This is a genomic window from Candidatus Krumholzibacteriota bacterium, from assembly GCA_016932415.1.
GTDB lineage: Bacteria > Krumholzibacteriota > Krumholzibacteriia > Krumholzibacteriales > Krumholzibacteriaceae > Krumholzibacterium.
This window is the reverse complement of record JAFGCX010000010.1, coordinates 230,687-288,357: the sequence shown is the minus strand read 5'-3', so window position 1 is coordinate 288,357 and position 57,671 is coordinate 230,687. Positions and strand designations below refer to the sequence as shown.

Below are 57,671 nucleotides of genomic sequence, written 5' to 3'. Positions count from 1 at the left end.
GGGCAGGGTATTTGATGATTTCTCGAATATCGCGGGCAGACTCGGCGCTGAACTGTCGGGAATGCTTATCGCGGAACTGCTCGATATAGATGAATCGATCCCCTGGCAGCTTCTGCTTTCGCTCAGGCAGGACAGATCTTTCGGCCCCGTGATCGTAATGGGCCTGGGTGGCACAGGCACGGAAGTCTATCAGGACGGATTGAAAAATGAAAAAGGACTCTTCATCAGATCGGCGTCACGCGTTCTCGAATCTGCCGATAACGGGAAGTATCTTGAGAAGACCCTTTTCTACCCGATCATCTCGGGCTCGACAAGAATCTCTCCAAGAGCGATCATCGACACCGGAAAGATAGAAGAAGCCCTCACAGTCATGGCCTCACTCGCCGAATCGTTCTCTCCCCCCTCTGAGCTCTTCTACGGTACGATCGAGGAACTTGAGATCAATCCACTTCAGATAACCGTCGATGGCAAGCTCGTACCCCTTGACGCCCTGGCAAAGATATCGAGACGCCGGTCAGATGATCTGTTCCCGCCCCAGAAGAAGATCGACCGGCTTTTAAGGCCTGAAAAAATCCTTATAATAGGGGCTTCGGCGACCAGGATGAATATGGGGAGAACGATACTCGCAAATCTTCGGTCTGATGGAAGCTCCATAGGAAAAGATGATATCGTACTCCTCCATCCTGAGGAATCGATGATAGACGGGTGCAGAGCGTTCAGAAGTCTCGGCGAGCTTCCGGAAAAAATCGACATGACGATATTTACGATCCCGGCGGGCGATGCGGCCGCGGCTCTCCTCGAAGAGCTGATCAGTTCGGGCATAACCGAATCGATCATACTTATATCGGGGGGATTCGGCGAACTCGAAGAAGGAAAAGAGCTGGACAGAAAGATCAGGAAAGCGATATCTGACAGCCGGAGAGGCAAAGGGGGCGGCACCGTCGTCAACGGCCCCAACTGCATGGGCATAATATCGAGACCGGGAGGATACAACACCTTCTTTCTTCCCGGGTACAAGATATCTTTCGATGGAAGATTCGGACGCTCCACCGCTGTACTGAGCCAGAGCGGCGCCTGGCTTGTCACTCTTATCAGCACTCTGTCGGCGGTCTTTTCGCCACGCTACATGGTGTCGGTCGGAAACCAGATCGACCTGACGATCACCGATTACATGATAAACCTCAAGGACGATCCCGGAACCGATCTTTTCTGCCTCTACCTCGAGGGGTTCAAGCCGGGCGGGGGAAAAAGATTTCTTGATGTCTCAAGAGAGATCATCCGTTCAGGAAAAAAGATCATAGTCTACAAGACGGGACGTACGGCGGAAGGGGCCGCCGCTGCCGCGTCCCATACGGCGGCAATGGCGACGGACCACGAAATCTTCGACAGGCTCCTCGCCGAAGAAGGTGTCTATCAGGCCGATACTCTCGAAGATATTGAAGATGCGGTAAAGGTCCTCACTCTGCTTGGGACAAGGAATCCGGGCGGCAACAGGGTAGGGATATGCAGCGACGCAGGTTATGAATGCTCAGTCGCCGCCGACAGGCTCGGATCGATGGTACTCGCTCAGTTCACTCCCTCGACCAGGACGAACCTGGGGAAGCATCTCCCTGCCGGCATAATCGATATCCATAATCCGACCGACACTACTCCCGCTGTGACGACAGCGGAGTTCGGAAAATGCGTCCGGGCTATAATAGACGACGCGAACACCGACTGTATAATCATATCGAACGTCGCCGCGACAGCTACCCAGGAGAACCTCGAAGCGGGGCCCGGTCACGATGAGGATATCACCAGGGAAAGCTCGCATCCCAATACCCTGATCAGACTATTCAATTCAACGGCGAAACCGGTGATCGTATGCATGAATGAGGGTAGGATATATGATGCCGCGGTAGCGATGATGGAAGATGCGGGTATCCCTGTTTTCAGAAAGATCGACCGCGCGATGAAGGCGATGGATATCTTTCTTCGCTTTTCAGGAAATAATGACGAAACCGCGTCAGGGTAAAGAGCGACTGAAACTATAAACACCGACTCGACGTATGCTAGTTGTTCGATCCCTGATCGTCACCGCCACGCAGAAAGAAAGGACAGGATGAATATCTCCATAAACGGACTGAACATGGTCTACAAGGGAGGGAAACGGGCGCTGGACGACGTGAATCTGGAGATAGGGAGTGGAATGTTCGGCCTGCTCGGACCTAATGGCGCTGGAAAGACCACTCTGATCCGGATTCTCGTGACACTGATGAAAGCCTCATCGGGAAATATCAGTTTCGGCAGTCTCGACATCCTCAGAAACAGGCGGGAGATCAGAAGCATGCTCGGTTATCTTCCGCAGGATTTCAGATTCTTTTCAAAACTCAAGACATGGGAATTCCTCGATTACGTGGCGAGCCTGGCCGGACTGAAGAATAAGGCCACAAGGACCCGGGCGGTAGATGAGATGCTCGAACAGGTAGGACTCTTCGATGTCAGGGACCGGCAGGCAAACAAACTCTCGGGTGGAATGAAGCGCAGGCTCGGTATAGCGCAGGCCCTGATAGGAGATCCAAAGATCATAGTAGTCGACGAACCGACGACGGGTCTCGATCCGGAAGAGAGAATAAGGTTCAGGAACCTGATAGCCGATATGGGCCACCGGAACGTGACTATCATCCTGTCGACCCATATTGTCGGAGATATCTCAAGCACATGCCATAACATGGCCCTTCTCGACGGAGGCAGGGTCGTTTTTCGCGGAGCTCCCACTGAACTGATAACGATGACCAGGGGGCACGTATGGCGGATCGAAGCTGTAGAAAGCGAACTCGAGGATATTAAAAGCAGATATTCGGTGATCTCGACCTTTCCTTCCACCAACGGATGGGAAGTCGACGTGGTGGGAAAAGAGCTCGACGGTTATCCCGGAACGGAGATCGATCCGAATCTCGAACACGCGTATGTTTATTTCATGGAGCATAACACTACGAAGAATAACTGACGATCCGTGACATTCGCGCGCCCCGCGACGACGCGCCGCGCGCTTCCCGCGTAAAAGAAAGGCTGAAGCGATGATCTCTCTTTACAATATCTGGGCTGTCGCCAGGATCGAGGTCAAGACACTGTTCCGAAGCTGGTTTTTCAGGATCTTTTCGATGATCGCGATAGGGTTTCTCGGTTTCTGGACTTTCGCGGTCCTCTCTCCCGTCACGTCGCTACCTTGGGGCATGAGAGCGATCCCCTCGACTGTCCCATATGTAGTCATCCTCCTTCTCAACACGGTCCAGGCCGTCATAGCGGTTTTTCTCGCATCCGACTTTCTCAAAAGAGACAAGAAGCTTGATACCACCGAAGTCGTCTATATGAGATCGATGACAAACGGCGATTACGTCATAGGGAAGACCACGGGGATACTGATGATCTTCCTCTGCCTGAATTTCGTCGTCCTTCTCGTTACACTGGCGATGCATCTGATCCTGGGCGATACAGGCATAATGTGGGGATCATACCTTATCTATCCGCTGATCATCAGCCTGCCGACCCTGGTCTTCATCCTGGGACTCTCCTTTCTTATGATGGTGCTTATCAGAAACCAGGCGATCACATTCATACTGGTACTGGGGTATATCGCCCTGACTCTTTTCTATCTCTCTCAAAAATTTCACCATCTCTTCGATTACATGGCGTACAACATGCCTCTTCTATACTCGGACTTCACCGGATTCAGCGACACCTGCCGCCTGATAATGCACCGCTCGATCTACTTCTTTCTCGGCCTTTCATTCATAAGCGTGACGATCCTGATGATAAAGCGTCTTCCCCAATCTAGGATGATGACGGCAGTCTCAAGGATAAGCGCGGTCGCTTTTCTCGCAGTCGCTCTTGTTCTCGCTTTCCTGTATATAAATGATATCAGCGCCGGTGTCTCGATGCGGGAACGGATCGCCGCTATCGGAGACGAGATGGTAGACAGACCGGTCGTCACTCCCAGGATCTGCAGGATAGATATGGAACATCTTGGAGGAAAGATCTCGGCCACGGCGTCGCTGAAGATCGAGAACCAGACCGAATCAGTGATAGACGAATATATCTTCAGGCTCAATCCCGGGCTTAAAGTCGAATCGGTCCGGGGGTTGAGCGGAGAAATCGAATTCTCCAGGAATATCCAACTGCTTGTCATCTCACCCGCCGCCCCCCTTGTTCCGGGAGCTACTGACACCTTCACAGTCGAATACCGGGGGACGATCGATGAAGATGCCTGCTATGCAGATATCCTCGAAAAAGACAGGGAAAAGATAGCCCGGATAGACAACGCCGGCCCGGTGAGCCCGGGCAAGAGATATTCATACATGACCGATGATTTCCTTCTGCTGACACCCGAATCGCTCTGGTATCCTACTCCGGGAGCGGGGTACAGCCCTTCGCATCCCGAGATATCACGGAAGGATTTCATATATTTCAAGCTCGACGTAAAGACGCGGGAGGACCTGATCGCGGTCTCCCAGGGATTCTGCAAGGATCGTTCATCCGGCAAATGGTCATTCCGAACCTTGTCCCCGATCCCGGCGATGACGCTGGTGATCGGAGATTATTCCCCCATATCGGTAAACGTCGACTCGATAAAGTATTCGATCTACATAAAGAAGGGGCACGATTTCTTCTCGGAATATTTCAACGAGATCGGAGATACGCTGGGAGTGATGATACGCGATTTTCGACAGGAGACCGAAAACGAACTCGGGCTGGATTACCCCTTCGAGCAGTTCTCCATGATAGAAGTACCGGCCCATTTTTTCAGCTACCGGCACCTGTGGTCTGTCGCTCAGGAGATCGTGCAGCCGGAACTGGTCCTTCTTCCCGAGAAAGGCCTCTCTTTCAGGGCTATTGATTTCAGAAGGATCCAGCGAAGGATGGAAAGACGCAGGGAAAGAAGCAACGAGACGACATCTCCCGCGGAAAAGCAGGCGGACAACCTGACCCGTTTCGTCAATTCCACCCTGACCGGCAGTTCCGGATTCTTTTCTTTCGGGGACAATGAAAATCCATTCGCGTTCGCTCCCAGCTACAACGTCTTTCCCAACTTCCTTACCTTCACGACCAATATCAGATCTGAAAGATGGCCTGTCCTCAATATGGCGCTCGAAGCATATTACGCCGGCAAGATGGAAGGGACTCCCTCTTCATTTGTACGATTCATAACGGGACTCTCCCCCGACGAAAGGATAAATCTCGCTCTGGGAGAAAAGACTCTGCAACAGATCATGTCTGACAGGGATAAACGCGACCTGGCGCATTTCGCGATCAAGGCAAAAGGGGATTATCTCTTTCTCCTCCTGGAAAGTATCCTGGGAAAGGAGGAGTTCAACGATTTTCTTTCGGGTCTGATAACAGAGAACCGTTTCGGATCGATGACCGATGATCAGATTATCGACAGGATCAGGGAGCGATTCGGTTTCGATTTCGCGCCGCAGATCGATGACTGGTACGAAAGCCGGCAACTCCCCGGTTTCCTGATCGGCAACATCGATTCATACAAGGTGCTTGACGGCGACAGGGAAAGATACCAGGTCAAGGCCCGGATAAGTAATCCGGAGCCGGTCAGGGGACTGCTCAGGATAACCTTGAAAAGAAGGATGGGACAGGGACGGGGCGGTTTCTTCGGTCCCAGGATACCGAGGAGCGAACGCGATGATGAACTGGAAGAGTTCATCGGGCTCGAAGCCGGGGAGACAAGGGAACTTGGATTCGTCCTCGACTACCAACCCGGCAATATCGAGATCAACACTCTTATTTCCAAAAACATACCATCAGTCATAACTGTCGGACTTGAAGATTTTGAGCTTAAAAAGAAAGTCCTTCCTTTCAGTGGCGAGAAAAAAGGCGTCGAGACAGTCTCCCTCGGAGAACCGGGAGAGATAATCATCGACAACGAGGACCCTGGGTTCAAATTCGACAAGACCTCGAAAAAAAGTCTTCTTAGAAGACTGCTTCCCGATATCGGTCCCTCCGATGAGGAAAAATATGTGGGCATGATCTCATGGCGCTCGTCGGGAAGATGGCTGATCTCTACCGATTCGAAATTCTACGGGAAATATATCCGATCCGCTCACTTTACCAATGTGGGAAAAGGAACGAAGAAAGTCTCCTGGAACGCCGAGCTCGGAGAGAGCGGGTACTACGATATTTATGTTTACATTTCCAGGATCAGGCCTCCGTGGGGGCGGCATAACGATACGGTCGAATACGGAAGTAACAATTTTATGATCCATCATGACGATGGAGTCGATGAGACCCAGTTGGAACTTGACGGATCGGAAGACGGATGGAATTTCCTCGGATCCTATTACATTTCTCAGGGGGCCGCGACAGTCGAACTGACCGATAAATCTGACAATGGACGGTTTATAATCGCCGACGCTGTAAAATGGGTAAAACGCTAGAAAGGTGATCATGTTTAAAAGAAACCCGGCGATCGCCGGGACATTTTTTCTCGCCATAATGTTTCTGATGACCGATCCAGGGGCTGGTCTGATGGCTCAACAGGTACTGACGCTAACTGATGCTCTGGAAATCGCCATGAAACAGAGTCCGAGGATCAGGCATTCAAGGATAAGCCTTGAAAGAAGCGAAGCGAATCTCAGGGCGGCGAACGCGAGGCTGAAGTCAAGATTCAGCCTGTCGATAGCTCCGATCAACTACTCCAACTCGAACCAGTTCAACGACATCTTCTCGACATGGTACAGGCAGGAGACAATGGAGTCTTACGGAACGTTCAGGATCGACCAGCCGGTCAAGTGGACGGACGGCACCCTGTCGCTTATTAACCGCTTTTCATGGAAAGATTCCTACAGCGAATACACCGATGAGTCGAGTGAAACATATTCGAACAACCTCTATATCCAGTTTCAGCAGCCGATCTTTACGTATAACCGGACAAAAATGGACCTCAGGACCCTTGAACTCGAACTGGAGAATTCACAGCTCGCTTACGCCCTTGAAAAACTGGCGATAGAAAAATCGGTAATGGAGCGTTTCTACGCGGTGTACGAGACCAAGATGCGCCTTGAGATCGCGGTCGAGGAGTACAAGAACAACGAAGTCAGTTATGAGATAAGCAAAAACAAGGTCGACGCCGGGATCGCGAGTCTCGAGGAACTTTACCAGGCCGAGCTTAATATGGCTAACGCAAGATCCTCCCTGCAGAACCAGAAAGTCAGTCTTGAAGACGCCCATGACCTGTTCAAACAGCTCCTCGGGATCCCTCTCGACGACGATATCGAAATATCCGCCGACATCACGTACAAAAATATAGCTGTCGATCTTCAGACCGCTATAGCAAACGGACTCCGCCACAGGGCGGAACTGAGGCAGAGACAGATCGCGATTGAGAACGCTGAAAACGCCCTGGTGCGGGCAGGGACGAAAAACGAGTTTTTGGGAAACATCTCCCTGTCGTACGGATCGATAGGGACAAATGAAGTGTTCAGGGAGCTGTATGACGCTCCGGACAAGAACCAGCAGGTCTCCGTGATGTTCGAGATGCCGATCTGGGACTGGGGCGAAAAGAAGGCGGAGATGAGAGCTTCGCAGGCCTCCCTGGAATCGAACAGACTTTCGCTCGAACAGGAAAAGGATAATATCCTGATCTCGATCCGCCAGGCTTACAGGAACCTCGAGAATCAGATGATACAGATAGATATCGCAAGGCAGAACGTGCGGCGTTCGCAGCTGACCTACGAGATCAACCTTGAAAAATACCGGAACGGAGACCTTTCCAGTTATCAGTTGAACCAGTTTCAGACCCAGTTGTCCGAAACGAGGCTTAACGAAGTCTCCGCCCTGATCAAATACAAACAGTACATTCTGGACATGAAGATCCAGTCCCTGTGGGATTTCGAACTGAACAAATCGCTGGTCACAGACTGAAAACGGTTTCAAGCAAGGAGCCCGAAGTGAAGAAGACAATCCTGATACTTATACCTTTCCTGCTCTTTTCATCATGCGGAAAAGACGACGATAGCGTCGAGACTGAGATATCGACTCCCGTCTCAGTCGAAGAGATCAGACTCAAATCTATCGAACAGTTCAGTATAGCGACGGGGACGGTGAACTCCTCGAGAGAAGCTACCCTTAAATCGGAAAAAAGAGGCGACTACCATCTGCTCACCAACCCGGTCACCGGTCGCCAGCTGTCCCTGGGAGATCCGGTAAGGAAGGGCCAGGTAATAATCCATCTGGAAAACATCGAGGAACAGAACTCTATACGGATCGATTCCAGAAAACTGAACCTTGAGACATCCCGTCTTGATTTCGAAAAACAGAAATCGCTTTACGAGAAAGGCGGAGTGACCCTGACTGAGCTCAAAAATTCGGAGCGGACTTATATGGACGCGCGATACGATTACGATAACGCGCTCATCCAGCAATCGAAACTTGACATAACCGCTCCATTCGACGGGATCATCACCACTCTTCCATATTATACCTCCGGCACGATGATCGAGGCCGGAAATATCATGGTTCAGATAATGGATTATTCGGACCTCTACCTCGAGGTCTCCCTCCCCGGAAAGGACCTCGGAAAGATAGAGGCAGGGTATAGCGTACGGATAATGAACTACGCGATCCCCGACGATACTCTGAGCGGAAAGGTGACGCAGGTCTCCCCCACCCTCGACCCCGAAACGAGGTCTTTCAGAGCGTCGATCGATGTGAGAAATGATGACCTCCTTCTGCGGCCGGGGATGTTCGTCAAGGCGGAGATCATAGTCGCGATGCACGACTCGACTATAGTCATCCCGAAAGAGATAATCCTGGTAAAACAGAGAGGCAAGACAGTCTTCATAGTCGAAAAAGGGGCCGCGCAGGAAAGGATGATAATAACCGGCCTTGAAAATCCCGACGAGATCGAGGTGCTCGAAGGCCTTAAAAAGGACGACCGCCTTGTAATAAAAGGTTTCGAGACCCTTCGCAACCGGTCGAAGGTCAAAGTAATACGATAATATTCACTCAGAAAGACCTGAAATGAGAAAAATATCCGATTTTTCAGTCAATCATCCTGTCACAGTCATGATGTTCGTTCTCGGAATCCTCCTGCTCGGAATCATCTCGTTCGACAGGCTCGGAGTAGACCTTTTCCCCGACCTGAACAATCCACGCATATACATAGAGCTGAAGGCGCAGGAAGCCCCTCCCGAGGAGATCGAAAAGGATTACGTCGAACAGATAGAATCACTGGCGAGCCGAAGCAGGGGAGTCGTCGGCGTCTCGTCGGCGATCAGGGTAGGATCGGCAAGGATAACGGTCGAGTATTCCTGGGACACCGATATGGATGAAGCTTTTCTGGACCTGCAGAAAAGCGTTTCCGATTTCAGCCAGAACAACGACGTCGAAGAGATCACCATAACCCAGCACGACCCGAATTCCGAACCTGTAATGACGATCGGATTGATGCATCCCGAAATCGACGATATGGATGAGCTCAGAAAAGTAGCTGAAAACTACATACGCAACGAACTTACCAGGCTGGAAGGCGTCGCCGGCGTGGAGATATCGGGAGAAGAAGAAAAAGAAGTAGTGATCATGACTGACAGCTATCTTCTCGAAGCGTACGGGCTTACTCCCGACATTCTTTCCAGCAGGATCATGAGCTATAACCAGACTGCGTCGGGAGGTTCGATCACGGAGATGGGACTGAGATACCTTATCAAGGGTGTCAGCGTCTTCGAGAGTATAGAGGATATAGAAAATATTATTCTGACCTGGAAGACCGCCGGGGCCGGGGAAGGTGCCGCAGCGGGTGAAATGACCCCATCAAGCGAAAAGACGCCTGTCTACCTCAAAGACGTGGCAACGATCGACTTCACTAACAAGGACCCGAGATCTGTCGTCCTTTATAACGGGAAAAGATGCCTGGGGCTTTCAATCTACAAGGAGATGAAATTCAATACTGTCGAGGCTTCAAAGACTCTCCACGAAATGGTCGAAAAACTTGGCAACGCCCTCCCGGGTTATGAGATCGTCGTTATTCAGGATCAGGGATCATATATAACGGGCGCGATCGATGAGGTCAAACAGACCGCGATGATAGGAATATTCCTCGCCATACTGATACTATATATCTTCCTGAGGCGGCTTGGGACTACCCTTATCGTGAGCATGGCGATCCCGATATCCGTCGTCGCGACATTCAACCTGATGTACTTCAACGGGCTCACTCTCAATATCATGACTCTCGGAGGGCTGGCCCTCGGAGCCGGGATGCTTGTCGACAACGCGATAGTGGTCCTGGAAAACATAGTCCGGAACATGGAATCGGGAATGAGTGTCCGGGAAGCCTCGATAACCGGCGCTTCACAGGTCGGAGGAGCGATCACAGCTTCGACGATAACTACGATCGTCGTTTTCCTGCCGATAGTATACCTGCATGGCGCCTCTGGGGAACTTTTCAAGGACCAGGCATGGACCGTGGCTTTTTCCCTGATATCTTCCCTTGTCGTGGCGATCTTTGTGATCCCGATGCTGTGCAGCAGATTCATAAGGCCCCGCGCCGGCAAAGAAAATGAAAAATCGGTCAGGTTCCAATGGTATGGCGACCTTCTCGATTCAGCACTCAGGCACAGGTGGATCGTGATCGGCGCAGCGGCGCTGCTCGTAGCGACCGCCTGGCTGCTGCTCCCCTCTGTCGGCAGCGAATTCATTCCGAGAAGCGGGATGAATGAGTTCTCGATTAAGTTGAACCTTCCCGAAGGGACCGAGCTCGAGAGGACGGTCGGAACAGTAAGGGGCGTCGAAAACATGATCCGTCAGTTCCTCGGTGAGAACGTCAAGACTCTTTTCAGTACGATAGGTCCGGTCGCCGGCATAAGTGGCAGTGAAGAATCTGTGTTTCAGGATGAGAACACAGCCTCGATCAAGATCATTCTTGCCGAAGAAAGCGGCATGGAATATGAGAAGGTGATTGCCGGTCTCGGCAGGGAGATCGCCGCGTTGCCCGACATAGAATCGGAGATCCTGATGGATCAGACCGCCCTGCTCGCCACTCTCGGAGCCGAATCAGCCCCGGTAGTAATAGAGATAGAGGGAGACGACATAGCGATCCTCGAGGAGTTGACCGAAACCGTAAAAATGAGACTTGGCGATATCGCTGACCTGTACAATATCGAGACGAGCCTCGAGAAAGGGAGACCGGAAGTCGAAGTAGTCGTCGACAGGTTGAGAGCGGGAATGAGTGACATCGGAGTAAGTTCGGTCAGTTCCCAGCTCGAGGGCCTCCTTTCCGGAAAAGAAGCCGGCTACTGGGACCATGGAGGGGAAAAGAAAGATATCACTATCCGCACTCCGGATATAGGGCTTGGTGAACTTTCGTCTGTCTCTCTCGACGGCGGTGACGGAAAGATCCGGCTGAGCGAGATAGCTGATATCAGATACAGCTATGCTCCCAAAGAGATAAACAGGCGGAACCAGGCCCGTACGGCGTTCGTCACGGCCCACCAGCGAAAGGGCCGGCCGTTCGACCACCTGATCGCCGATATCAGGAATAACATCGGGGGAATCGAACTCCCTGCGGAGTACAAGATAGAGATAACCGGAGAAGAGGAAAAAAGGCAATCGGAATTCAACGATCTCAAATTCGCTCTGATCCTTTCAATAGTACTCGTTTACATGGTCATGGCAGCTCAGTTCGAATCGCTCATCCATCCATTCTCGATCCTGCTGACCATACCCCTGGCGGGAGTCGGGGCGGTACTTATCTTCTTCATTCTCGGCAAGAGTCTCAACATCATGGCATATATCGGGATGATCATGCTCGTGGGAATCGCTGTGAACGACTCCATAATACTGGTCGACGCGATAACCCGGCTTCGCAAGGAAGGTGTAGGAGGAAAAGAAGCAATAATCGAGGCGGGGCGCAGAAGGATCAGGCCGATAATCATGACTAGCGCCACTACGATCCTCGCCCTTCTTCCAATGACCCTCGGATTCGGCGAGGGTGCCGCGCTCAGATCCCCGATGGCTCTGGCGGTCATCGGTGGACTGATCACATCCACGATTCTCACTCTTCTGGTGATACCTTGTGTATATTCCGTACTGGATCGGGTCAGATCATGACGGGCAACCTGATAATCAACAGGAAGATTCTTATCAGCATGTTCTTCATAGCGCTGACGATGCTCGGCTTCGTCTCGTACAGGCTGCTTCCCGTCGAGCTCTTTCCCGACGCGGAACTGCCCTTCCTTATAGCCCAGGTATACAGCTACCAGGAGACTGATCCAGGCGATATGGAGAGGGACGCGATCATCCCTCTTGAAGGAGCGATCGGAACTCTTGAGGATATCGACAGGATCGAATCGACTATATATCCCCGGTCGGGGATGATCATGGTATATTATAACAAGGGCACAAGTATCAAATACGCCTACCTGAAGTTACAGGAAAAAATATCCAGCGCTTCCTCCTCCCTGCCGGAAAATTACGCGGTCCAGGTATTCAAGGTCGATACTGAACAGATATCGAACCAGTTCATGAACCTCCAGGTCCGCGGAGGAGGAGGACTCGACAGGGTCAGGAAGATCGTCGACACTGAAATAAAAAAAGAACTCGAATCGATCGACGGGATCTCCAACGCTGATGTCTCTGGGGGACTTGAAAAATCGGTGGAGATCATCCTCGACGATGAGACCTGCGAAGCCTACGGAATAACTCCTTCGAGAATAAGCTCGCTTATCAGGCAGAACAGCGCTACCAGCACATTCGTCGGACAGGTCAAAGAGGGGGGCAGCAAATATTTTGTCAATGTTGTCGCCGAATACAGGGATATCAGAGACATAGAGAATATCACCGTGCTACGAGACGGCCCTGTTCTTTTGAAGGACATCGCCGACGTGTATTTCGGCGTCAAGGAACAGGAATCGATATCGAGGGTGAACGGCAAGGATGCCGTGACGATCAATCTGGTGCGTGACGCGCAGGTCAACCTTATAGATCTTTCGCACAGGACTCGGGATGTCATCTCAAGGCTCAACGAGAACTTTGCCACGCGTGATATCGAAATGATAATCCAGAACGACACGGCCGAGATAATGGAAAAGAATATCGACCTGATCATCAGGCTCGCTATCATCGGAGGGCTTATAGCGATCTCGATCCTGTGGGTCTTCCTGAGGAATCTCAGGCTTGTACTGATAATCGCCCTGGCGATACCGATATCGGTCTTCACCGCTTTCAATTTTTTCTACGCCGCCGGGATCTCGGTCAACAGCCTCACCCTAGTCGGGATGGCGCTGGCTGTGGGGATGCTTCTCGATAACAGCATAGTAGTGCTTGAAAACATCTACCGGTTGAAATCCGCGGGAAAAGAGACCGATTTCGCCGTGATCCAGGGAGTAAAAGAAGTATGGCGTTCGATATTTGCCGCGACGATCACGACAGTGATCGTCTTCGTCCCGTTTATCTTCTCTTCGAACTTCCTTATCCAGCTTATCGGGAAGCATATCGGCGTGTCGATCATCTCGACTCTTCTCGTCTCGCTCGTGCTGGCTCTTCTCCTCGTTCCGATGGTAACCCATTTTTTCCTGACGAGAAGAAAGACGGCAGACTCTGCTGATTTCCAATCTGGAAAGGGCGGAACAAGGCTCCTGGAAATATACAATGTTCTCCTGAAATCGTGCCTTCGTTTTCCACTGCGGACCATCATCGGCGCTGTAGTGATCTTCTTCGCCAGCGTGATCATCTGCTTCGGAATAAGCCTCAATGTCACCGAGGAAGCGGAGTCTGAGAGTTTTAACGTCTACATCACGATGCCCGAGGGCTCCACCCTGGAGACGACTGACCTTACTGTCGCGGATCTTGAACAACGATTCGAATCTCTCGAAGAGAAAAAAGAAATGATCAGCGATATCCGCGCTGAAGAAGCTGTCATAACGATCAACCTTAAAGACGATTTCAAAGAGATAGCCGGCAGGGATATGCAGGAAATAAAGGAGGATATCCGAAACCGTTTCGACAAGGTCCAGTCAGGCAGCATCGGTTTCGACCCTCCCCAGTCAAGCAGACGGTTCAGGGGCAGCGGAGGCGGTATGGGCCAGGCGATGCAAAGGATGTTCGGAATAGGCTCCCAGCAGGAAAAGATCGTAATAAAGGGAAACGATATTGAGGTTATGCAGGATTTTGCCGGGAATATCGAATATTATCTCGACAATCTTTCCACCATCTCATCGGCCGGAATGAATATTTCAGAAAGCAGGCCGGAGATACACCTTCTGTTCGACACCCGGGTAATGAGTTATTACGGAATAACCCTGGCCTCGATAGCTTCGGAACTCACTTCCTTCCAGAACGAATATTCATCACGCATGCAGTTCAGACAGGGGACGGACACCTATGATATAATGATCAGCAAGAAAAACCAGGAAGAAAGCGATATCGAGGACCTTCGCGCGCTTCAGATCAGCGGCCAGGCGGGAAACCAGGTCGACCTGGAGAATCTCAGCAGAATTATATACTCCCATGGCATGCCTACGATCAGCAGGGTCAATCAGGAAAAACAGGTAGAGATCACCTTCCAGTTCAATTCCGACGTCAACAGTTCAAAAAGTCTTCTCGAAGCGTCGCGGCTCGAAATAGATGAACTGGTCTCATCCCTTGTCATACCTGCCGGACTTGCCATCGAAGTCGTGCATGAAGAAAATGACTACAGCGAATTCAAATTTCTTATCCTTGTAGCTTTCATACTTATCTATATGATCCTCGCGTCGGTATTCGAATCCCTGTCTACTCCGGTCGTGATGATGTTTACGATCCCGCTTGCCGCGATAGGATCGTTCTGGCTTCTTATCGCGACCGGGACATCTCTGCTGAACGCCTATACCCTTACCGGGTTCCTGATCCTGCTTGGAGTCGTGGTAAACAACGGTATCATCCTTATCGACTACTCTCTTATACTCATGCGCAGAGGTTACGGCAGATCAAGGGCGCTTATGGTCGCGGGGAGGGCCAGGACAAGGCCGATACTTATCACGGCCATAACGACAATAGCGGCGATGATCCCGCTGGCTATGGGAAAAGCGGACGAGATCACTCTGATCGGCGCTCCTTTCGCCATAACCGTTATCGGAGGATTGACGCTCAGCACCCTTTTTACACTGATATTCATTCCGGTAGTATTTTCGGGACTCGAATCGGTCCTCTCCTGGACACGGTCTCTCCACTGGAAAATAAAATCAATGCAGATCGCAGCCTTCCTTCTGGGATCCCTGACGATATATTCCAGGGTCTCGGGTACTATCTGGCAGATGGTCTTTCTGGCCACCCTGATCTTCATTATACCCGGCATGACATGGTTCGTACTCTCAAGCCTGCATACGGCAAGGAAGAACATCATACCGGCAGATGAACCGATATCGATCACTATCAGGAACCTCGTCAAGATATACGACCAGCCATCAAGATTCATCAGGGAATGGAACAAGGGAAAGAATCGCAGGAAAAGGACAGTTAACGAACCGGGAGAGGAAAATAACCTTTTCGACCGCGGCAGCATGCTCTGGAAAATACCTCTTCTTTTCTTCATGATCTATTTCATCTATTCATACCTCGACAGCCCATTCTGGATATTCCTTCTCTCACACACCGTATATTTTTATATACTGATGCTATGGAGACCGTTACCCCGTCTTATCACGGTTCATTCCGGCGGAAGAGGCGCGGGACTAGCCATGAAATTGACGATTCTGTGCGAAAAGACGATCGTCTGGGGAATACCCCTGATCAATCTTATGATTTTCTGGATACGATGGAAAAATATCCCCGCCCTTATATTTGTAGCCTTCCTCTGGTATTTCGCCCTCATCGTATACTCGACGGCCGGAAAGCTGCATAGGGACCAGGTCAATATCGCGAGGATATCGGGGCGGTTTGGGGGACTCAGAAAAGCCTTCTACTATCTTGTAAGATCGATCCCGTTGATCGGGAAGAAAAAGGAATCGTTCATGGCCCTTTCGGGAGTATCTCTTCAGATCGGAAAAGGCATGTTCGGTCTTCTCGGACCGAACGGCGCCGGCAAGACGACTCTCATGAGGATCATATGCGGAATCCTCGATCAGAGTTACGGCAGGATCGACATAAACGGAATAGATATTAATGAAAAACGTGAAGAGCTTCAATCGTTGATCGGATACCTTCCCCAGGAATTCGGGATGTATGAAAACCTCACAGCGTGGGAATTCCTCAATTACCAGGGGGTCCTTAAAGGCCTTACGGACAAGGATCATCGCGAAGAAATGGTCGACAGGGTCCTGGCGATGGTGCATATGGAGGAAAGCCGCCATCAAGCGATAAGTTCATTTTCCGGCGGGATGAAACAGAGGATCGGTATAGCGCAGGTATTGCTTCATCTTCCCCGGATACTCGTCGTAGACGAACCTACCGCGGGTCTCGATCCGAGAGAAAGGATAAGATTCCGCAACCTGCTTGTCGAACTTAGCCGCGAAAGAGTAGTCATCTTCTCGACTCACATCATCGAGGACATATACAGTTCCTGCAACAAAGTCGCAGTACTGAACAAGGGGCAGCTCGTATATCTCGATGACCCGTCCAGAATGGTCGAAATAGCCGAAGGACACGTATGGCAATTTGATGCCGATCCCGGAGAACTTGAGAAGATCAGGAAAGAGATGATGATCGTCCATCATATGCGCGACGGCAGCAAGATAAGGGTCAGATCCCTCTCGGAGGCAAAACCCCACCCGCTCGCTGAACAGGTCCGTCCGTCCCTTGAGGATTCCTATCTGTGGCTCCTGGCAACCGGAGGTGCGAGATGAAAATAAGAAATTCAGCAGATATTGTCATGAGACTGTCCAAATACAACCTTAAGATCATTTTCGCCAACAAATTCGTTTATTTCCTTCTAGCCTCATTTCTCTTTTTTCTTCTTGTGGCGGCGATCATTTTCTTTAATTCCGATTCCGATCCCGATTCGGGAACGATATACAACCTCCTTCTTTTTCCAGGGATACTGCTGATTTTCTATCCAAGCGTCTTCGGGATACAGAACGATGTCGATTCGAGGATGATCGAGATCCTTTTTGGAATACCCGATTACCGTTACAAAGTCTGGGGCATAAGGATGATGCTTATATGGGTGATAGTCTTTCTTATACTGACCGCCCTGACGATCATTAGTTCCGTTGCCCTTGTCGGAGTACCGATAATCGATATGGTCTACCACCTCATGTTTCCCATATTCTTCCTGGGCTGTCTGTCATTCATGTTTTCCACCCTCGTCAAAAACGGCAACGGCACTGCCGTAATAATGATAGTCATCGGCATGGCATTCTGGATATTTGTCGAACCGCTTGAAAACAGCAAATGGAACCTTTTCCTCAACCCGTTCTCCACGCAGGAAAACGAAGCTGTCTATGCCGCTACAGTGTTGAAGAACAGGATATACCTCTCTGTCGGATCTCTGCTGGCAATTCTGTACGGCCTTCTTAATCTTCAAAAAAGAGAAAAATTCATCTAGGTAATTTTTCCTTGTAACTCGGTCAAGAATCATTGATTATCCGGGCATGACTTACAGACGGCGAAGATGGATATTGACCATATCACTCGCACTGCTCATCGCTTCTCCCGCTTATCTTTCAGCAGGACAAGACGCTTTAACCCGGCGGGTTACAGGATCGGCTCCCGAACAACCGGTCGCCCAACGGCGGCCAAAAGTAGGGGTGGCGTTGAGCGGGGGCGGTGCTCTCGGACTGGCTCATATAGGAGTCCTCAGAGTGCTTCAGGAGCATGGCGTACCTGTAGATATCGTGTCAGGAAATTCGATGGGGGCGGTAGTTGGAGCGCTCTTCGCCATAGGTTATACACCCGACGAAATAGAGGACGCGGTCTCCGGGACCGACTGGATGGATCTCTTCAAGGAAAAACCTGACAGGACTACTATCCCCGTCTATAAGAGAGATTCCGAGGAAAGATACCAGGTGAGATTCACTGTCCAGGGGAAGAAGGTCGACTTCCTTCCAGGAATCAAATCGGGTCAGAGTATTCACATGCTTTTCTCGCGGCTGGCGTGGCCGGCGCATCTCATCAACGATTTTTCCGATTTTCCCCGTCCATTCCGCTGTCTGGCCACAGATATAGAAACAGGCGAAGCTGTCGTCCTGGACAGGGGATTCCTTCCAGACGCTATGAGAGCTAGCATGTCGATCCCCGGGGTATTCACTCCATTCAGAATGAACGGCCGGTTGCTCGTTGACGGGTTTCTTTCAAGGGATTTTCCAGTGGAAGACCTGAGAGAAATGGGTGCTGATATTATCATAGGAGTCAATACGGGATTAAGACCCCTTTCCGCCGACAGTATTGACACGATGATAGAAATCATAACCCAGTCAGTGCTGCTGACCCTTCGTCCCGCTCTCGAGAGAGAGGGATCACTTTGTGATATCCTGATAGCGCCTGACCTTGAGAAATTCACCGTGATCGATTTCATGAAAACCTCCGAGATAATCAGAGCCGGTGAAGATGCGGCAAGGAAGATCTCGGCGCGCCTCGACGAGCTTGCCGATTCGATGTCTCGATGGGAATATGATCCTCCCCGGATGAAGGGAACTTCCGACTATCCGCTAGAGATAACCGAAATATCGATAATTGGCGAGGAAATGATATCTGAAGAAGCAATAAAATCCACCCTCGGCATAGAACCTCCCGCTATCGTCGACGCTTCGATACTCGACAGGGCTACCCGCAGGCTCTTCGGGACGGGAGCCTTCGAATACGTAAGGTACAGGCTGAAAAGAACGGCCGGTGGTATTTCACTCCTTTACTACCTCAAAGAGGATAAAAGGGATTTTCTCAATATAGGGTTGTATTACGATACTATATCAAGGCACTCCCTGCTTATCGCCCTTGACATCCATGATCCACTCACGAAGGGATCGGAGCTGGACCTTGATATCATGATTGGAAGCAGGCTCAGGGTCGGATCGATGTTGAGTTTTAGAAAAGGATTCAAGAATATCCTCCATTTCAATCTTGGAACCGATTACATCCATGACCGTATAGATATCTACGATAGAAGCAATCTTGTCAGCAGGCTGAAAGCAGACGATATCCGCGCTTCGGCGGGAACAGGTCTTTCCCTGTCGCGTTACATCTCCTCGACGGCGAGCATCGTCTCCGAATGGTCTCGCATCTCGCCGGATATAGCCCCCCCCGGGTCAAATGTCGAATGGGACAAGCTTATCTTTCTCGACTCGGGGATCTATTTCGACAATCTTGATCGCACATGGTTTCCCCGCAGTGGAATCATGATGAGACTCGACGCCCAGATCGCCGGATCGTGGCTTGAGAACGGACGCTCGTTCAACAGAGTGAGCGGGCGGCTTTCTTTCCGGATACCGCTGCGTGATCGGATCGTTCTCGGCGGACGCTGCAACATCGGTTCGGCAAGGGGAGACCGGTTGCCTCTGCAATATCAGTATTTTGCCGGGGGAGCGTGGGCGCCGTTTACCTTCCATTCTCCCGGTGAGATGAATCTTTACGGATACCACCGGTATGAGTTATCAGGCCGTCACGCGGTCGTGGCAGGTCTTGAACTCCAGTTCCAGCCGATGCGGTACCTTTACCTGGTCATGCATGGCAACGCGGGAAATGCCGTCGACAGGTGGAATGAACTGCTTGTAAAGGATGATCTTTATTTCGGCTCTGCCGTTACGCTTGGATTCGATTCTCCGATAGGTCCTCTGGAAGCATCCGTCGCCAACAGTTCAAGACACGATGTCATCATCTTCTTCAGTGGAGGATACAGATTCTGACCGGGCCGCTCTTCTTTCGCCCGCATATCCTGCCAACGCCCCGTTCTCGATAGCGAACGCCTCGATCGTATCCCTGTCCAGAAGCAGTTTGATCGTAAAAATTCCAAGGACGGTACCGAAAGGTATGCTGAGAAGGTTTATGAAACTGTAGGCCAGAAGAAGAATCCTCGCCCATGGACGCATCCTGAGTATTCCGATCCCACCGACAAGGGCCGGAATACCGAGAATAAAGAGGGGAAAAGCGAGGCTGGAAGCCACTATCGCAAGGATCCTCTGCACTTCATAGTCGCCCGTTATCATACCGGCGCCGCCCAGCGTGAGTTGAATTATCATCGCCAGGAGCATTCCAAGCAGACCCCACGCGATATGAATAGCCCCGATGACCGTTATATTGCTTTTCACCTGTCTCTCCTTTCAATTATTTCCTGCAATACGGATCGCGTTCAGATCCCGTACCGGATCAGATAGAATATTTCCAGCAACAGCGATAACATTGCGAACAAGCCTCCAGACTAACCCGTGGCGAATAATCTCTTCGTCTCTTCATTAAGCAGCACCCAGATCGTATATATTCCGAGGATCGTACCGAAGGGAACGCTGATCATCCTGATAAATCCCATTACCATGGCGAGTATCCTGCCCCACTCACGGTGTTTGAGCAGCGCTATCCCGGCAATAAGGCCGGGCAGGGCGCATATGAGAAGGATGAACGATATGATGAACCCTATCGTCGTAGTGATAGTCATCACCTCTATATCACCCGAGAGCATGCCTCCTCCGGCGACTGCCATGAAGACAATAAGAGCGATAAGAATCTCTATAGCCGACCAGGCGATATTGAGGATCCCAAGAATCGTCACATGTTGTTCCATTTACAAATTCTCCCTTTCAGGCGCCTTAATGCCCTGATCGCCATCTTCCTAGAACCAATGAAGATCATCGAGCTCTTCAATCGATCTTCTCAGTTTCCTGTGAGTCTTTTTAAAATCTTCGGCGACTTCTTCGAGTTTTTCAGCTTTCTTCTCGAGTTTTTTTGCCGCTCTTTCTATCTTGTCCGATTCCCTGTCCATATCCCGCTCGAGATCATCGGAATCGTAATCCTCCAATACGAGTTTGACAAGATTTGCGACCGCTTTCAGGCCGATCTCCGCCCCTTTCACTCCGATCTTCGCTCCCTCGATCCCTATCTCGGTAGCATATTCGGTGATATCCTCGAACTGATCGTAATAATCTCCCAGCAACCTCTCCTGGCTCCTGTTGGTCTTGACGAGTTTGCCGTTGATATAGAGCTTTTGATCATCCGTGATCTCTATCGTGTCATCATTCTCTTCGCATTCTATGATCATCACTCCATCTTCGATATCAATCGAGATATCCTCGCCCCTGAAGGGATCGTCATCGCAATCTCCTTGGAAAGTCGCCGCGCCGGCATTCTGAGTGGCGGGAAGAAAAAGCAGCCCTATTACAGCGGAAACAATCAATAATCTTTTCATCGGTACCTCCTGATTTCAAACGGTATATTCATCTGTCAACTGGGATACGGATTCGGGAAGGGGGATGTTTCAGGGATAATCAAATTATCTGTGAGGCTGTCACCGATCAGGGAAATATCGTTGACATTACATGATCCTTCTCGCTGGCACGCCAAAGACTGTCGTACCCTCCCTGACATCTTTCGTGACCAGGGCGCCTGCTCCCACGACCGCTTCATCACCGATCGAAAGGCCCTGCAGAATAGTCGCTCCGGTACCGACAAGAACCCTGTCACCGATCGATACATTCCCCGAGATATTCGAGCCTGGGTTGATAACGCAGCAGTCCCCCACTTTTACGTCATGCCCGAATGAACTCTTAAGATTAAAGATATTGAATGATCCAACGGTGACATCCGGCATCAATATCGAACCTGCCGTTATTATATTTCCCCTGCCGATTGTGATGAGGTCCTTATTCCATACTACCGAGGGATGGACAAGATTGGGATATTCAAGACCATCCTTCCCGGCGAGGTGATCACTGAGCCGTTTTACCACCGAAGGAGTCCCGATCGCAAAAACGCAGCAAAGCCTTCTCCCCCCCTTCTGAAGCCACTTCAAATCTCCCACCACACTGTACGCGCCGACCCTGCCGCCGATATCGCCTGGCGCATCCGAGATGTACCCGACCAGGCGGTACACTGGCAAGCCGGAAGCAGAATTTATATCATCTACCAGGAAAGCGACTTCCCTGGCAAACCCTCCCGCTCCATATATTACCAGATCTTTCATCGGCTGCTTCTCCCTTTGCCTGCGTCGAAGATATTACAATAGTACTTTCGTCCCGGCCGGCGTTAAATTTAGCGTTTTTTTTCAAATCGATCAATTGGACCTTTATGAGCAATAATATCTATAGAGTGGACGATATGGTACACAGTTTTTGAAAAGGATCGATATCAAGCCGGTTTAATTTCCTCGTATTTATCTATTTAACATACTGTTATAATGTATATGGATTTTTTCCCGCCTTCGGCATCGCTCCTGCAACAGAAATATGAATGAGATTTGACGGCAGCATGGAAAATCTATCCAGGGAAATCTGTCAACAGATTTAAATCAGGGACCTGATCAGGACCTAAAGGGAAGGAGAGACAATGAATAAGATCAGGATACTTGGATTGATCGTTCTGGTGATCTTTATGGGGGCGGGATGCAACTTTTTTGATTCGACATCTTCGACACCGGACACAGAGATCAATACGACGGAAGCGACGATCGATCTGAATTCTCCAACAGGCGGTTATACGGAAGATGACGAATCCCCCGCCTTCGGAGAAGAATACCAGTTCGCCCTTATGGGAAATGAACCTCTCTACGGGGATCCCCTCCAGAATGAGGAGGCTGTGGCGAACTGCATCAGGCACCGCTACGCGAAAGTGTTCAGGTTGCGTTCGATCTGGGGAAATCTCGCCAATACTGCCTCCGATACGGCGACAGCAGATTGCTGCGGAGTCGACTGGACCGGTGGCATGAAATTCCGGGGCGGATATATCGTGATCGAGAAAGCGATAAGATTCGATCCCAACGATTATATTACCAGGATCGACAGATCGACAATAGAGTGGGTCTCTAAGACCTATCCTCACATTGACGGCATACAGGTCAAACTCGTCGTGCCTCCCGGTCCCGCAGACAGTACAATATGCGACAGTTCAAAAGTAGAGATTCCGGAACCGGTACTATATTTCAAGGCTGGTCCGTTCGAGAGGACCTTCACCCTCAGAGAGCTTATCGATCTGCAGCTGATGCAACCTGTCGACCGGTGCGGCAACGGCATCATGATCGGAAGCCACATCATCCCGCCTGACTGTCCTAACGGTTATCTCTTCGGAAAATGGAGAAGCATCGAACCCGACTCGCTGTTCAATGAACAAACAGGTGAGCTCAGAGGAGTCCTCCTGGGCAATTTCAGAGGCGTCTGGATGAGCGAACATGGCATCGCGTCGGGATATCTCAGGGGCATCGCTGGAATAAACAGCGCCGGAGAACACAAATTCTTCGGCAAGTATATCAATATGAACGGAAGGTTCAGAGGTATCCTTCGCGGCGACTATGGACTCGCTCCGACGATGTCGATCGAAGATCCCGGTTTCGGATGGTTCGAAGGGGAATGGCTCGGACGGGATCGTCTTAGACAGGGAGTCCTGAAAGGGGAATGGATCTCCGATGGCGAGGGGCTTGGTTTCTTCCATGGCAAATGGAAGATGGACTGTTACTTCGTGGAATGATCCACATCATCACATATCGATAACAGGGGTAAAGGGCCGTAATCACCACTGCGGCCCTTTCTTTATTCCACTGCTCAACAGATCGTTTGATAGGTCCGCGATAGCATCACTGTCAAATACTCTTGAGGCCGCTTCAACAAGATATCCGAATATGAGCGGCGATGAGGCTATGATATTTCCTCTTGAGAGACAGAAAGGTTCTCCGAAAAAATCACTGACATCCCCCCCTGCCTCGGAGACCAGCAAGGCTCCGGCGGCCATATCCCACGGTTTGAGGTGAAGTTCGAAGAAACCATCGAGCCTTCCGGCGGCGACATGGCTGAGATCGAGAACAGCTGCCCCGGACCGCCTTATCCCCCTGCACCTGAGAAAAAGATCCCTGAAAAGGACGAGATAATCATCAAGATGCCCTGAAGCCTTGAAAGGAAATCCCGTGCCAAGCAACGAATCGGTCAGAGCGCCAGGCCTCGATACTCTGATCGGCACGCTGTTGCAGTACGCCCCTTCCCCCCTCACCGCTTCGAACAGTTCTTCACGCAACGGGTCATAGACCAGTCCGATCGTGATCCTGTTCTCTACCAGGAGAGCTATCGATACTCCTATCGATGGATATCCATGGATATAGTTGGTAGTCCCGTCGAGAGGGTCTATTATCCATATTTCCCTCTCCGATCGAATAGAAACACTTTCTTCGGCTAAGAATCCTGAATCGGGAAAAGCCGATCTGATAGTCTCCTTGATCAACTTCTCACTGGCCATATCGGTAGCCGTGACAAAATCATTCCTGTCTTTTTCCTTAACTTCTCCGGAAAGTTCCCTCCCGAAGGTCTCCTTGATAAGGGCGCCTGCCGAAAGTATCGCTTCCCTTGCCACTTCTATCCTCTTTCTCATTTGGGATCTCCCTTCTGGAGTATGAACCGCGATGGAAGATCGACTCCCATCTCATCTTTTAAAACGCCAAGAAAAGCCCTTGCCGTAGATGGTATATACCGTCTTGACGAAAGGATCAGGCCTATTTCCCTTCTCAGATCCAACCCGCGGACTTTCAGTTCCTTCAACGCTCCGGAACTGATCTGGCCACTGACTGTCCATTCAGGAAGGATACTGATCCCCAGCCCCGCTATTACAAGGTTACGTATCGCCTCCTGGCTGTCGATAGCCATTTTGATATTCAGGTCTGTCTTTTTCTTCCTGAAGACCTCTTCGATCATCTTCCTCGTGACCGACTTCTGATGAAATGAGATAAATGAATATTCCCCTATACGGGCGGGACTGATTTCTTTTTCCATGGCGAGGGGATGATCAGGCGAAGCTATAAAAATCAGTTTCTCTCTGAATACGGGAAAGACTTCGAACCCCCCTTTTTTACTGACGGGAAGAGTACCTACGACCAGATCGAGCCTGCCGCCGTCGAGGCCCTCGAGAAGAGGGAGTGTCGATGATATCTCCAGGTCTACCTCTATTCCGGGGTAAATCTCCCTGAACTTCGAGAACACCCCCGGCAGGACATATATGCTGGCCGCGTCTATCGTACCTATCTTTAACTTTCCTCTTTTCAAACCCTCCAGATCGTTCATCTCCAGGAAGAATTCTTTTTCCAGATCGGTAAACCTTTTCGCGTATCCAAGGGCGACACGTCCGGATTCAGTAAACCTCACTTCCCGCCCCTCGACTTCATACAGTCGCGTCCCGAGTTCTTCCTGTAGTTTTTTCAACTGGATACTGACTGCCGGCTGGGTGACAAAATGATCCCTGGCCGCTTCTGTAAAGCTTCCTTTTTCGGCAAGAGACAGATAGTATTTCAATGTTCTTATTTCCATAATTATTTTTTATAATTATCATTAATATAATAAATTTGTTTTATTATGTCAAGATGGTAATATCGGCTTGTCGTCAGGTATCCGCCGCCAAATAAGTGGCGCCGGCAAGTGACGATTAAACCAGGAAACCGATCGACGGATCAGACGAAAGCAAGGAGGATGAATTATGGAGGTCAAGAAAAAACCAGTAAAACCAGTTGGGAGACTCGGCATCCTTACGCCTGGAATGGGCGCGGTATCGACGACATTCATGGCAGGGGTCGAGGCGATCAGGCAGGGTCAGGCCAAACCGATCGGCTCGCTGACTCAGATGGGTACGATAAGGCTTGGCAAAAGGACGGAGAACAGGACCCCGATGATTAAAGATTTTATCCCGTTGGCCGAACTCGGCGATATCGTATTCGGGGGATGGGATATTTTCGAGGACAACGCCTATCAGGCGGCGGTTAAAGCGGGAGTCCTGAACGTCGACACGATCGATGCCATAAGACCTTTCCTGGAAAGTATCAAACCGATGAAAGCGGTCTTCGATCAGAATTACGTAAAAAAACTCTCCGGGACATGGGTCAAAAAAGGTAAAAACTGGTTCGATCTTGCCGACCAGCTGAAAACAGACATAGAAGAGTTCAAGAAAAAAAATAAATGTGAGAGAGTCGTCATCGTATGGTGCGCCAGCACTGAGATCTTTATCAAACCTTCCGACGTCCATATGAGCCTGAGCGCGTTCGAGAAAGGGATGAAGGAAAACGATCCACGGATCGCTCCGAGCATGGTTTACGCCTATGCCGCTCTTTCAATGGGGATCCCGTTTGCCAACGGCGCCCCCAACCTTACGATAGATATTCCGGCACTGATGGAACTCGCGGACAAGAACAGCGTGCCTGTCTGCGGAAAGGATTTCAAGACAGGCCAGACGCTGATGAAGACTATCCTGGCACCGGGATTCAAGGCAAGGATGATAGGCCTGAACGGCTGGTTCTCGACCAATATACTCGGCAACAGGGATGGAGAAGTACTCGACGATCCGGAATCATTCAAGACGAAGGAAGAGAGCAAACTGTCAGTCCTGGAACACATACTTCAACCGAAACTCTACCCCGATCTGTACGACCGGTTCTATCATAAGGTCAGGATAAACTACTATCCTCCAAGAGGAGACAACAAGGAAGGATGGGATAATATAGATATTTTCGGATGGCTTGGTTATCCGATGCAGATCAAAGTCGATTTTCTCTGCCGCGACAGTATTCTCGCGGCCCCGATCGTACTCGATCTCGCACTTTTTCTCGATCTGGCCAACCGGATCGGGTTCAAAGGGATCCAGGAGTGGCTATCCTTCTATTTCAAGTCTCCGCAGCATGCTCCCGGACTCTATCCAGAGCATGACCTGTTCATACAGCTGATGAAATTGAAAAATACGCTGAGGTATATACAGGGAGAGGATATGATCACGCATCTCGGACAGGAATACTACGACTGATCACCTGTCGCCACGCAAGACACAGGCAGTCACGGACAAATAAATGCCAGCCGCCGATCAACGGCTGGCAGCAAAAACGGGGGCGCATCAAACGCCCCCGTAACCATTCTCACCTCGACGATCTTCTACTCCGGGTCTCCATCCTTGCGGACAAGATCGGACATCCCCTTGAGGTATCCGAAGCAGAGCAACTTGTCACCCGCCCTGATCTGCTGGTCAGCCTTCGGAGTGGGAATCATATGAAACCCTCTCTTTATGGCAAGGATTAGTATGTTGCTCTGGCTCAGATCTGTCTCCATCAGTTTCTTGCCGGCAAGAAGATGAGAATCGGTTATCAGCAGCTCGGCTATTCCATATCCACTTGCAAGCTTGATTATTTCCGAGAATGCTCCCATCGAAAAGTGAGTCATTTTTGACAGTCTTCTCGTGATAAACCTGTCGACCACATTGTCCAGACCTTTCGCCACTGGAAAAGCGAGGACGACTATCAGGACGAGACCGAGAAGCCCCAGTTTGGCCAGGGCATTTGAAAAACTGTCCCCCCTGAAAGAGATGTATAACATCGCCAACCCCGAGACGATCCCGATATTTCCAAGGATCATGAGCATCTTTACGATCTTTCGTCGCTCGCGGTGATTTACGATATTTTCAGCTTCAGAGGTCGTAAATCCCGTTCCGGTATAAGCAGAAAGCGCCTGAAAAGCGGCTGTCTCCTTGTCAAGTCCCGTCATCCGTAGCGCTATTGAACCAACCTTGATTATCAGGGCGGATAAGATCAATACCAGCAGCAGGGCGAATACACTCACAGGTCATCCCTCATAATTCATTCTTCTACGATTTGAAAAACCGGTCTCCTCCGGCCAGTCCAGGCCGAAAGATCGATAGACCGGCGGGCGGGCGCGACTTGCGCCGCCCCTATTCCTTTACCGCAGTATAAAAGTAACTTCCATTCCTGTAAACAAGAAGTAGCACTTTGCTGCCGTCGGAATCTTCGACGACTTTTCGAAAATCATCGATATCCTCGATTTTCTTCTTGTTGACTTCGACAATTACGTCACCGGTGCCAAGCCCCGCCTTAGCCGCCGGAGTGTTCCTGTCTATTTGCCTTATTATGACTCCCTTGATCCTCGAAGGGATATTCATTGCCTCCCTGTATCTGTCGGAAAGCGTCTCAAGTCCAACACCGAGAAAAACAGGATTTCTGTCCTCGATCTGCTTCTCGACCCTGGCTGGTTCATTTGACGGATGTTCTCCCATCGTGACTTTCAGAGTCCTGTGCTTGCCATTCCTGATGATCTCCACCGCGACTTCGCTTCCCGGTTCCGCTTCCGCCGCTGCACGTCTGAATTCACCCGTATCCTTTATCTTCCTTCCTCCGAATTCTGTCACGACATCGCCACGCTCGAATCCAGCCCTGCTCGCCGGACTTTCCTCAGCGACATGAGATATCAGAACACCTTCGGTATCCTTGAGACCGAAAAATTCCGCCATCTCAGGTTGGACATCCTGTGGGACCACCCCTACGTACCCGCGTATGACCCGTCCGTGAGCGATGATGTTTTCCATTATGCTGTGGGCCAGTTCGATCGGTATCGCGAATCCTATTCCCTGGCTACCTCCGGATCTTGAATAGATCGCCGTATTGATACCAATAAGTTCACCCCTGGTATTTATCAGCGCTCCACCGGAATTTCCCGGGTTTATAGCCGCGTCTGTCTGGATAAAATTCTCGTAATCAACGAGTTCCAGCGACCTGCCCAACGCGCTGATTATCCCCTTGGTAACTGTCTGACCTACGGCATAGGGGTAACCGATAGCCAGAACTGTCTGTCCAAGCCTCAATTCTTCGGAATTACCCATCTCTACGACCGGGAGATCGTTGGCATCGATCTTCAGAACAGCGACATCGCTCCTCGGATCGCTTCCGACTATTACCGCGTCGAAAGTCCTCTTGTCCGGAAGAATCACCTCCACCTCGTCGGCGTTCTGCACAAGATGATTGTTAGTAAGAATATATCCATCCTTGTCGACGATCACTCCCGATCCGAGATATTGCTGTTCCCTTTCCTTGGGTACGTTATACCGCCTGAGATAATCCTCGAAAAACCTTCTGAAAAAGGGATCCTGCATCATAGGTGATTCATACTCCTGCTGCCTTACGATAGATTTTGACTGAATATAGACGACAGCAGGAACTACCTTTTCGACGACATCGGGCAAGGACTCCACTTCGCTGCCCAACGCGTAAGCCTGTGTTGAAATTCGATCGAGGACTCCATCAGGTCCTCTTCCGCCGCTGAAAAAATCTTCCACAGTAATCGCGGCAAGAAATACCACCAATGCCGCAAGAATAATTGACGCATTTCCCGCAAGCCTCTTTTTAAAATTCATTTCCATACCTCCTTTATGACCCGAAGCTTTTTACAAGCCTCTTTAACCTGTCCGGCGACAAAAAGTTCCAAATCGATAAACGAATCGAGTCGATATTATGCTAAAGAATCCGGCAAGATTATCGAATAAACTATCAGTATAAGCAATAACAATAAAATATTCCGGCGTTATCAGTCCTGACGGAAGGGGTTGCTTTTATTGGACGCGCACATCGACAGAAATCAGATCAGTAAGATCCACGAGATGACGATCCGGCTTTTTGATATGATCGTTTCGGCATGCGCGTTGATCGTTCTGACTCCGCTGCTGCTTTTGATCATCGCGGCGATAAATATCGAGGACTCCGGCCCGATCTTTTTTATCCAGACAAGGGTTGGAATTGGCGGCAGACCTTTCAATATCTTTAAATTCCGCACAATGATCGATGGCGCTGAAAAGACCGGGGCTGGATTGTTCATCGACGGCGAGGATGACTTCCGGATCACAAAGACAGGACGTTTTCTTAGAAAGACAAGTCTTGACGAGTTGCCCCAGCTTATAAACATCTTTATCGGCGACATGAGCCTGGTCGGGCCGAGGCCGGGAATGCCGATGCACGTCGAGGAATATTCAAGGCGGCAGATGAAACGTCTCAGCGTTCTTCCCGGTCTTACCGGTTGGGCGCAGATCAATGGTCGAAATTCCCTGACCTGGCCTCAACGTATCGAACTCGACCTGTCGTATATCGAGAACCGGTCATTCTTTCTCAATATTGTCATCATAGCAAGAACGATCCCCTCCCTTATCCGGTCTGGCGGATTGTACGGAGCAAGAGAAAATTTCGATTTCACCGGGAAGGAAGAGACCGGAGGCAGGGACGGGGAAAAGATTCCGTGAGACTCCTTCCAGCAATCACCCCCGCATCCAGATGAGACTGAGATACTTGAAACCGGGCTAGAAACGGACCTCGAACCTGTGGTCGGATCCATCATTCTCGATCTCTTCGATCTCGACAGATGAGACTGACGCTGAAGCCGGCCCGCGAGAGAGCCTTTCAAGGAATTTTTCGATCTTATCTTCGGGGCCTGAAGCTTCGGCTTCCACCGAACCGTCAGGGCGATTCCGCACAAACCCGCAGATGCCAAGGCTGCCAGCCAGCGATCTTGTGAAGAACCTGAATCCGACACCCTGTACTCTTCCCTTGATAGTGATTCTTACCTTTTTCAAACCGGCAAACACTCTCCTGCCTTATAAAAACAAACAAGACCATGCGACCAGCATACTGAAATCATCAAGGCCTTTCCACAGGATTTTCAAATACCGGTTTAAGCACCGGGATTTCACTTCAATATCACCCCTTAATATGCTATACTTCAAGCGGTATAATACGATTAATCGGCAACTCGAGCTGTAGACAAACAAATGGACGTACCTTTGATACGGAGTTCAATCTTCCTTGCACTCCTTTTTCTCGCCAGCATTGCAAGGTCAGACACAATAACTCAGACTGTCTTCTTCGGGCAACCTCGGATAGTCGAGACAGGTTCGGGACTGCTTGTGACGGTCGACCACTGCAGAACGGTCGGCCATTGCGGCGAACCGATGCTTCCCGCATATCCCGCCCGTTTTCTTCTTCCCGCCGGGGAAAAGATATCGTCTGTCTCTTTTAATCCCCTTTCGAATTCCATCATCCAGTGCAGGGGAAGAGTAATGGCTATGCCGCAGCAGTATCCGCTCGGCTCTCAGGCATCAATCGTCATCAGCCGCAATGAAGAAATTTACCGATTGCCGACTCTATACCCTTCCGAATCTGGATTGTTGGTCACCGAGCAGGAAATAGCCGGCAGTCGTATCGCATTCGTGAATATCTTTCCCTGCCGGGTCATTCCTTCGACATCCGAGATCAGTTTCTCGTCAGCCATCGAGGTCATAATCAGGACTGAGCCTTCCGACCGCTCCACCGTTCGCCCCGATCGCCCGCTGACGAATAGGACCCGAAGGATCCTCGAAGAGATCGACAAAGAAAATGCTGGTCCGGGCAGGATACCAAAGCTGCCTGAAGCAAACACCGACATGTTTGAATGCGATAACATCTCCTATCTTATAATCACCAGCGCGGAACTCGCTCCGGGTTTTGAACCGCTCGCGCAGATGAAACTGGCATCCGGGCTTAAAACAGAGATCATCACCACCGAATGGATATCGCTAAATTACCAGGGAAGCGATCTTCAGGAAAAAATTCGAAATCTCATCATCGACGCGTGGACCGGCTGGCAGACCGAATACGTCCTTCTGGGAGGTGACGATTCGGTTATCCCCCACAGGGGAATGTACGTGAAGGTCGGAACCGAGGTGGAACCTGACATAGCTTCAGACCTCTATTACGCCTGTCTCGACGGCGACTGGAACACAGACCAGGATATCTATTTCGGCGAACCCGGAGAAGAGGATTTGATCCCCGAAGTCTCCGTCGGAAGGATCCCCGCCGAAACTCTCGAGGAAGTATCGAATTTCATCTCCAAGCTGGAGTCATATGCGATCTCACCATCCCCGGAAAGATGCGCCACCTCTCTGATGGTCGGAGAACTTCTATGGAGCGGTGAAACAAACACGTGGGGAGCCGACTGCAAGGACGAAATACTCCATGGCAGCGATAATTACGGGTTCACCACTTCGGGCATTCCAGATCACTTCGATAACAACACCCTGTACGACAGGGATATGGGAAGCTGGAGCCAGACCCATCTGCTTTCTTACCTGAACACCGGAGTCAATCTGGTCAATCATCTTGGCCACGCCAGCAACCTCTCGGTCATGAGGCTTGCCGTCTGGGATCTGGATCTTCTCGACAACACAGGTCCCGGAAAACTTCCCTTTATCTGCTATTCTCAAGCCTGTTACCCCGCCGCGTTCGACAACCGCGATGACGCGGGATCGATCCTTCCGGATGATGCGATCGGAGAGCAGCTGATAAACGGTGAAAAGGGCGCCGTCGCTTTTATCGGCAATACCCGCCTCGGATGGAGTTCGCCTGGAACGACGAGCGGCACGTCGCAATATTTCGACCGCCAGTTTTTCGACGCGATTTTCGGCGAAGGGATAAGCGCGATCGGCGAGATACTGGACGATTCAAGGATAGATAATATCTCCTATATTCCGTATGCGGCGGTCAGGTACGTGATGTACGGCATGTGCCTGCTCGGTGATCCCGCAATGACAGTCTGGACCGGTGTTCCCTCCTTCCTCACAGTCACGCATGACGATGTGATCCTTACGAACAACGACGAACTCTTCACCACACGGGTCTTTGCCGGGGACACGCCGGTCGAAGGAGCTCGTGTTTCATTGCTTATCAAAGATCCCGATAAATTTTGTGCGACTGTTACTGATGCTTCAGGGACTGCTTTTCTCGCTCCCTCTCCCGATTCAGCGGGAACGGCTATACTCACTGTCTTCGCCCCTGACTACTATCTCTATTCAGATACCGTTCTGGTCGCATCGTCATCCGATGCTCATCTCGAAATGACGCAGTTCACGATCGACGATGATTCGATAGGTATAAGCTGCGGCGACGGCAATGGTATCGCCGAATCGGGAGAGATCCTCGATCTTTCAATAATCGTAAGCAACGCAGGAGCGTCCCCGGCAGTCGGCACCAGAATAGCCATCTCCTGCGATTCTCCATTCGCGTCGCTGACTGTCGACACCTTTTTGATAGGCGATCTTGCGGAAATGAGCGCTTACATGATTGAAAACGAGCTTTCTCTCGGCCTCGATCAGAATATCCCAAATGGATATTCTTTTAATCTCGGAATCACCCTTCTTTCCGGCGAACTCAGGTGGAAATCAGTCGAGACGATCACCGTCAACGCTCCAGGAGTCATTTTTGACAGCTGGGCCCTGAGTGATTCCCTGCATGGCGATTCGGACGGTTGCCTCGAAGCGTGGGAACACCTCAACCTATCGGCAAGATTGACAAATAGCGGGATCAACACGATCATCTCGCCCGTCCTCTCCCTTTCATGCAGGAATGACGGCTGGTTAAGAATAACCAAGAAAAGCGAACCCCTTTCCGATATCCCGGCCGGAGCAACGATCGATTCCCACGGATTGCTCGAAGTATTCGTCAGAGAGCTCACTCCTCCATTTTCCGAGATCGAGCTCTTCCTGCAACTCGAATCTGAGAATCAGCCTCTTCAGAGCTGTACGCTTTTTACCAATATCTGCGGAAGCAGTATCTCCGATGAGGTCGCAGAGGAAGGGTTCTGGAGGCATTCGGCGATCATCGGATATGACGGGTGGCATATCAGCGCCGAAGAATCGTACTCCTCTCCATCCAGCTGGAAATGCGGCAGCCCGACCGGCCTCGTCTACCCTAATCTCATGGAAGCCGTCCTGGTGACTCCCACCCTCTGCCTCTATGAGAATTCATCGTTGAGTTTCCGGCATATGATGGGAGCGGAAGCGGGGACTACATACCCATACTGGGCTAAGGACGCCGGTGTGGTCGAAATATCGACTGACGGAGGAAACAGATGGACTATCATCAACCCTACAGTCGCTTACCCGTGCAGAGCGAGTTCTTCAAACACGATCTTTCTTGCTCCATATCAGAAGTGCTATTCAGGGAGTATCGGCTGGAAAAGCGAAACATTCGACCTCTCAGCATGGAGAGGTCCGGTTCTTTTAAGATTTCATTTCGCCACCGACGAACAACTGGCTTACACCGGCTGGTTCATAGATGATATAGAGGTCTCGACCGACCAGTTGACTGATAGCGATATCCCCGTTCCTGGAGGGGCTACAGCCCTCCGCTCGGTATATCCCAACCCTTTCAATCCATCGACGATCATAAAATATGAGGTCTCTGGAGACTCGGATGTCGAAATAACGATCTATGACGTCTCTGGCAAGAGGATAAGATCCCTTGTAAACCGCCATCACGTTAGCGGGATCTATGATATCGCCTGGGATGGCAGAAATGACAGGGGGAAGAAAGTGTCGAGCGGAGTCTATCTCTGCCGCGCGAGAATAGGTGTCTACTCGGCTACCCGCAGGCTTATCCTGCTTCGCTGATCGCGTCGCCATTGAAACAGCGCGCCGTACCTTCCCGAAAGCCAGGGCAGGTGGAGGGGAAGAGGTCCTCGCCCGGGCTTGCCGCTCTAATATTTAAAAAAAACCACCTTTCCCGTTACAAGATCGTACCTGGCTCCAATGATCAGCAGGTTTCCCTCTTCATGGAGAGCTTTCAGGACTGGTCCGCTTTCTCTCAGTACCGCGACAGTGTTCTCAATATTCGCCTCCACGAGACTGTCCGGGTCCGTTCCCTCCATGCGCCTGATCACTGTCCTGATCTCTTCGATAAAACTGCCTGTATGCCCATGCGGGTCACATCCGGAAAGAGCCGCTTTGACAGCTCCGCAGTCGCTGTGGCCAAGGACAACGACGAGCGGAACGGCGAGATGCCCGGCAGCGTATTCGATGCTTCCGATGACAAGATCATCAACGATATTTCCGGCGACCCGGATGACGAAGAGATCTCCTATACCCTCATCAAAGATTATCTCGGGCGGCACCCTTGAATCGGCGCAGGTAAGTATTACGGCGAACGGGGACTGACCGGGAGCTGTCTCGCTCAACCTCCGGTTGTCTCTTCGAGGCGCTTCCGGTTTGCCGCCTGCGAACCTTGAATTTCCCTCTATCAGTCTTTCAAGAGCCTTTTTCGCGTCCATCGAGACTTCCTTTCCGTCAATCGATCAATATTCTTAATTTTTACTTTTCCTGCCAGGATACCTCGATGTCATGAACCGGGTGTTCATTATCTTTTTCTTTTCCCCAGCAGGATAAGATCACGCAGACCCTCCCCGTCTCTGGCATTGAGCCAGTTTTCCTCGAATTGAGGATCCTGTACGATCTGCGCTATCCCCGCGAGAGCACGCAGGTGGAAGTTGCGCTCGTCCCCGGTGCCAGTCAGGACGAATATCGATTTTACGTTCTTCTCTGTTTCAGTAAAAGCAACTCCTCCCCTGCATCGGGCGAGTAGTATATCGAATTTTCCCGTTCCTTCAAGGATGATATGCGGAATCGCAAGCAATGGGGTCAGAACAGTGCTGCTTTCCCTTTCACGCTCTCGCATTTTTTCGATAAACGCTTCCTTTTCCACGTCAAGCCTCACCGCGAGAAAATCAGCCACGATGGAGAAAAACGTCTCGAGGTCCATCTTTTCCTCGATATCAAGAACGATCGCGTTTTCTATTATCCTGTCGAGCCTGTCGCGCGTAATATCGTCGCGTTCCCTGATGATCTCCTTCAGTTCAGTCTCAAGCGTCCTTGTCGTCAGCTCTCGGGCCGTTATCCTCTCTATCAGGTGCAGAAGGGCATATTCCCTTACAGCTCTAATCCTCCCATAGAACCAGTACACGAACAGTCCACAGACCATGATCGATCCGCTTGTTAAAAGGGCGGAGCCTCCTATCCCGATCAACATGAATATGAATCCCACGATCCCGCCGATCTGAATCCATGGATAGAGTGGCGAATGAAAGACCGGCTGATAGTTCTGAAGTCTGCTCTCCCTGAGAATGATCAGGGAGAGGCAGGAAAGCATGTAAGTCATAATCAATACTGCTGAAGCCGCTTTGACGAGGAGATCTATCCTCAAAAAGATAAAGCAGACCATGATCGATCCGGTTATGAGAATCGCGATATGAGGAGTACCGGTCTTCTTCCCAACTCTCGATAATGCTTCCGGAAGCAGCCTGTCCCGGCTCAGCGCCATGGGGTAGCGCGAAGAGGCCATGATCCCGGCGTTGGCTGTCGATATAAAAGCGAGTATCGCCGCGATACCCATCACGATCCTGCCACTATTACCCATAAAGACTTCCGCTCCGTCAGAGATAGGAGTGAGCGACGAAGCGAGCAGGTCTGACTTTAGAACGCCGACAGTGACAAAGACTGTTAAAAAATAGAGGAGGCTGACAGTTATAAGAGAAAGGATCATCCCGAGAGGTATTACTTTTCCGGGGTCCCTGACCTCTTCGGCTATGCTCGCTACCTTGAGAAGCCCTCCGAATGAAACGAAAATAAACCCCGCCGTCGTTAAAGTGGGAACCCATCCCCCGGGATTGAATGGATGCATCAACTCGGCAGAGACAAAAGGGAATCCACGTATTATGTAGAAAAGAAGCGCTGAAAAAAGGAAGAAACAGAGGACTATCTGTACTCTGCCCGCCTCTTTGCTGCCAGCGAGATTGATCAACACGAATACCGCCGTCAATACAACGGCGATGATCCTCATATCGACATCTATGAAGATCGATGTGAAGGCAGCCATACCAACGAGGGCAAAGGCGCTTTTCAGCGATAGCGAAAACCAGGTCAGCAGGCCTTCCACTGTGCCCGCGCCCGGCCCCAGAGCTCTCTTGACGTAAAAATATGTGCCTCCAGCCTTCGGCATCGCCGAGACGATCTCCGCCTGGCTGAGAACGCCCGTAAGGGCGAACAGTCCCGCTATGATGTACGAGACTATCATCGATGGGCCTGCCCGGGCATACGCAATGCCGGGAAGTATAAAAAGCCCGGAACTGATCATCGCCCCGCTCGCAATACTGAAGACGTCTATCAGGCCAAGCCCTCTTTTGAGTTCCATCTTAACATCTCCCTCAAATCATTCCTTGATTGTTCATTAACGGCAGATCGATTAAGGATGACTTCAACTTTCAATAAAATCAAGCAGTTCTGCGCCTACCGATGATATCTCCCGGTATCCCGCATCTATGATCTCTTCCGCCCTGTCGAAATCGAAATCCTGGAATCCACCGACCTTCGGCCGGATCATGAAATGGGGACCCGCGTTCAACCTTTCGAATGACAGAAGCCTGGAAGTGACAATAGCCATGCTGTCGGTGAAGACATCTACCAGGTTCCTGCTGCGTCTTTTCTTTTTTTCTTCACCGCTCACCTTTCTGATACCTCCGATGGAAGATATGATCGGTGCTTTTTTCATGTTCTCCCTCAGCCATTCATCAAGTCGCTCGACGACAGGGATATGCCGTGATTCATATGGAGATCTTTCACTGAATACTGAACGGCAGGCGTTGACTCCTATGATCCGTTCAGCGCCCAGCTCATGGGCAATATCGAGTGGAACGGGATTGACTATCTCCCCATCGACAAGATTTCTTCCCATGACCCTGACGGGAGGAAAGACTCCCGGTATGCAGGCTGAAGCGCTTATCGCGTCGACTATGTCTCCATCCCTGAAAACGAACTCGACTCCGGAATCGATATCCGCCGCCACGCATGCGAATGGTATCTGCAGGTCCTCAATTCTTTTCTTTCCGAATTCTTCCCTGAGCGTCGAGCCTATCTTGTCCCAGTCGAAGATACTCCTGACGGTGAACGACAGACGCACGAATTTCAGAAAATCCTTCCAATTGGTCTTCAGCGCGATATCTTTCAGATGTTCGGGAGAATACCCTGCCGCCGTGGCGGCTCCGATAAGCGATCCCATCGAAGTACCAGCTATGCTGGAGATCTTGATATCATTCTCTTTCAGCCACAGAAGAATTCCGATCTCGCATAATCCTCTCGCTCCTCCCGATCCGAGCGCCAGTCCGATCTTTTTACTCATCGGTCAATCCTTTCTTATCCTGAGAATATCGGGTCTGTGGACCAGGATCAGAAGAAACCCTGTCGTAAGTATCAGAAGCATCGATATAAGAAACGGATGCGCCATGAGAAGCCTTGGCCTGAGCGCTACGGAAATGATGATCCCGGCGATCGCACCCCCGAGATGAGCTTCATGACCGATATTTCCGAGCTTCGCCCGTATCCCGTAAACGGATACCAGGATGAAGAGTATACCGAAAAGCCATGAAGGGATCGAGACTGGAAAAAGCAGAAAAGATATCCCTCCGTGTGGAAATATGATTATGCTCGAATAAATGACTCCGCTTACCGCGCCGGAAGCTCCTATCGCCCTGTACCCGGGATGATCCCTGTGTATGTACAGTGCCAGCAGGTTACCGGCTATAAGCGATCCGAAATATATCCCCAGGTAGGCGAGGAACCCGAACCTTGCTCCCACACCGAGGCTGAACGAATAAAGAGCGATCATATTGAACATCAGGTGGCCGATATTGGCGTGAAGAAACCCGGAGGTGAGAATCCTTATATATTCACCGCCACGAAGTATCCTTTCCACGTTGAAAAGATACTGCTCAAAAAAACGCCGGCTGCTGAATCCCTTAAGAGAGAATATCACGTTGGCCACGATCAGAAATATAGTAAATGTCTCGTTCGCATTCTCCATCAGATCCTTTTCCTTTTCCCTGCTTCCCGGTCTCCATCTTCTGCCAGGGCGCGTCCGGGCACCATGGAATAATCATCCTTCATCGCCGTTATCTTTTTTTACAAGTGACAGGCCGCCTCTGGAAAGATCCTCGACTGCTTTCCGGCAATCGTCGAATCTCGAAAGAGGTATCTTTCCCTTTATCCTTATCATATCACCGAAATCCTCGCTCTCGATCTCCCCTTCCGCTTCGAGGACAGCATCCTTTATTTCCCGGAAAAGATTATACGGCAGATCGATCGTAAAAGCGACAAGTTCGACAAGCCTCCTGACCGGAAGTCTTGATATTACATCCCGGGCACAATCCCCGTACGCCTTGACCAACCCACCAGTACCCAGTTTCGTCCCACCGAAATATCTTACGACCATAATAAGAAGATCTACGATTCCGCTTCCCTTAAGGACATCCATAACAGGTCTTCCCGCCGTGCCTTTCGGTTCTCCATCGTCGCTCATTCCCGCTATCTCGCTCCTGCCCCCACCCGTTATGAAGGCATAGACGAGATGGTTGCATCCAGGATGATCATCCTTTGTCTTCCTTATTATTCGCCTGGCTTCTTCCGGGGTCGATACGTTAAGGCCGCACGCGATGAACTTCGAATTTTTAACGATCCTCTCCGACTGAACACTGCCGTCGGGAATATAAAGTTCTTTGTCCATCAGTCGTCGGTGTCCTTTCACCAATAAATGTGTTGAAACGTCAGGCCCTTTCATACTATTTATTGCAGGACGGTCAATCAAGTATTGTTTTGGCCGGGCAGGCCTCTTAACGCAGATCGTAACCGCGGAAGGAAGGATCCAAAATGTCAGGTCTAACAGACAGATTCCTCGAGTATGTAAAAATTGACACTAAATCCAGTGAGGATTCCGAGACAAACCCAACAACTGCCGTCCAGTTCGACCTGGCCAGAAAACTTGTCGAGGAGCTCAAGGAACTGGGTCTTGAAGACGCCTCTGTCGATGAGAACTGTTATGTCATGGCCACCCTTCCAGCCAATATCGACGTTAAAGTCCCGGTAATAGGCTTCATCGCCCATATGGATACCAGCCCCGACATGTCGGGAAGCGGCGTCAAGGCGCGAATTATCGATAATTACGACGGTACCGATATCATACTGAATAAAAAGGAGAATATAATCCTTTCTCCCTCTGATTTTCCTGAACTCCTCAACTATAAGGGAAAGACTCTGATCACAACGGATGGAACGACCCTCCTCGGAGCTGACGACAAGGCGGGGATCGCGGAAATCATGACGGCACTGGAACATCTCGCGGCAAATCCCGATATTAGTCACGGCACGATCAAGATCGCCTTTACACCAGACGAGGAAGTAGGAAAGGGAACAGACCATTTTGACGTAAAAAAATTCGGCGCTGAACTGGCATATACGCTCGATGGAGGACAGATAGGCGAACTCGAGTTCGAGAACTTCAACGCGGCAAAGCTTACTGTGATCGTTCACGGCCGCAATGTCCATCCTGGATACGCGAAAAACAAGATGATCAATTCGATGTTGATAGCGATGGAATATAATTCGATGCTTCCCGTCAACCAGACTCCATTCTACACTGAAAAATACGAGGGGTTCTTCCACATGACCGGTATAAAGGGAACTGTCGAAAAAACCGTCATGACCTATATCGTCAGGGATCACGATATGGCCAGATTCAGGGAAAAACAGGATCTCGGGCTCAAGATCGCCGCATTTCTCAATCATAAATATGGCGAGGAGACGGTCAGCGCGGAATTGACCGAACAGTATCTCAATATGCGTGAAATGATAGAACCTGTAATGTATATCGTCGAAACAGCCGAACAGGCGATGATCGATGTCGGCGTCGAGCCGAAGAAGACTCCCATCCGCGGAGGGACAGACGGATCGAAGCTCTCATATATGGGGCTTCCGACACCCAACCTGTTTACGGGAGGCCATAATTACCACGGAAGATTTGAATATATACCGGTTGAATCAATGGAAAAAGCGGTACAAGTAATATTGAGGATCATAGATCTTTACGCGGAAAAACATAAGATGTAGAAGGACGTGAATCTATGACTGACATGGATAAGACGGCAGTAAAGCTGACCGGGTTTTCCAGCTGCCTGGGTTGAGCGTCTAAACTCGATCCGGCGGTGCTGGACAGGATTGTCAAGAATCTCGATCGAAGCAGCGATCCGAACATCATAATCGGAGCCGACTCCTTTGATGATGCCGGGGTCTATCAACTTCCCGGCGGGCCCGCTCTCGTCCAGACTCTCGATTTTTTTACTCCGATAGTAGACGACCCGTATGATTTCGGAAGGATATCAGCGGCGAATTCCCTCTCCGACATCTACGCGATGGGCGCGAAACCTGTCACCGCGATGAATATAGTCGCTTTTCCCGACACTGCCCTTCCCGAATCTGTCCTCACGGCGATCCTCCAGGGAGCGTCTGATATATGCGCCGCCGCCAGAGTCGCCGTCCTGGGCGGACATTCAATCTCGGACAGGGAGATAAAGTTCGGCCTCTCCGTCACCGGGATAGCCGATCCCGAAAAACTCATGAGAAAAGACCGGGGGAACTCTGGTGATATCCTCGTTCTGACGAAGCCTCTTGGATCGGGGCTTCTCTCCAACGCGCTGATGAACAACGCCGCCGTGAAAAAAGATATAGATTACGCGATCGAGGTAATGGCAGGTCTTAACCGCGCGGCATCCGAGGCAGCTGTAAACGCCGGTTGCCTCTGCGCGACTGATATCTCGGGGTTCGGACTCGTCGGACATCTGAAAGAAATGATCCTCGCCTCAGGCCTGTCAGCCGAGATCGACACTCACGCTCTTCCCGTTCTCCCGGGAGCAATGGAAATAGCGTCGGGAGCGTCATTCTTCTCGGGAGGTGAGCGACGGAATCTCGTCTTTGCCGGCGATCTTCTCAAGTATAAGGAAGACCTTCCCGCCGGTATGTTGAGAATAGCAAGCGATCCCCAGACTTCCGGCGGGCTTCTTCTTGCAATACCTCCGGCTGGCCTGGGAATATTCGAAACAGAACTACGCGAAGCGGGTGGTGGATCATGGGTCATAGGATCTCTCATCGCGGCGGCTCCGAGAAGAATAATGCTGAAATAACCATCAGCCCCCGTAAAAGTAACAGATCAAAATGGCCTTGAACCGCATAATGATACGTTATACTATCGATCCAACACAATCAACAGGGCAGAATACTGGATCGATCCCCGCAATCTCTCCTTTATATTGCTCCCTGTATGTCCACCAGACCGGCACGAACAATTATCGATGAGACCAGATCGGGAAAGGAGCGACATGGAAGGTTCAATCCGGGAAAGCAAAAAAGACAATCTTCTTCTTTATTTGACAGTATCGGTCAGCGGAGCCTCGATACTGGCCCTCGAACTTCTCGGGACGAGGATCCTCGGCCCATACTATGGAGTCAGCCTGTATCTATGGTCGGCAATAATAACTGTCACACTGGCAGCGCTCGCGGCCGGTTATTCAATCGGTGGGCGGATAGCAGACCGTTCCATAACTATGAAGGGACTGGGAATAATGCTTTTCCTGGGCGGGTTGTCTCTCTTCCTGATCCCGTTCCTGAAACGTCCAGTCCTGTCAATACTTGAACCTTTCGAATTAAGATTATCAGTACTTATAGCGGCAACGATTCTTTTTTTCCCGCCACTTATGATCCTTGGAATGATCACACCATCGGCCGTAAAGATCAAAGCTTCGGACCTCGACCGGGTAGGCCGGTCGGCAGGGAACCTATATTCTGTGTCGACCCTGGCGAGCGTCGTTGCCGCCCTTCTTACCGGATTCATACTGATCCCGGGCTTTGCCGTGACTCACATTCTTTTCGGAACGGGAGCCATCCTTTTTGTCACTTCCGGTATTTTAACTATGTCCGGAAGCGTGAAAGACAGGGGGAGTGCCCTGATATCGTCGATTCTCCTTGTCCTTTCGATTGTTGCTATCGTCATAGTCCCTTCTTCCCCGGAAGCGACAGGCAACGCGTCTTTCGTTGAAAGCGGCCACTCCCAATACGCGCAGATCGACGTCGTCGATTACAGAGAGGCGAGATTCCTGCTGATAGACGGCTCCATCCATACTTTCGTCGATATCGAATCGGGAGAAAATCTTTTTCCTTATGTCAATGTGATTGATATAGCGCGCAATATATACGGTAAAAGAGGAGATGCCCTGCTTATCGGCCTCGGAGGCGGTTCGGTCGCTAAGAATCTATCCTCGTGGAGATGGAAAGTAGACGCTGTGGAGATAGATCCTGTAGTGATTGATTTCGCTGAAAAGTATTTCGAACTTTCCTCCAGCGACGCTGAGGTCTTCCAGACCGATGGGAGGCGATTCCTGAAAGAGACTGACCGGCTCTACGATCTGATCATCTTCGACGCTTTCGGAAGCGGCACAGTCCCTTTTCATCTTGTAACAGAGGAAGCGGTCGAGCTCGCTGCTTCAAGGCTTGCTCCCGGCGGCATCATAGCGATGAACGTACTCACCGTAGGATGGAAGAGCAGAATGGTATCGTCTCTCGCGGCGACCCTGTCGGAAAGATTCGACAATATCATCGCTCTGCCGATAGTCGAGCCTCCTGACAAACTCGGTAATCTCATTCTTCTCGCTTCCGATTCGCTTCTCGCGCTTTCCTACCCGATCCCCGAACCGGATTCGCGTTTCAGCCCGGAATACGACATGACTCACGCGTGGGAAAACAGATTCATGCCCCCCACTGATGGACATGTCGTTCTGACTGATGACAGAAACCCGATAGACCTCTGGAGCGAACAGGTCAATCTCAATGACCGGAAAGATCTCATTAAATATTTCAAGGATGCTGGATTCAGGTGGTGACCTTTAAAAAAGCGAGATGCCCATCCTCCCGGGAAGGAAGAATGGAACAGGCATCTCTGCCTTTTAGACCCTTTAAGGATCTTTTCTTACAGCTTACCGACTAGTTTCCCACCATATAGAGACCGAAGTATGTGAGAACATTATCAATCGGGTTTGCTATACCTGTCGAGGTGCTGCCGGCAAAAAGCAGGCCGATAGCGCGAGGATTGGTAGCGACATCTTCTACCAGTAGCGATCCGGAATCTCCGCCGAGGAGGAATTTCCTGCCGGAAACAACGATCTGTCCGGTGAAATACTCCGTTGTCGATTCTCCGCCGCATTCATCCGAACCACCGACGTTGAATGCGCCATTGATCGCGCTGACAGTCCCGCGGGTCAATCCTGAAGTACGACCGCTCTTCTTGACGAGCAATCCTACGTAGGCATCCATCGTCGTGGCCGATATCTCGCCGATCTCGTAGATTGAACCTTCCGGATCGACCATGCCTGGGATTATCTCAGCGATCGCGCAATCGATATTGAGATTATCTTCGCACCATGTCGTAAGGTACGCTACGTAATCAGCAGGGATATCCTGGCAGTTGACATCGATCAGACCGGGCTGATTGATCTCCTGGCCTACTTCGGCGACATCGGGATCGTTCGCGCTCGCGGCCTGATCACCAGCGAATACATGCTTGTTGCTGAGGATGAACTTGGTTCCGGATCCGTCCTGCAGCAACGCGCCGAGTGTCCCTGAGCAGCAATACGGATAGGCGAAATCCTTGCTGTTCCCACCGGAGACTCCGAGCGGGATGGGACGGGGATAACGAGCTGTGTGGCCCGTGGAAGAACTTCCACCTTTGACCATCTTTATCTTGCCTGATACGACCTTGACGACGGGGACGCCTTCGATCGACGCAGGAACATTTTTTCCACCTTTTTCATTTTCAAGGTAGACCATGATAGCGGGAACGCCATTCTTGTCAAGGCCTGTGGCGGTTCCAACTACCAGGGGATCGGTCATGATATCCATAGTATGGCGGTTCTGAATAGCCATGACAGTATGAATGGCGGGGTTATCCATACTTAGAGTTATGGATCCCTGTTCGGTGCCAGCAACGGGTGTGCTGATATTCTCGCCCTGATCGGAACAACCGATCATAAGCGAGAGAGCCAGGAGCATGATACCCCCGACCAACCACCTTACAGGATTGCGTGGGTTGTAGAACATCTAACCCTCCTGTGGAAAAAGAAAAAAGAATAGAATTGATGAGTGATTCTACCGCAGAGAGAAAGCAGTTGTCAAGCCCGGAAGAAAAAAGAACGTGTAACAGCGAGTATCTCCCTCTTCAGAGGGGAACTCAAGGCTGTCATCATTATTTGACAAATTCGCTCACCCGGCCATCGGCGCTGATGGAGATCGCTCGATCTTCATCGACTGATACTAAAACAGCCTCAAAATCGTGCGGAGTGACGAAGACCGCGGGAGGCCAGATATACCCGAATATCTCTGCCGGATCGATTTTCAGCGCTGACAGATCGCTGGTATAAGACCCGTATTGAATGTAAGAGCTGCGTTCACTGTAATAGATCTTTCTCAGAAGCCATCGCGCCTGTTCGTCAGAACCGGGTCTGAATGATTGCGATCCGTGAAACCCTGTCATCACGCTGAACTTCACCAGTCCCCACATCTCTGGATAGTGCATATTGGATATCCCCTGCGCCGACCACGAGGTAAGACGCTCCGGGACCGCCATCGCAGTCTCGGCGTCGGTGGATTTGACGTACTTTCCATCCTCAGTGACCAGGTCATAATTCGCCCGGGATAAATTGACTGCCCAGATATCTCCATCGTCCGGAGGAACTTTTTTATGAGCAGATTCGCCGAGGACAGCCCACGGTATCGCTACCTCGACGGTCCATCCCCTGTCCCTGTTACCCGGATCATTTATTGTCCCGTCCACGTGAACGGCGCTTTCAAGCCCTTCGATATCCCATGAAAGGAGAGCCGGCCCCCCATCCCGATACGGTTTCACCATAAAGATATCACGCACAGTCCCGAAAGCATTTATCCCCAGTTCATAATATTCATGGGTATCTCCATCGGGATCTATATAGATCTCAACATCATTATCCATATAGACGTCACCATCGCGCCGGGTGACTGTCGCCCATACAGCCGGCTCGACTATCTCGATGGCGATATAAAAATAATGATCGTCCCACATCATCTTTGCTCTTGTCCTTGATCCATTAAAAGTTTTCTCTTCTCCCTCGATATCGGCGAAGTCATGGGTCCATTCGGTCCATGGTTGAAGCCACGCGGGGTCATCGATCTTTCCATCGATGACAAGAGGGGCATCAGAGAACCGGCAGATATAACGTTTCGGAGAATATTCTATCGACGGGCAGGGAAATTCTTCGTCAGAAACCCTATTATTCCTCTCCTGCGGCTTTTCGTTACTGCATCCCGCCAGGACAGCAGCTGTGGCGGCCAGGGCGATGAAGAAAAACAGGGTGCTTTTCCTTCGTTTCAATTTCCGACTTCTGCGGAATAATTCCGATATCATGATCAACCTCCATCGATGTCGCAAACAGGTTCCGGCAACGCGAGAAGACGTCTCACGGTCTGACAGGCCCTGCCTGGTCAAAGGCTTTCCTTTGCTGTAATATCCTCTATATCAAGCCTTAGCATATTGAAGATATCATAGTCAGTCTCTTTTTTAAAATTTCTCTTTCTGACCGGTTCCGGATCAGATTCCTGATGGTCCATAAGGATATCGATGCCATGCTTCTTTTCATCGAAAGACTCGACGATACTTATATCGCCTCGTACGATGAGGGACTGGTATTTATGTTCGCATTTTCCGTCAACATATCCGTGATCGCGAAAGATGAAAGCGCAGGCTGAACTGTTTTCCCGTATTATATCGAGCTTGTGCCCTTTGAGCGCGCAGTGAAAATAGAGGGCGCGCCGATCACTGTCGTATCCGTAATTCATCGTGACTATATAAGGCTCTCCCACTTTGCAGACCGAGATAAACGCGAGCCTGCATCCGGCAAGAAGCTGTTCGATAGTATCCTTGTCCTTTATCTCTCTGTCAGTCCTTTTAAGATGGTATTTATTCTTCAAGCTCTTCCTTTCACCCGATCCTCTTCCGTTAAGACGGACAGGCAGGCCGCCTTTCCTAAAGGACCGGGGCTGAGTAGATTCCTATTCTTCATCCAGCTTCTTTACGGGGAATTTGAGACTCTCGGTATCGATCTCTCCCCTGCCCATGAATCCCTCTCCAAGGACTTCGTGAACCCGGTTGATAATGACAAAAGCCTCTGGATCGATTTCCTTGACCAGTCCGACCAGGCGGTATATCTCCCTCCGGTTGACGACGGTAAAGAGAATATCCCTCTCGACATTCCTGTACAATCCCTTGCCATGAAAAGCGGTCGCTCCCCTTCCCATCCTCTTCAGGATAGATTCGGCGATCTTCTCATGCTTGTCGGAGATGATAAAAGCCGATTTCGCGTAGTCGAACCCAAAGATGATTATATCAATAAGCTGTGAAGAGATTATAAGGAGAAGGAATGAATAAAGCATCAACAGCATGACCGGTTTTTCGGGAGAAAGGCCTTTATATTGAAGTACGGCACCGGCGATACAGATCACGAAAAAATCGGTGATGATTATGACGATGCCAGGTTTTGCCCTCCATTTTTTCTTCGCTACCGCGGCCACGATATCGCTTCCGGCAGTAGTACCCTTGAATTTGAATATTATTCCCAGACCGACACCGAGAAAGACCGCTCCGATCAATATCAGGAAAAAAAAGTCGTTATCGATAAGGTACTTGATGGTAGCGGTGTCCTGCAACCTGATCGATTCAAAGATGTCTCCCCTGAAGAGGTCTATGCAGAACGAGTTGACTGTAAATCCCCAGAATGTCCTTAATCCAAAGGTCTTTCCCAGTTCAGCGACTCCCCAGATAAAGAGAGGCAGGTTCATGACCCACATCAGGATGCCGATGGAGATCTTTCCCGCGGTCAGATAATGAACAGCCATCGAAAGCCCCGTAACTCCCCCCGGGACTACCTTGGCATCAACGAGAAAGACCGCAACGCCCAGCGACATTATCGCCGCGCCGACCGTTATGAAAAAATATTCGGCTAAAATACCAGTATTGAATCTCATTCAGATCTCACTTCCGATCTCCGGACCCCGGTCAACAACACGTATCCTTCCTTCACCTTCGCCTTCAAAGCGGCCCGTAATTGAAGCCTCTATCCCCCTCGAGGCAAGAAGATCCAGGGCCCTGACGGCCTGGCCAGGGTCGAGCGCGACAAGAAGCCCTCCTGACGTCTGAGCGTCGCATAGTAGAAGCCGGTCTCCTTCAATAATCGATTCATCCCAGTCGACATGACCTTCCGCATATGCATAATTATTCATAGTCCCGCCGGGGATGATCCCGTCCAGTATCAGTTCCCTCGTCCCCTCTATGACCGGAACGCTGTCCCTCCACAACACGGCATCCAGACCGCTTCCGACGGTCATCTCCCTGAGATGCCCGACAAGCCCGAACCCTGTTATATCTGTACAGGCGCTCGGGTTGAATCCGGATAATGTTTCCGAGGCTACGCGGTTGAGCGAGCTCATCACTTCTATCGCTTTGGCCGCTGTACCGGGCCTGGCTATTCCCCGTTTCATCGCCGTAGCTATCACTCCTGTCCCGACAGGCTTTGTAATGATCATCAGGTCACCGGGCCGGGCGGTCGAATTGCTGAGAATATTCTTCGGGTCTATCACACCGGTGACTGCAAGGCCAAATTTGGGTTCATTGTCTTCTATGGTATGTCCCCCGATTATCGAGATACCCGCTTCATCCGCCTTCGCGAGGGCACCTTCAAGGATCCGACGAAGAATATCCAGTGAGAGCCTTTTAGAGGGAAAAGCCACGATATTGAGTCCGAACAGGGGCCTTGCTCCCATCGCGTAGATATCGCTGAGCGAATTTGCCGCGGCGATAGCCCCGAAATCAAAAGGATCATCGACCACCGGCGTAAAGAAATCAACGCTCTGCACGATCGCGAGATCACTCCCGATCCTGTATACGGCGGCATCATCAGAGCGCTCTTTCCCCACAATGACATTTTCATCCACTGGAGCGGGCATATGCTCAAGCACTTTTTCCAGGTCCTGTGGCCTCAGTTTGCAGGCGCATCCAAGTCCATGTGTGTATTTCGTCAGTCTGATCGCGTCATCCCGGGAAGCTTTGGCAGGTTCCCCGCTCCGGTCCGGTTTCAGCCGCTTTACCGCGGGAATGATCACGCCAAGAGCCATGTCTATATCTGCCGGGGTGGTCGTCCTTCCAGTGGAGAACCTCACTGTCCCCATAGCTATCTCAAGTGGCACCTTCATCGCCTCTAGGACGGTCGAGAGATCGACAGAACCTGTGTGGCAGGCGGCGCCGGCTGACGCCGCTACCTCACCAGATATTTCGTCAAGAAGCGTATTCGCTTCGACAAGTGGAAATGAGACGCTGAGCGTATTGGGCAACCTGTATTGAAGGCTTCCGTTGATCTTCATGTCATCGAAAGCTTCTTTCAGACCGGACTGCAGCCTGTCGCGCATCCTTTCCATATGACGGTGATTTTCTTTCAGATTCTCCTTTGCCGATTCAGCAGCCTGACCTATACCCACGATCTCAAGTACATTTTCCGTCCCCGCTCTCAGGTTGCGTTCATGATCGGCGCCGTGAATCAATTTTGATATTTCTACTCCCGTTCTTATGTACAACGCTCCGACTCCCTTGGGAGCGTAGAACTTGTGCCCCGCCACCGAGAGCATGTCGACACCGAGACTGTTCACATCGACCTCGACCTTGCCAACCGACTGGGCAGCATCGGTGTGAAAAAGGACACCTCGCTCTCTCGCAAGGGCGGCCAGAGCGGAAATGGGTTGGACAGTCCCCACCTCGTTGTTGGCATGCATGATCGTCGCCAGGATCGTCCCGGGAATAAGGGCGTCCCTGAAATCATCGACGCTGACGAGTCCGTCCCCGTCGACGGGAAGATAGGTCACTCTGAACCCTTCCTTTTCAAGATGCCGGCATACCTCGAGAACCGCTGGATGTTCTACCGAAGATGTTACTATATGGTCCCCCTTTTCCTTCCCAACCGATGCAGCTCCTTTTATAGCCAGGTTATTTGACTCACTTCCTCCGCTGGTGAATATCAACTCCCCGGGATCGCATCCCAGAAGAAGAGAAAGCTGTCTCCTTGCCTTCGATACCGCTTTTTTTGCCTGCAGGCCGTACCAGTGGGAAGATGAGGGGTTACCGAAATTTTCCTCGAGAAAGGGGCGCATTGCCCCGGCCACCTCGGACGATATCGGAGTGGTTGCGTTAAAATCAAGATAAACAGGGGCCTTCACGCTTGATCCTTTCCTCTTGCAATCTTTCATCAGCGGACGCTTCCCGGACCGGTCAGTACCGGAATCTCACTTGTCGGTACTGCTGCGTACACGATGACGGGAAAAAACAGATATGTCAAGAACCGGTATGATATTTTTACTTTTGCGCCACTCTTTCCGTGATGACCTGATTGACAATGATACGCGTCTCGACTATCCTCTTCTTCGATGAAAGACAAACCACTGGCAAGATGGAGAATGTCATGCGCAGAATAATATTCTTTATGATCCTGTTGACCCTTATTCTCCCCTCATGCGGAGGCAGAAAAGATACTGTCGTCGACAAGCCTCCGATGCTTAGAAGGTCTCGCGATATCCATATTTTCTACTACTGCTGGTACGGTACGCCCGAGATCGACTCGGATTGGTACGGATGGGATTCGCCCCGGTATCTTCCTACCGGCAAAGAGGTATCGTACAGGGGCGGTGACGATATTGCTTCTTCCTTCTACCCTGCTTACGGGTGCTACAGTTCAAACGATCCGGAGATCGTAGATTATCATATGGCCCAGATAGCGGCGACTCAGACAGGAGTGATTTGCATTTCATGGTGGGGGAAAGACTCTTTCTCGGACGCGGCGGTCGAGGGAATACTTCGAGCGGCGGAAAAATCCGGAATAAAAGCCTGCTTCCATATAGAACCTTTTAAAGGCAGGACAGCTCTGGCTACGCGAGAGGCGATCGAGTATATCCTCCAACGATACGGCCAGCATGAAGCTTTCTACCGGACTGACAGGTTCGGCGAGATACCGATGTTCTATATAGCCTCTTCCTCCCTGATACCGGTATCTGAGTGGGCCGAGATACTTTCCCCCGAAGGCAGCCGGACAATAAGAAACAGTCAATTGGACGCCCTCGTGATAGGATTGTGGGAAGAAGAAGGGGACGGGGAATTACTTCTCAACGGCAATTTTGACGGTTTTTACAACCGTCGTGGATCGAATGGTCCGACTTTCGCGTCTGATCCGGACAACTGGCCGATGCTGGCCCAGTGGTCATGGGATAACGATATGATCTTCATCCCCTGCATAGCCCCGGGATACGACGATACAAGGATACGGCCGCTGAACCGCGCGAATACGGTCGAAAGGCGAGACGGTGAATATCTCTCGGAGGTAATGGGAAACGCTATAAGGATCTCTCCGTCTTTCATGTGCGTCGATTCATTCAATGACTGGCATAACGGGACTCAGATCGAACTCGCCATACCATTCGAGATTGACGGTTACAGGTATATGGACTACGGGCAGCGACCATCCTCATATTACCTGGGAAAGATCAAGGAATCTATCTACAGGTTCGCGAAATAGACAAGCCCCGATATTCGTAAGCGGGAAAGAGGAACAAGGTATCGTACGGGATAAAAAAGAATCACCCGGTCCCAACAGGGGGAAAAGCATCGCGAAAACTCAATCGCGCGGAGCTGAGGTCCTTCTCCTGCTTGCGTCGGTCATATGGGGTTTTGCTTTTGTCGCCCAGAGAGCCGGGATGGATCATGTAGGGCCTTATATTTTCAACGCCGTCCGTTTTGCCCTGGGCTCGATCGTACTTATCCCGTTCGTAATATCTTCAAGAAGGGGCGACCGGGAAAAAGCTCTATCCCCTGTATTAAAAAACGGGATCGCCGCCGGTATCGTCCTTTTCTGCGGGGCTTCCCTTCAGCAGACCGGCCTGGTAAGCACCACGGCGGGAAAAGCCGGTTTTATTACGGGACTGTACGTAGTCCTCGTTCCGGTCCTTGGGATATTCATCGGACAAAGGACCGGTTCGAAGACCTGGACAGGGATCGCGCTGGCGGCAACAGGGCTATATCTGCTGAGCTTCAGGGGTAATTTCAATATCGGCAAAGGCGATCTCCTTGTGCTCGCCGGTACTTTTTTCTGGGCAGTCCATGTTCTTTTGATTGGATCTGCCACGAGGCGCGTCAACTCGCTTCTTCTAGCCCTTGTACAATTCATTGTCTGCTCGTTTCTCAGCTTTACGGCAGCGGCACTGATCGAGACGATCGAACCGACCGGACTGATCCGGGCATCTATCCCCATCCTGTACGGAGGACTCCTCTCCGTCGGGATCGCTTATACCCTCCAGGTGATCGCCCAGAGGCGGACTTCCGCTTCACACACGGCGATAATCCTCAGTCTTGAGACAGTATTCGCCGCTATCGGTGGGTGGATCGTACTCGGTGAGACGATACCGATTCGTGGTCTGATCGGTTGCGCGCTCATGCTGTCAGGCATACTCGTCTCGCAGGCGGGAATCGGAAGACCGGCGCGCGATTGAAAAGGGCCTCTCTGGCGGTAAGAGTCGACGCCTCTCCTTATCGCTCCCTATGCCCCTTGACCCAGACGTCTATCGCGCTGATCAATTGTTCGATGGCGAAAAATACCGACTGCTGATGCTCCGGATTGATCTGCGCCATGATCTCGGAGTGCAGATCGAGCGAGACCTGCCTGATATCCTCGACTATCTTCATCCCCTTCTGAGTAAGGTCGACATCGATATTCCTTCTGTCTTCGGATGAGATCTTCCTGATTACGATCCCCTGTTTCTCCAGGCCGGAGATGATCCGGGTCACTCCGCCGGGAGTAATGCCAAGCCTCTGACCTATCTCCTTCATGCCGATGGATTTCAGGTTGAAAAACTGCATAAGGCAGTTGTATTCAGCGGTAGATATCCCTACCTGCTTGACGAAATAGAGATCCTTCAAAGCGCATTTCTGCCGTAAAAGACAGATCAGATCAGCCATCTTTTCGATTTGTTCCTCTTTTGGAGACATCTTTATCTCACCTTTTTACCAAGTGATTAAATATTCGACTTGTTAAATATTTACAACTGTTACAATATTCCAGCCTCTTTTTCAAGTATTTTTATGATTCGTTTTTTTCAGTACGGGGCCGTGGTATCGATTGCGCGCATCGGAATATTACCTCTCAATCAGCCCGTCCCGACCGGCTTTCCCGGGGATGATGCCGGAGGCAGGAAAGCTCTTTCATTGACTTTATCGCGATCATCGGTATATTAAGATCATGGATGATTTAATTTATGACATGAACTACGTATTCTGCAAATATCGCGACTCCCTGGTGATCTGTCTGAACCGTTCCAACGGCCTCTGAGATAAAGCCTTTCCGCTGACATATAACCCGCATGGATCCTGGCACAACAGAGACCGGTAATAAACCGGCCACGGGAGGATATAATGAAAGTCCTGGTACTTGGCGCGGGCCTCGTGGGAGGTCCCATAGCAGCAGATATCGCAAAAGACGACCGATTCGAAGTGACCGCCGCTGATATAGATCCCGGTAACCTCGCGCGGCTCAGATCGGAAGTCCCCGTAGAGACGGTGGAGAGCGACCTCTCTGATCCAATCAGGGTAAAGGACCTCGCCACGCCTTTCGATTTTGTCGTCAGCGCGGTCCCGGGAGAGATCGGTTTCCGTACATTCAAAGCCGTTATCGAAGCGGGCAGAAATATAGTCGATATAGCTTTCTTTCCTGAAGATCCCTTCCTCCTTTCCGATCTGGCCCTGAAACAGGGTGTCATTGCCATTATGGATTGCGGGGTGGCCCCGGGAATGAGCAATATTCTGACCGGATACGTCGACTCCATACTCGATGAGACTTCAAACGTAGTGATCTATGTTGGAGGACTTCCTGAAAAGAGGGAATGGCCATATGAATATAAAGCCGTTTTTTCTCCCGCCGATGTCATCGAGGAATATACCAGGCCGGCAAGGATCGTCGAAAACGGCAGACATATTTCAAGGCCAGCCCTGACGGAGACCGAATTGATCGATTTTCCCCGTATCGGTACTCTTGAAGCGTTCAACAGCGACGGGCTCAGAACGCTGGCATCGACGATCAAGGGGATAAACATGAAGGAAAAGACCTTGAGGTATCCCGGCCATGTCGAAAAAATGCTTCTTCTTCGCGAGACAGGATTTTTCAGCAAGGATGAGATCGAGATCTCCGGAGCCCGGATCCGTCCCCTTGACCTTACTTCAGAACTCCTTTTCCAAAGCTGGAGACTCGGTGAGAACGACGTCGACATAACCGTCATGAGGGTCATCATCGACGGGAAGAAGGATGGAAAACCGTTAAGATACAGATACGATCTCTACGACAGGCGTGACGAAGAGACAGGGATACATTCGATGGCCAGAGCGACCGGCTACACGGCCACCGTAGTTCTGAGGATGCTCGCCGAGGGACTCTACCTGGACAAGGGAGTATCTCCTCCGGAATATATCGGGCGATCGCATGAATGCGTCAGATACATTCTCGCGGGGCTGAAAGAACGGGGAATAGAGTACGGGGAGAGGATAGAAGTATCTAAAGAACAAGGTTGACAAAAACCATTCCGCGCGCGATCAGTCCGGCGTAAGAAGGTAGACGGCGAAAGAAGCGAGCCAGTGTTCTCCTTCGTAATTCCCGCTGGCGATATTCGCGAGAGCCGCTTCGGCGTGACGGCATGCTGATTTTTCCAGTACCTCCGCCCGGATATCGCCATCGGGCAACGCCGAAGCTATCGCCCACATACACCAGGCTCTGCTGAGATTGAGGCCGTCGAGGTGTACTATCTTTGGATCGCTTCTGTCCGAGACTATCGCTGGAATGAGAAGACTCTCCGGCTCGGAGTCCCTCAATCCAGGGAGAAAACTTTCAAGCCAGTCGCTGAACTCTTCCCTGCCAAGGACTCTTCTCATGAGATCGGCTTCGATGAGGCAGGGAGAGAAAAAATCGTCTCCGTCAGGTTCCCAACCGCCCGGACATCCTCTATCCCCGAGAAAATAGCTCCTGCTCCGTTCGATCAAAAGATCCTCAAATTCCTTTTTGCCTGCCATCCTCGCGTAATCAATGGCAAAGGCGATCCCGAACGCCGTATTCGGATGGACGCCTCTTCTAATCGGGTATGTCTGAGTGGGAAGAAACCCTGTATACCTCTCGACTATCAGGTCAGCGAGAGGCCGCAGGTTGACGGAAAGACCCTTCAGGACCTGGTCGTCTGATCGATCCAGTTCTCCTGCCAGCTTGAGAAGCCACGCCCAGCCGTATGTACGTTCAAACGATTTTCTTTCTATATCTTTAAAATATTCAGTTTCAGCAGCTATATTTTCGACTGAGAGATTGTCTGAAAGCGCCTCCCTGATCCTCGCGCCCTCTTCTATTTCCGGAAAAAGATTGATGATCCTGGCCAGCATCCAGTGTCCATGAACGGAAGAGTGCCAGTCAAAACACCCGTAGAATGCCGGGTGCAGCTCGCCGGGGCCCAGCACCTGCGCGGCATTGCTCATTACATGGCCCGGTTTATTTGGAAATTCCCTTTGAATACAGGCAAGAGCTATTTCAGCAAAGGCGCTTGCCGTTACCGACGAAAGACTCTTTTCAATGACGCAGCGGTCAATTTGAGGGTCCCCCGCATCTGCGGCGGCTGAAAGAAACAGAAGGATGACCGATACCGTCATGATCAATGATCCCGATTCTCTTGCTGATCTCATCGCGTCGACCTTTCCTCCTCGTAGATATAAAGAAGACTGTCATAGGCTGAGGCGTATGTCACCCCGAGCACGGGAGTTATGAGAAAGTTAAAGATCGAGGATGTAAACAGCCCCAGAGAAGGCATATTTATAAGATACGGGAAGACTGCCAGTCCGTACAGGCCCAGAAGGATGCCATAATAGATCAGAAGCTTGCCCTCATGTCCGCGTGTCATCGCGATACTGAATCGGAAAGAATCTGCCATCGGAAGCTTCTTGTCGACGACTATGAATATACTCATTCCCAGCCTCAGGATCGCAAATATGCCCGGGATGACAAAAAGGAAAGTCCCGAGAGCGATCAACAGTGAAAGTGAGATCGAAAGAAGCCAGACAGGCTGAAAATCGGAAAAGACGCGGAATATGTCAGCTGTGCGGATATCCTCTTCCCCCCTGACCAGTCTCAAACAGAAATTCAACCATCCAGCCGTCAATATCAGTCCAAAGGAAAGTTGAATGATTATCCCGATCGTCTCTCCAGAGGGGATCCGGCCAAGCATGAGCAGGAAAAGCGAATATAATATGATCACGGCCATACCGGAAAGCAGGGTACCGGTCCTGGTCTTTAATATATTCATCCCGCTGCTGAACCAGCCATCCACCGAAACGGGAAACGGCTGCGATCCTTTATTTTCCTCTTCCATACCTCTCTCTTCCCCGGAAAATATTCCGGTCCCGTTCCAGCCGGATCAAAATGGCCGACCTACGCTTCCAGCGTTCAGGAGCCGCTTATACTACGCCTGTGGACGCGCTTTTCAGGCCGTCTCGGAGACCCGTTCCCTGACCAGCACAGCCTCGTAGATCGATGCCAGCGTCACCCTCGTCCAGATCACGGCGGGAATGATCCCAACACCAAGGCAGAGCAGCCCCGCTATCACGATCGGGATCGAAAGGAGATAAATGACGAAGATATCCATCCCGTGACCGTTCGTAAGATTCCAGCTCTGCCTGATCGCCTCGATAGCGTCAAGTTTCCTGTCTACTACGAGAAAAGGTACAAAAGCCAGTTTACACGCCAGAAATATGCCCGGTATCACCAGGAACATTAACCCGACGCCGATCATGAACTGAACGAGCAGATGGGACAGGATGGCATTGAGATAATTCTTGAACCCTTCTGAAAGCCTTCCTACGTCGCACTTTTCCCTTCTCGCCGCCTGCAGATATACGAAAAATGCCCCGTACTTAAGTGGAGCGATCACGAGGAATGAGTAAAGATAGACGTAAAACCCCGCGACCGGATTCCAGTATGGATGAAAGCCTCTGCCGGCAGATGTGAAAATCGCGATCGGCGGCCCGGTCACGGCGATGACGATCACGACGACGAGAAGAAGTTCGAGAAAATTTTTCCAGGTCTGGTTCCACCCGTTAGAAAAAGCCGAATCGACAGTCGGCCTGAGGATAGCGTCTGCTTTTTTAGCTTCAAAATATTCCTGCTCGCTCAAGATATTCTCCTCTCTCGCTGGACCTGCCGGCGAATACCATCCTTAGACGGATCCTGTTGAATAATCAAGGAACTCCTCCGCACAGACCACTTTCACCTGATATAGCTGCCCGCATTTATATCGATAGTCGAACCTGTACCATGATCGAGTAAGCCTGCCGAGATAAATGCTACCAGAGGGGCGATATCTTTGGGCTCGGTCATTTCGCCCAGAGCGAGTTCGTTATCGATTATCTCCTGTTTATCGGCGATTCTTTCGGTCATCGGCGTCCAGACATACCCCGGGGCGATGACGAAAGATTTGATATTGTGCATTCCAAAAGACCTCGCTATAGACCTGCTCAGCGACACCATCCCGCCTTTTGAAGCCGCATAGGCGAGAAAATCCTCTTTTTCGCCGCGGAAAGCCGCTCTCGAAGCGATATTGATTATCCGCCCTCCTGAACCTTTCATAAAATGGTTAATAGCACAGTGACATAAGGCTCCCGCTGAAGTAAGATTCGTGGCCATGGTACGTTCCCATATGTCGATCCACTCTCCAGTATCAAGAGAGACCGGCGCGTTCTCTATGACACCGGCATTATTGACCAGGACCTCGACTTTTCCCATCTTTTTTACGACATCCCCGAACAACCCTTCGGCATTACCTCTTATCGAAAGGTCCGCCTGGAACGCCATCGACCCGTTGTCGAATTTTTCTATCAATTCTTCCGCCCGTTTCCTGCTGCTGTTATAATGCAGTGCTACCCTGGCGCCGCAATCCACAAGCATTCCGGATATTTCTTCTCCTATCCCACC

The 57,671-nt window shown here is 50.8% G+C and carries 42 protein-coding genes and 1 pseudogene (2 of these 43 running past the window's edge); 19 read left to right on the top strand and 24 right to left on the bottom strand.

Annotated features, from left to right (window positions below):
- The 9 genes from JW814_04055 to JW814_04015 all read left to right on the top strand — a co-directional run.
- Positions 1-2,014: the 3' portion of an acetate--CoA ligase family protein gene (locus JW814_04055; protein MBN2070611.1), read on the top strand. Its footprint begins 290 nt before the window's first position; the window shows 2,014 of its 2,304 coding nt (coding positions 291-2,304); its start codon lies off the left edge, out of view; the stop codon is at positions 2,012-2,014.
- Positions 2,015-2,101: 87 nt separating this feature from the next.
- Positions 2,102-2,989, top strand: a complete 888-nt coding sequence (locus JW814_04050; protein MBN2070610.1) for an ABC transporter ATP-binding protein — start codon at positions 2,102-2,104, stop codon at positions 2,987-2,989.
- A gap of 70 nt (positions 2,990-3,059) precedes the next feature.
- Positions 3,060-6,428 (top strand): hypothetical protein, encoded by a 3,369-nt coding sequence (locus JW814_04045; GenBank protein ID MBN2070609.1) that lies wholly within the window; start codon positions 3,060-3,062, stop codon positions 6,426-6,428.
- Between the two features lie 10 nt (positions 6,429-6,438).
- On the top strand, positions 6,439-7,914 hold the full coding sequence (locus JW814_04040; protein MBN2070608.1) for a TolC family protein: 1,476 nt from the start codon (positions 6,439-6,441) through the stop codon (positions 7,912-7,914).
- Between the two features lie 26 nt (positions 7,915-7,940).
- A complete protein-coding gene (locus JW814_04035; GenBank protein MBN2070607.1) occupies positions 7,941-8,990 on the top strand; it encodes an efflux RND transporter periplasmic adaptor subunit in 1,050 nt (349 codons plus the stop codon).
- Positions 8,991-9,012: 22 nt separating this feature from the next.
- Positions 9,013-12,099, top strand: coding sequence for an efflux RND transporter permease subunit (locus tag JW814_04030; GenBank protein ID MBN2070606.1), 3,087 nt, complete (start codon positions 9,013-9,015; stop codon positions 12,097-12,099).
- Positions 12,096-16,808, top strand: coding sequence for an efflux RND transporter permease subunit (locus JW814_04025; protein ID MBN2070605.1), 4,713 nt, complete (start codon positions 12,096-12,098; stop codon positions 16,806-16,808). Before JW814_04030 ends, JW814_04025 begins: the two co-directional genes overlap by 4 nt.
- Entirely contained in the window at positions 16,805-17,509 is a 705-nt protein-coding gene (locus JW814_04020; GenBank protein ID MBN2070604.1) for a hypothetical protein, read from the top strand. The genes JW814_04025 and JW814_04020 overlap by 4 nt, the downstream gene beginning before the upstream one ends.
- A gap of 208 nt (positions 17,510-17,717) precedes the next feature.
- Positions 17,718-19,802, top strand: a complete 2,085-nt coding sequence (locus JW814_04015; GenBank protein MBN2070603.1) for a patatin-like phospholipase family protein — start codon at positions 17,718-17,720, stop codon at positions 19,800-19,802.
- On the opposite strand, the gene JW814_04010 is transcribed toward JW814_04015, so the two are convergent.
- The 4 genes from JW814_04010 to JW814_03995 form a co-directional block, all read right to left on the bottom strand.
- Entirely contained in the window at positions 19,755-20,204 is a 450-nt protein-coding gene (locus tag JW814_04010; GenBank protein MBN2070602.1) for a hypothetical protein, read from the bottom strand. The genes JW814_04015 and JW814_04010 overlap by 48 nt on opposite strands.
- Before the next feature lie 110 nt (positions 20,205-20,314).
- Positions 20,315-20,674 (bottom strand): hypothetical protein, encoded by a 360-nt coding sequence (locus JW814_04005; protein MBN2070601.1) that lies wholly within the window; start codon positions 20,672-20,674, stop codon positions 20,315-20,317.
- Positions 20,675-20,722: 48 nt separating this feature from the next.
- Positions 20,723-21,295, bottom strand: a complete 573-nt coding sequence (locus JW814_04000; GenBank protein MBN2070600.1) for a hypothetical protein — start codon at positions 21,293-21,295, stop codon at positions 20,723-20,725.
- Between the two features lie 126 nt (positions 21,296-21,421).
- Complete coding sequence (locus JW814_03995; protein MBN2070599.1) at positions 21,422-22,069, bottom strand: acetyltransferase; 648 nt, start codon at positions 22,067-22,069, stop codon at positions 21,422-21,424.
- A gap of 362 nt (positions 22,070-22,431) precedes the next feature.
- Here JW814_03995 and JW814_03990 point away from each other — a divergent pair, with 362 nt between their 5' ends.
- Complete coding sequence (locus tag JW814_03990) at positions 22,432-23,565, top strand: hypothetical protein (GenBank protein MBN2070598.1); 1,134 nt, start codon at positions 22,432-22,434, stop codon at positions 23,563-23,565.
- Between the two features lie 42 nt (positions 23,566-23,607).
- On the opposite strand, the gene JW814_03985 is transcribed toward JW814_03990, so the two are convergent.
- Positions 23,608-24,456, bottom strand: a complete 849-nt coding sequence (locus tag JW814_03985; protein MBN2070597.1) for an inositol monophosphatase — start codon at positions 24,454-24,456, stop codon at positions 23,608-23,610.
- Positions 24,453-25,370, bottom strand: a complete 918-nt coding sequence (locus JW814_03980; GenBank protein MBN2070596.1) for a LysR family transcriptional regulator — start codon at positions 25,368-25,370, stop codon at positions 24,453-24,455. Before JW814_03980 ends, JW814_03985 begins: the two co-directional genes overlap by 4 nt.
- 181 nt (positions 25,371-25,551) lie before the next feature.
- Here JW814_03980 and JW814_03975 point away from each other — a divergent pair, with 181 nt between their 5' ends.
- Positions 25,552-26,865, top strand: coding sequence for an inositol-3-phosphate synthase (locus JW814_03975; protein MBN2070595.1), 1,314 nt, complete (start codon positions 25,552-25,554; stop codon positions 26,863-26,865).
- Between the two features lie 125 nt (positions 26,866-26,990).
- Here the strand turns inward: JW814_03975 and JW814_03970 are convergent, their stop codons facing one another.
- Both JW814_03970 and JW814_03965 read right to left on the bottom strand, forming a co-directional pair.
- On the bottom strand, positions 26,991-27,671 hold the full coding sequence (locus tag JW814_03970) for a TrkA C-terminal domain-containing protein (GenBank protein ID MBN2070594.1): 681 nt from the start codon (positions 27,669-27,671) through the stop codon (positions 26,991-26,993).
- 109 nt (positions 27,672-27,780) lie between these two features.
- On the bottom strand, positions 27,781-29,256 hold the full coding sequence (locus tag JW814_03965; protein MBN2070593.1) for a Do family serine endopeptidase: 1,476 nt from the start codon (positions 29,254-29,256) through the stop codon (positions 27,781-27,783).
- A 243-nt stretch (positions 29,257-29,499) separates the two neighbouring features.
- Here JW814_03965 and JW814_03960 point away from each other — a divergent pair, with 243 nt between their 5' ends.
- Positions 29,500-30,132, top strand: coding sequence for a sugar transferase (locus tag JW814_03960; protein MBN2070592.1), 633 nt, complete (start codon positions 29,500-29,502; stop codon positions 30,130-30,132).
- Between the two features lie 57 nt (positions 30,133-30,189).
- Here JW814_03960 and JW814_03955 read toward each other — a convergent pair whose 3' ends face one another.
- Entirely contained in the window at positions 30,190-30,474 is a 285-nt protein-coding gene (locus tag JW814_03955) for an acylphosphatase (GenBank protein MBN2070591.1), read from the bottom strand.
- A gap of 195 nt (positions 30,475-30,669) precedes the next feature.
- Here JW814_03955 and JW814_03950 point away from each other — a divergent pair, with 195 nt between their 5' ends.
- Complete coding sequence (locus JW814_03950; GenBank protein ID MBN2070590.1) at positions 30,670-34,311, top strand: T9SS type A sorting domain-containing protein; 3,642 nt, start codon at positions 30,670-30,672, stop codon at positions 34,309-34,311.
- A gap of 86 nt (positions 34,312-34,397) precedes the next feature.
- On the opposite strand, the gene JW814_03945 is transcribed toward JW814_03950, so the two are convergent.
- The 5 genes from JW814_03945 to JW814_03925 all read right to left on the bottom strand — a co-directional run bounded on the left by JW814_03945 (position 34,398) and on the right by JW814_03925 (position 39,247).
- Positions 34,398-34,967 carry a carbonic anhydrase gene (locus JW814_03945; GenBank protein MBN2070589.1) on the bottom strand — a complete coding sequence of 190 codons (570 nt, stop codon included), beginning with the start codon at positions 34,965-34,967 and terminating at the stop codon, positions 34,398-34,400.
- Between the two features lie 86 nt (positions 34,968-35,053).
- A complete protein-coding gene (locus tag JW814_03940) occupies positions 35,054-36,883 on the bottom strand; it encodes an amino acid permease (protein MBN2070588.1) in 1,830 nt (609 codons plus the stop codon).
- 63 nt (positions 36,884-36,946) lie between these two features.
- Positions 36,947-37,867 carry a patatin-like phospholipase family protein gene (locus JW814_03935; GenBank protein ID MBN2070587.1) on the bottom strand — a complete coding sequence of 307 codons (921 nt, stop codon included), beginning with the start codon at positions 37,865-37,867 and terminating at the stop codon, positions 36,947-36,949.
- Positions 37,868-37,870: 3 nt separating this feature from the next.
- Positions 37,871-38,548: a rhomboid family intramembrane serine protease gene (locus JW814_03930; protein ID MBN2070586.1), complete on the bottom strand. Its 678-nt coding sequence runs from the start codon at positions 38,546-38,548 to the stop codon at positions 37,871-37,873.
- Between the two features lie 72 nt (positions 38,549-38,620).
- Entirely contained in the window at positions 38,621-39,247 is a 627-nt protein-coding gene (locus JW814_03925; protein MBN2070585.1) for a YigZ family protein, read from the bottom strand.
- 143 nt (positions 39,248-39,390) lie between these two features.
- Here JW814_03925 and pepT point away from each other — a divergent pair, with 143 nt between their 5' ends.
- The 3 genes from pepT to JW814_03910 all read left to right on the top strand — a co-directional run bounded on the left by pepT (position 39,391) and on the right by JW814_03910 (position 43,448).
- The gene (pepT, locus tag JW814_03920) at positions 39,391-40,626 is read left to right on the top strand and encodes a peptidase T (protein ID MBN2070584.1); all 1,236 of its coding nucleotides are present in this window, start codon (positions 39,391-39,393) and stop codon (positions 40,624-40,626) included.
- A 95-nt stretch (positions 40,627-40,721) separates the two neighbouring features.
- The gene (selD, locus tag JW814_03915) at positions 40,722-41,696 is read left to right on the top strand and encodes a selenide, water dikinase SelD (protein MBN2070583.1); all 975 of its coding nucleotides are present in this window, start codon (positions 40,722-40,724) and stop codon (positions 41,694-41,696) included.
- 195 nt (positions 41,697-41,891) lie between these two features.
- Positions 41,892-43,448, top strand: a complete 1,557-nt coding sequence (locus JW814_03910; protein MBN2070582.1) for a fused MFS/spermidine synthase — start codon at positions 41,892-41,894, stop codon at positions 43,446-43,448.
- Positions 43,449-43,548: 100 nt separating this feature from the next.
- Here the strand turns inward: JW814_03910 and JW814_03905 are convergent, their stop codons facing one another.
- The 5 genes from JW814_03905 to selD (JW814_03885) form a co-directional block, all read right to left on the bottom strand.
- Positions 43,549-44,661 (bottom strand): hypothetical protein, encoded by a 1,113-nt coding sequence (locus tag JW814_03905; GenBank protein ID MBN2070581.1) that lies wholly within the window; start codon positions 44,659-44,661, stop codon positions 43,549-43,551.
- Between the two features lie 145 nt (positions 44,662-44,806).
- Entirely contained in the window at positions 44,807-45,967 is a 1,161-nt protein-coding gene (locus JW814_03900; GenBank protein MBN2070580.1) for a carbohydrate-binding family 9-like protein, read from the bottom strand.
- Positions 45,968-46,077: 110 nt separating this feature from the next.
- The gene (locus JW814_03895) at positions 46,078-46,563 is read right to left on the bottom strand and encodes a pyridoxamine 5'-phosphate oxidase family protein (GenBank protein MBN2070579.1); all 486 of its coding nucleotides are present in this window, start codon (positions 46,561-46,563) and stop codon (positions 46,078-46,080) included.
- A gap of 81 nt (positions 46,564-46,644) precedes the next feature.
- Positions 46,645-47,616, bottom strand: coding sequence for a YitT family protein (locus JW814_03890; GenBank protein MBN2070578.1), 972 nt, complete (start codon positions 47,614-47,616; stop codon positions 46,645-46,647).
- The gene (selD, locus tag JW814_03885; GenBank protein ID MBN2070577.1) at positions 47,617-49,884 is read right to left on the bottom strand and encodes a selenide, water dikinase SelD; all 2,268 of its coding nucleotides are present in this window, start codon (positions 49,882-49,884) and stop codon (positions 47,617-47,619) included.
- 212 nt (positions 49,885-50,096) lie between these two features.
- Here selD (JW814_03885) and JW814_03880 point away from each other — a divergent pair, with 212 nt between their 5' ends.
- Both JW814_03880 and JW814_03875 read left to right on the top strand, forming a co-directional pair.
- A complete protein-coding gene (locus JW814_03880; protein ID MBN2070576.1) occupies positions 50,097-51,203 on the top strand; it encodes an alpha-mannosidase in 1,107 nt (368 codons plus the stop codon).
- 100 nt (positions 51,204-51,303) lie between these two features.
- A pseudogene (locus JW814_03875) lies at positions 51,304-52,173 on the top strand (DMT family transporter).
- Between the two features lie 37 nt (positions 52,174-52,210).
- On the opposite strand, the gene JW814_03870 reads toward JW814_03875, so the two are convergent.
- Positions 52,211-52,669, bottom strand: coding sequence for a MarR family transcriptional regulator (locus JW814_03870; GenBank protein ID MBN2070575.1), 459 nt, complete (start codon positions 52,667-52,669; stop codon positions 52,211-52,213).
- Between the two features lie 423 nt (positions 52,670-53,092).
- Between JW814_03870 and JW814_03865 the strand changes: the two genes are divergently transcribed.
- Positions 53,093-54,241, top strand: a complete 1,149-nt coding sequence (locus JW814_03865) for a saccharopine dehydrogenase NADP-binding domain-containing protein (protein ID MBN2070574.1) — start codon at positions 53,093-53,095, stop codon at positions 54,239-54,241.
- A gap of 21 nt (positions 54,242-54,262) precedes the next feature.
- Here the strand turns inward: JW814_03865 and JW814_03860 are convergent, their stop codons facing one another.
- From JW814_03860 to JW814_03845, 4 genes are all read right to left on the bottom strand, one after another.
- Positions 54,263-55,390 carry a DUF2891 domain-containing protein gene (locus JW814_03860; GenBank protein ID MBN2070573.1) on the bottom strand — a complete coding sequence of 376 codons (1,128 nt, stop codon included), beginning with the start codon at positions 55,388-55,390 and terminating at the stop codon, positions 54,263-54,265.
- Complete coding sequence (locus JW814_03855; GenBank protein MBN2070572.1) at positions 55,387-56,073, bottom strand: hypothetical protein; 687 nt, start codon at positions 56,071-56,073, stop codon at positions 55,387-55,389. The genes JW814_03860 and JW814_03855 overlap by 4 nt, the downstream gene beginning before the upstream one ends.
- Positions 56,074-56,184: 111 nt before the next feature.
- Positions 56,185-56,874 carry a hypothetical protein gene (locus JW814_03850; GenBank protein ID MBN2070571.1) on the bottom strand — a complete coding sequence of 230 codons (690 nt, stop codon included), beginning with the start codon at positions 56,872-56,874 and terminating at the stop codon, positions 56,185-56,187.
- A gap of 92 nt (positions 56,875-56,966) precedes the next feature.
- Positions 56,967-57,671, bottom strand: partial view of an SDR family oxidoreductase gene (locus JW814_03845; GenBank protein MBN2070570.1) — the 3' portion only. It continues 42 nt past the right edge of the window; 705 of the gene's 747 nt are visible here — the last part of the coding sequence; its start codon lies off the right edge, out of view; the stop codon is at positions 56,967-56,969.

Excerpts from the sequence above, each read along its gene's own strand:
- JW814_03935 (MBN2070587.1), bottom strand. The coding sequence starts at position 37,867 with ATGAGTAAAAAGATCGGACTGGCGCTCGGATCGGGAGGAGCGAGAGGA.
- JW814_03905 (MBN2070581.1), bottom strand. The coding sequence starts at position 44,661 with ATGTTCTACAACCCACGCAATCCTGTAAGGTGGTTGGTCGGGGGTATC.
- JW814_03985 (MBN2070597.1), bottom strand. The coding sequence starts at position 24,456 with ATGAGAAAGAGGATAGAAGTGGCAAGGGAAGCGATACTTTCGGCAGGC.
- JW814_03870 (MBN2070575.1), bottom strand. The coding sequence starts at position 52,669 with ATGTCTCCAAAAGAGGAACAAATCGAAAAGATGGCTGATCTGATCTGT.
- JW814_04030 (MBN2070606.1), top strand. The coding sequence starts at position 9,013 with ATGAGAAAAATATCCGATTTTTCAGTCAATCATCCTGTCACAGTCATG.
- JW814_03910 (MBN2070582.1), top strand. The coding sequence starts at position 41,892 with ATGGAAGGTTCAATCCGGGAAAGCAAAAAAGACAATCTTCTTCTTTAT.
- JW814_04050 (MBN2070610.1), top strand. The coding sequence starts at position 2,102 with ATGAATATCTCCATAAACGGACTGAACATGGTCTACAAGGGAGGGAAA.
- JW814_03975 (MBN2070595.1), top strand. The coding sequence starts at position 25,552 with ATGGAGGTCAAGAAAAAACCAGTAAAACCAGTTGGGAGACTCGGCATC.
- JW814_03855 (MBN2070572.1), bottom strand. The coding sequence starts at position 56,073 with ATGGAAGAGGAAAATAAAGGATCGCAGCCGTTTCCCGTTTCGGTGGAT.
- JW814_04045 (MBN2070609.1), top strand. The coding sequence starts at position 3,060 with ATGATCTCTCTTTACAATATCTGGGCTGTCGCCAGGATCGAGGTCAAG.
- JW814_03945 (MBN2070589.1), bottom strand. The coding sequence starts at position 34,967 with ATGGACGCGAAAAAGGCTCTTGAAAGACTGATAGAGGGAAATTCAAGG.
- JW814_03940 (MBN2070588.1), bottom strand. The coding sequence starts at position 36,883 with ATGGAACTCAAAAGAGGGCTTGGCCTGATAGACGTCTTCAGTATTGCG.
- JW814_04025 (MBN2070605.1), top strand. The coding sequence starts at position 12,096 with ATGACGGGCAACCTGATAATCAACAGGAAGATTCTTATCAGCATGTTC.
- JW814_03890 (MBN2070578.1), bottom strand. The coding sequence starts at position 47,616 with ATGAGATTCAATACTGGTATTTTAGCCGAATATTTTTTCATAACGGTC.
- JW814_03930 (MBN2070586.1), bottom strand. The coding sequence starts at position 38,548 with ATGGAGAATGCGAACGAGACATTTACTATATTTCTGATCGTGGCCAAC.
- JW814_03860 (MBN2070573.1), bottom strand. The coding sequence starts at position 55,390 with ATGAGATCAGCAAGAGAATCGGGATCATTGATCATGACGGTATCGGTC.
- JW814_03960 (MBN2070592.1), top strand. The coding sequence starts at position 29,500 with ATGACGATCCGGCTTTTTGATATGATCGTTTCGGCATGCGCGTTGATC.
- JW814_04000 (MBN2070600.1), bottom strand. The coding sequence starts at position 21,295 with ATGAAAAGATTATTGATTGTTTCCGCTGTAATAGGGCTGCTTTTTCTT.
- JW814_04020 (MBN2070604.1), top strand. The coding sequence starts at position 16,805 with ATGAAAATAAGAAATTCAGCAGATATTGTCATGAGACTGTCCAAATAC.
- JW814_04040 (MBN2070608.1), top strand. The coding sequence starts at position 6,439 with ATGTTTAAAAGAAACCCGGCGATCGCCGGGACATTTTTTCTCGCCATA.
- pepT (MBN2070584.1), top strand. The coding sequence starts at position 39,391 with ATGTCAGGTCTAACAGACAGATTCCTCGAGTATGTAAAAATTGACACT.
- selD (MBN2070577.1), bottom strand. The coding sequence starts at position 49,884 with ATGAAAGATTGCAAGAGGAAAGGATCAAGCGTGAAGGCCCCTGTTTAT.
- JW814_03880 (MBN2070576.1), top strand. The coding sequence starts at position 50,097 with ATGCGCAGAATAATATTCTTTATGATCCTGTTGACCCTTATTCTCCCC.
- JW814_03995 (MBN2070599.1), bottom strand. The coding sequence starts at position 22,069 with ATGAAAGATCTGGTAATATATGGAGCGGGAGGGTTTGCCAGGGAAGTC.
- JW814_04005 (MBN2070601.1), bottom strand. The coding sequence starts at position 20,674 with ATGGAACAACATGTGACGATTCTTGGGATCCTCAATATCGCCTGGTCG.
- JW814_03865 (MBN2070574.1), top strand. The coding sequence starts at position 53,093 with ATGAAAGTCCTGGTACTTGGCGCGGGCCTCGTGGGAGGTCCCATAGCA.
- JW814_03990 (MBN2070598.1), top strand. The coding sequence starts at position 22,432 with ATGAATAAGATCAGGATACTTGGATTGATCGTTCTGGTGATCTTTATG.
- JW814_03965 (MBN2070593.1), bottom strand. The coding sequence starts at position 29,256 with ATGAATTTTAAAAAGAGGCTTGCGGGAAATGCGTCAATTATTCTTGCG.
- JW814_03925 (MBN2070585.1), bottom strand. The coding sequence starts at position 39,247 with ATGGACAAAGAACTTTATATTCCCGACGGCAGTGTTCAGTCGGAGAGG.